Raw genomic sequence first — 56,049 nt, forward strand, 5'->3', positions numbered from 1 at the left:
CAATTGAAGATGTTGCTGAACGCACCACCAAACCATTTTGGTTTCAGCTCTATGTCATGAAGGATCGCGGATTTATTGAACGCCTGATTGAGCGCGCTAAAGCTGCCAAATGTTCTGCGCTCGTCCTAACCCTGGATCTGCAAATTCTAGGGCAACGCCATAAAGATATAAAGAATGGTCTGACCGCCCCACCCAAACTGACTATCGCCAATATGATCAATATGGCCACGAAACCACGCTGGTGTATGGGAATGATGATGACGCCTCGCAGAACCTTTCGCAATATCGTGGGTCATGCATCGGGAGTTGGCGACATGTCCTCTCTATCGTCATGGACGGCCGAGCAATTTGATCCGGGCTTAAGTTGGGCAGATGTTGAGTGGATTAAAAAACTCTGGGGTGGCAAGCTCATCATCAAAGGTATTTTGGATGAAGAAGATGCCCGACTAGCAGCAAATACTGGTGCCGATGCTTTGATAGTCTCTAACCATGGTGGGCGTCAGTTAGATGGCGCCGTTTCTAGCATTGCTGCCCTCCCAGGCATCGTAAACGCAGTAGGCAAGGATATAGAAGTCTGGATGGATGGTGGCATTCGCTCAGGTCAAGATGTTCTTAAGGCTTGGGCACTTGGCGCTCGCGGCACGATGATTGGACGCCCCTTTCTTTATGGCTTGGGTGCCATGGGTGAGGCGGGTGTTACCAAGTGCCTTGATATCATCCAAAATGAATTAGATATCACGATGGCACACGTTGGTCATCGTGATATTCAAAATGTAACGACTGACATTTTGTACCCAGGAACTTTTTAAATTAAATACTTACTTAACCACCCTATCATCCTCTTTGGGGCTTCTTTTGTCGTGTTTTCGCTCGCGGTTTGGTTTGGCAATGCTTATCTGAGCCGCTATCGTACAAAAGATAGTGAGACCTCACAAGACTTGGGCGTTATTCAAACGGCAACCCTCACCCTCCTTGCTTTAATTATTGGCTTTACTTTCTCGATGGCGATTGACCGTCATGATCAACGAGAAATTTTAGAAGAAGGAGAAGCCAATGCGATCGGTACCGAGTTCCTCAGAGCTGACTTCTTACCTGCCAGCTCAGCAGCTAAAACAAAAGATTTACTGAGTCAATATTTAGATCAACGTATTTTGTTTTATACCAAACAACCATCAGAGATAGTGGTCAACATTCGGCAAAAGACAGATGAGTTACAACATGCTTTATGGAGTGAAATTCTTCCACATGCTCGCTCCACTCATACGCCTGTAATGGCTTTAGTGGTATCTGGCATGAATGATGTTTTGAATTCTCAAGGATATGTTCAAGCTGCATGGTGGAATCGCATCCCTAACACTGCCTGGGCCCTGATGGCTAGCATGGCTATATGCGCCAATATGATCGTTGGTTTTGGCGCACGCAACTTTAAAAAGAACACTGGTTTATTTCTCATTTTCCCCTTTGTCATTGCAGTCTCTTTTTTCTTAATTGCTGACATTGATAGCCCAAGAGGTGGCGTGATTCGTATTGAACCTAAGAATTTAATTACCCTCCAAGAATCTTTAAAATCTCAATTGCCCGCATCTTTAAACATCACTAAATAGGCCATACATATGAAAAGAGTAGTAGATGTTTATAAAAACCGCGGTCGTGAACTCATCTGGACTTATGTCATTGACCTTCGAAATGATGATGAATTTCATCCAGGACAGGCAGACTTTGAGGTAGAAGCGCTCCGACTCTCGCAAATTGATAAAAGAGGGGCTGCGAACGAGCTTAGCGCCAAAGTTAGACTCAATAATTAGGGCTTACCCCCGCTTTTGAGTGCCTTGGGGCTGAATTGACCCCATAGCTTGCATTTACAATAAGAATGATTATCATTTATATTTGATAATCATTCTCATTGTTAAATCATTGTTAAATATATGCAAACTAAACACTATCACCCCGCCTCCATCTTCCTGCATTGGTTTGTTTTTCTCCTGGTAATAGCTGCATTCATTGCCATTGAATTAAAAGGGCAATTCCCAAAGGGAAGCGAGCCACGCGAACTTTGTAAAACTGTTCATGGTGTATTTGGACAACTTATTTTTATAGCGATGGCTATCCGATTGATGATCCGCTTAGTTTATGGCGCTCCTAAGCCTATAAACCCAAAACCCTTATTCACATCATTAGCTAGAGCAATGCATTGGCTAATGTACGCACTACTATTGATATCACCCATATTTGGCATACTTTATTTTCAGTATGGTGGTAAAGAAATTCATTTCTTTGGATTAGTATGGCCACAGTTAGTTACGCCTAATCCAGAGATGAAAAAGACAGTAGAAGGAATTCATGAATTCTTAGGAAACTCGCTGTATTTCTTAATTGGAATACATGCTTTGGCTGGCTTATGGCAACATTACATCTTGAAAGACGATACACTTCGTCGCATGTTAAATAAGATTAAAGCGCAAGCTTAAGGATTGCTCAGAATGAAACCGCTCTCTAAAAAAGCGAAGATGGCTATTGGCTGGACCATATTAATGACCGTTGTTGGAACCGCTATGCTGCATCAATGGCAGTTCTTTGCAATGGGTTGCGTATCAATTGCCTTACTTCTCATCGCAAATCATTACGACCTTCTGAAGGATCCAGAGGATAAAAAATAAGGCCTCTACTCACTTAAGAAAGAGGCCTTAGGTTCTGCAATATGCAGAAATAGATTCTTATAGGGTTGGGTAATCTATATATCCAACTTCTTGACCACCATAAAAGCTCGCTCGGTCATACGGATTGAGCGCAGCATTTTGTTGAAACCGCTCAGCCAAATCTGGATTAGAGATATATAAACGTCCGTAAGCGACTGCATCGGCTAAGCCATCTTCTAATACCTTCTCCCCCATTGCTTGATCATAACCTCCAGCAGTCATAAATTTACCTTGATAAGCAGCGCGGAATATTTCTGAGGTTATCGGTGCATCTTCAAAGACTTGATCGCCGCCACCCGCACTAGTAGAACGCGGTTCAATCATATGCAAATACGCTAAGTTATAGCCATTCAATTTTTTAATCACAGCATTGAACAAAGCTACTGGATCACTGTCGCTAATATCATTGAAGGTGCCATATGGAGAAAGACGAAGGCCAATACGATCACTAGGAAACACTTTTGCAACAGCCTCAATCACTTCTCCCAAGATGCGCAAGCGATTCTCTATCGAGCCGCCGTATTGATCCTGACGTTGATTGGTTTTATCTTGTAAAAATTGGTCCAGTAAATAACCATTTGCTGCATGAATCTCAACCCCATCAAAGCCAGCTGCTTTAGCATTTTGAGCAGCTAATTCATACTCCTTGAGTAAGCGAGCAATATCTTCAATGCTCATCGCTTTGGGTACCTCGTAATCATAGAGCTGCCAATCGGCTCCATAGGTTTGTCCGGCAGGAGGAATTGCAGACGGAGCCTCTGGAGCACCATGCTCAGGGTGCAATGATGAATGGGAGATGCGTCCAACATGCCACAACTGCGAAACAATAGATCCACCCTTGGCATGAACAGCCTCAACAATTTCTTTCCACGCTGAGGTCTGCTCAGCCGTGTAAATACCAGGAGTGGCAGGATAGCCCATGCCAATTGGTGAAATTTGAGTTGCTTCAGTAATAATGAGTCCAGCGCTCGCACGCTGAGCATAGTAGGTTTTCGCTAAAGGATTGGGTACATGCCCAGTAACTGCTCGCATCCTAGTAAGAGGTGCCATCACTAAGCGATTTTTCAATTGAATTGCGCCAAGGTTGATGGGGGTAAACATAATTTCTTTGCCGGACATGTGGTTCTTTCTATTTACTGATAATGATTTGAATACGTGACTGTAACAAGCTTTAGGGGAAAGTATAAGGTGGGCCTAGGAAAGCTGGTGTGCATGCTTTATCGACGAGCTATCGCCTGAACATTCTTCAATGCAGCTAGAGAGTGCTAAAAATTCTTCTTGATGTGCAGTAGATGCTCTAGCAACCAAAGCTATCACCCTTTTAGGGGCAGGTGCAGCCAGCGGACGAGATACTAAATCAGAATTATTAAGTAAGCCGCCCTTAATTGCCATCTCAGGTAAGAGCGCTATGCCCAAGCCAGACTCTACCATCTGAATGAGAGTCAATAAGCTGGTAGCCTCATAACCATCAGCATTGCGAATGTCAGATTTTTTACAGGCCTGCATACTGTGTTCTCGTATGCAATGTCCTTCCTCCAGCAGCAATAAACGATCAGCCATCTTAATCGGCAATGTAATTTCTTTTGCCTTCAAAGCTGGATCATTACTTTTAGCAACCAAGTAAAACTCATCATTGAATAATTCTTTGACGAGTAAATTACCTAGCTCATAAGGTAAAGCAATTAAAGCAAAGTCTAATTGATGATCAGCAAGTCTTGATAAGAGGTTTGCGGTTAAATCCTCTCGCAAGGTAATTTTCAAATCCGGAAAACGCTTGCGAATCTTGGGCATCACTAAAGGCAATAGAAATGGTGCAATAGTTGGAATGACTCCCAAGCGAATCGTTGCCGACATCGGCTTTCCAAGGGATTCAGAACGCTGAACTAAATCTTCAGAGGCTGCCAAAATGGTCTTAGCGCGCCCCAATACCTCGAGACCCGCAGGAGTAATGGAGACATTTTGACGATCGCGTTCAAACAGTTGAACCCCAAGACTTTCTTCTAGCTCTTTTAATCCAGCGCTCAAAGTCGATTGCCCCACAAAGCAAGTTTCGGCTGCGCGAGTGAAATTAAGCTCCTTAGCGAGGGCCACCAAGTAACTTAACTGCCTTAAGGATGGTAAGTAGGCCATAGGCTCTCTTGATCGATTTATTTGATTAATAATATCATTACTATTCATTGGACTGATAAATGAATATGTCACACTCATCTCAATAATTAAGCGAGCATTAAGACTTGGCTAAAAGATCTTTTCGCTATTGATTAAAGCGGAAAAAAATTAGCTCACTTAGAAAAGATAGCAAAGGCATTTGCGGCTCAGTGAGCAGTAAAGCGCAATTAAATTTAAAATTGAGTATCTTTTAAGGAAATACCATGAAAACTTGGCAATGTATCGTATGTGGATTTATTTATGATGAATCAAAAGGCTTGCCTGAAGATGGTATCGCCCCTGGAACACTCTGGGCTGATATCCCGGAAAGTTGGGAGTGTCCAGATTGTGGAGTTGCAAAATCTGATTTTGAAATGGTTCAGGTAGGCTAAACAATTCATCTTATAAGGCCTTACTAGGGAGCCCAGCTTTGGATCAAAAAACAGCAGTATCCCAATCCATCACCATCATTGGTAGTGGCTTGGCTGGATACACCGTGATTCGTGAAATTCGAAAATTGGATAAGGCAATACCCATTACCCTCATCACCAAGGAGCCTGGTTACTTTTACTCTAAACCCATGCTTTCTACTGCCCTCGCCAACAAAAAGGATGCTGCGCAATTGATATCCACGCCGCAAGAAGGCATGGCTACTCAACTAGAAATTTCTATTCTGTCGCATACAGAAGTAAATACAATTGATACAAATGGGCAAAGTATTAGCACTAACCAAGGCTCATTTTCTTACGGCAAATTAGTTCTTGCATTGGGTGCCGACCAAATCCGCTTGCCGCTGCAAGGTGACGCGGCTAATGAAGTCATTACTGTGAATGGCCTAGAGGATTACGCCAAATTTCGCCAACTCATTGACGGCAAAAAAAGAGTGGCTATTATCGGCGCCGGATTAATTGGTTGTGAGTTTGCAAATGATCTAGTCGCGGGTGGATATGAAGTAGATGTCATAGATTTATCACCTCAAGTCCTAGGACGCTTGTTGCCCCCAGAGGCAGCAACTGTGCTTCAAGAAAAATTGAGTGCTATTGGCGTTCGCTGGCACTTTGCTACTACCCTGCAAAGCATCGACCGCAATAATGATGCCCTTGAAATTACCCTTGCTAATGGTACTCGCTTGATAAGTGATGCAGTGCTATCAGCGGTAGGTTTAAAACCAAGATTAGATTTAGCAAAATCTGCTGGCATACGAACTAACGTAGGAATTGTGGTCAATCGTGAACTCGAGACCAGTCAAAAAAATATCTTCGCAATTGGTGATTGCGCTGAAGTAGATGGCTTAGTGCTTCCCTACGTCATGCCAATCATGCAAGCTGCTAGAGCTCTAGCTCCGACCTTAATTGGCCAGACTACAGCCGTGAACTATCCGGCAATGCCTGTGATGGTCAAGACTCCCGCATTACCTACTGTGGTCTCTCCGCCGGCTAAAGGCGCTTCTGGGAACTGGAAAACGACTATGGTTAACGGCAGCGTTGAATCACGCTTTGAATCTCCTGATGGCAAATTACTGGGCTTTGCCCTCATGGGATCTGCTACCGCACTGCGTGCTGCACTTACGAAAGAGTTGCCTCCCCTACTGGGATAAATCCTCCGCTGCCGTATAACAAAAAGGCCCGCTATAAACGGGCCTTTTTACGATCAGAGAATGACTCTGCTTGGCGATTTATGAAACGATCACAAACCAAGATGTGTTGTGGGATTGAGCACTCATCAAGAACAACATTGGCACTGAAAGTAATGTGTTCAAACGAGAAGTCAACATCGCTACACGTGCAGATTTAGCTTTTACATCAGCTTCAACAGTCACAATGCCTAAGGCACGCTTTTGGTTTGGCCAAATAATGAACCAAACGTTGAAAGCCATAATGAGAGCAATCCACATACCTAAACCAATTGCGCGGAATGGCGCTTGCAATGTAAAGGCTTGGTGCAAGTAACCGCTCAATGCAGCCACAATCAAACCTGTCAACACGGTAAACAAGGCCGCATAACGAAACCAAAATAAAGCAGCAGGGGCAATTACCTTACTGATTGCTGGTTTTTGCTCGTCAGGGATTTTTGGCATCGATGGAATTTGTACAAAGTTAAAGTACCAAAGCAAACCAATCCACATCACACCGCACATCACGTGTAACCAACGGAAAATGAAAGGCAATTCAGCGGAAGCAAAGTTATTGCCAAAAGCCAAGATAATGATGAAGAGGAGCACAAAACCAGCAAATACTGTGCGCCCTAATGAAGTAAAAATTGAAGCCATGAAAGGATCTCCTTTATATAAGAATTCGGAGTAACTATAAACGATTCCGCTAACTTTGTATGATCTGAGGTAAAAATGGATTTCTTACTTAAAATAGGTACAAAGCCCAATTTGGGGCATAAATAGGCACTCAATACGAGGCATTATGACAATTGACTCAGCTTCAATAGCTCGCAAAAGACTCTACATTCAAGAGGTAGTGACACGGGATGGCTTTCAAGCAGAAAACAGCTTTATTCCAACGGAAGAAAAGATTGCTCTGATTAATCGCTTAAGCCGCGCCGGTTATGCCAAGATTGAAGTGAGCTCTTTTACTAGTCCTAAGGCAATTCCGATGCTCGCTGATGCTGAAGCGGTCATGAAAGGTATTGAGCGAGTACCGGGTGTCGAATACACCGTACTCATTCCAAACCTCAAAGGTGCTGAGCGTGCCATTAGTGTTGGCGTAGATGAATTTAATTTAGTCATGTCTGTGAGCGAAGTACACAATAAAGCTAACCTCAAAATGGCTCGTGAAGATTCTTTTATTGCCCTAAGCTCAGTGATTGATTTAGCGCACGCTAATAAAATCCCCACTAATATCTCCTTATCGACTAGCTTTGGATGCCCCATGTCAGGCATCATTTCACTTGATGATCTGATGAACTGGATTGATCGTTTTGCAGCAGTGGGCGTTAGAGGGATCACCATTTGCGATACTACTGGTATGGCGAATCCCGCTCAAGTTCAGGCTGTCTGTGAGGCTGCTCAATCGAAGTACCCACATTTACAGTGGACTCTCCATTTTCACAATACAAGAGGGATGGGTCTGGCCAATGCTCTAGCCGCAGTCAATAGTGGAATAGATCGCTTTGACTCCTCACTCGGTGGCTTAGGAGGCTGTCCATACGCCCCTGGAGCAACCGGTAATATCTGTACCGAAGAAATGGTGCATATGTTTGATCTCATGGGCTTTGATACTCAAATCGATATTGACGCCCTTTTAGCCTGCTCTAAAGACCTGCAATCCTTAATCGGCCGCCCGCTCCCAAGTCAGCTATTAATGGCTGGAAAAGTAGATAAACTACACACAGCACCTTGCCAACCATAAAATTTAAAGCTCGAGATATCCATATGCGATTAAATCATCTGTATAAAGCGTTTGTTGTATTTAGCCTGGCTATCTTAGGATGCCTTCCATATGCTCATGCTCAGGAATTTCCGCCAAAGAAAACGATTACGATCGTGGTTGGCTTTGCTCCTGGCGGCTCAGCCGATAGCGCTGCCCGCCTTATTGCAAAAAAGCTTAGCGAAGATCTTGGGCAAAACGTCATTGTTGATAACAAGCCTGGAGCGGGTGGCAATATCGCGCATGCTTATACAGCCAATGCGACTCCTGATGGATCGGTTATTTTATTTGGCTCTATTGGACCGCTTTCAATTGCGCCACATCTGATGAAACTTCCATATGATCCTCAAAAGGATTTAGCACCCATCACGATGGGCGTTACCTTCCCTAATGTTTTGGTAGTTATCCCAGAATTAGGCGTTAAGAATTTCAAAGAATATGTTGCTATGGCCAAGAAAAATCCTGGCAAGATAACCTTTGCTTCTACAGGCAGCGGTTCTGCTTCTCACCTTCAAGGCGAACTCTTAAACGTACGCGCTGATATTGATACTATCCACGTTCCTTATAAAGGTGGTAGTCCTGCTATGGTTGATCTCCTTGGGGGACGGGTCTCGTCCTATTACTCCGCTTTGGCTACCGCTGATCCTTACATCAAGAATGGCAAGCTTATTCCGATTGCAACGACTGGCTTAAAGCGTGCACCTACACTGCCAAACGTTCCGACGATCGCAGAATCTGGTTATCCAGGATTTGATGCTGTGAATTGGTATGCCTTTGTTGCGCCTGGAAAAACACCCGATGTCATAGTTGAAAAGTGGAATAAAGCCTTAGTAGCCGTGCTAAATGACAAAGCAACGAACAAGCAATTAGCCGAGCATGGCTTAACTCCAAACCCTAGTAGCCGTGAAGATCTCGCTAAATATATTGCCAGTCAATCTGCCACCTGGGGCAAGATTATTTCTGATAGAAAAATTACAGCCGAGTAAATTGCTCGGCTGTATAGTGATGCGGAGTGCGCACTAAGAAATTATTGCGCCACCCAACCGCCATCCATATTCCAGGCTACGCCACGGACCTCAGAGGCATCTGGCCCACAGAGAAATACTGCCAAGGCCGCGAGATGTTCAGGAGTAACAAATTCACCTGAGGGCTGCTTTTCAGATAAGAGTGCTTGCTTTGCCGCATCATTGGAAATTCCTTCGCGCTCAGCACGTGCATCCACCTGCTTTTGCACCAAAGGCGTTAAGACCCAACCTGGGCAAATGGCATTACAAGTAATACCAGTGCGTGCATTTTCCAAAGCAGTCACTTTGGTTAATCCAATGATGCCGTGCTTAGCTGCAATATAAGCCACCTTTTGTGTAGAAGCCACTAGGCCATGGACAGAGGCAATATTAATAATGCGCCCCCAATTGCGCTTTTTCATACCAGGCAATGCATGGTGGATTGTATGGAAAGCGGAGCTTAAATTAATCGCAATAATGGCATCCCACTTATCAGCAGGAAAATCTTCGATATTTGCCGTATGTTGAATTCCCGCATTATTCACCAAGATGTCCAAAGTGCCGAAACGCTTTTCAGTTTGCTTAATGAGATCTTCAATTTCAGCGGGCTTAGTCATATCAGCGCCGTGATAATCGACTTCGACACCGCAGGCTTTAATTTGCGCTAATGCGTCATCTTTTTCGCCAAAGCCATTGGCCATAATATTGACACCCTGCTTTGCCAAACCAATCGCTATTCCTAAACCAATACCGCTAGTCGAACCTGTTACCAGGGCTGTTTTACCTTTTAATGTGGACATATCTTCGATACCGTATCAAGTTAACCATAGAGTCATTCAATACAGACCCTTAAGCACTTGATGTTACAGGATGCCAAGCTCCTATGAGGATGGGGTATGCACCAAGAAAAAGTTCCAAACTAAAAAACTAGATCTTTTTTAGTGCGCGCAGGATCTTTTCACAAGTAATTGGCTGATCAAAGACGTTTACATTAAATGGTGCAAGGGCATCATTAATTGCGTTTTGAACCGCACCCGGTGCACCCGCAGTACCAGCCTCACCCGCGCCCTTTGCACCCAACTTGGATGATTGAGTGGGGGTTTCTACGTGAGCCACTTCAATATCGGGCATTTCATTGGCCATGGGTACTAAATAGTCTGCCATGCTGCCATTGCGCAGTAAGCCACTATCGTCATACAAACATTCTTCAAACAAAACACCACCAATACCTTGCACAATTGCCCCACGAACTTGTTCATCAACTAACATGGGATTAAGTACTCGTCCACAATCTTCAACAGCCCAATGCTTAAGCAATTTAACAAAGCCAGTTTCAGGATCTACTTCTACATATGAAGCTTGAACGCCATTGGTAAAGATAAATGGATAGTCTTTTTGCGTGTAATGACGCGTCACCATCAGATCCGCTGAAAAACCTGGTGGCAAGGTGTCCGTTCGGAAGTAACCAATTCGCCCAATTTCGCTAAAGGGCAATAGTTGTTCTCCACTTGCCTTATCAAGTACATGACCTCTGCGCACTGACAAATCTGTTGCAGGTCGATTCAAAATTGCACCAGCTAATTTAAGAATATTTTCTTGTAATGCTTGACATGCTAGTAGTACTGCTTCACCACCAACACCAGCACCTCGAGATGCCCATGTTCCACCACCATAAGGCGTGACATCGGTATCACCAGTAACAATACGTACTTGGTTAATAGAGACGCCCACTGCATCAGCAGCAATTTGGGCATAAATACCTTCAGTACCTTGCCCCTGCTCACCTACACCAACCAAGACAGATACCACTCCGCTTGGATCTAGGCGCACTGATGCCCCATCTTGTGATGCAATACGTGCACCACCAACACCATAAAACGCTGGACTTGGATTGGTCAATTCAATCAGCGTTGCAAAGCCAATACCGCGATAGATACCCTGCTTTCGTAACTGCTCTTGCTCTTTACGTAAAGCAGAATAATCCATCATCTTTTCAATAGTACGCAAGCATTGCTCGTGCGATAGAACTTCCAATTTAATTCCAGAGATTCCAGAGCATGGATATGCATCATCTGGAATCACATTGCGCTTTCTAAACTCCAATGGGTCCATCTGCAATTTTTGAGCGGCTAAGTCAACCAAGCCTTCAGTGACAGCACACGCAATGGGATGTCCCACTCCTCGATATTGACAAGTAGGGGTTTTATTCTGGAATACAACATTGAGCTTGGCACGATAGTGTTGATGCTTATAGGGCCCACCCACTAGATTCACAACCTGATTACCTTCAATCGCGCTGGTTCTGGGAAACATGGAGTAAGGACCAATTGCTGTTAAATCATCAATCTCAAAGGCCAATATATCGCCCGCCTTATTAGCGGCAATACGGCCCTTAATGCGATGTTCACGCGCATGAATGTCACTAGTAAAGGACTCAAGTCGATCAGCTACAAACTTTACTGGACGCTCGAGCATCATCGCCAATCCTACGGTTGCAAAATCGTCTGGATAAGCGTGCACTTTAATCCCAAAGGACCCGCCAACATCCTTACAAATAACATGTACATCCGATTCTGATAATCCAAATTGACGGCAATACAAATCTTGCATCATGTGCGGTGCTTGCTGCGAGTGATATACCGTTAAGCGACGCTCACCTGGGTTGTAATCTGCAATTTGACAACGAGGCTCTAAGGTGACACCCGTATGACGACCGAAGCCAAAAGTAGCCTCAGCGACTACATCAGCACTGGCAAATACCTCATCTACATTGCCCACATCCAAACTACGGGTGAAACATAAATTATCACCAAGCTCCGGATGAATTAACGGTGTCTGTGGATCTAGAGCAGTCTCCATGGAAACCACAGCAGGCAATTCTTCCCACTCGACATCAACCAACTGCAAGGCATCCTCAGCTTGCGCTCTAGTTTCGGCTACAACTGCAACTACAGGCTCACCCTGCCAACAGGCTCGATCAATTGCTAAAGCATATTGTGGCGCAGACTTCATACCCACTAAGTGACCTAAAGTAGCTACCCAAGGCTTACAGATTTTTGCCATTTCCACGCCATCAACCACGGCAAGTACGCCAGGCATCTTGCTAGCTTCTTCCTTGTGGATCTTCCCAATCTTCATGTGGGCCACAGGAGAGCGCCAGTAGACAACATGTCCCATGCGCGGCAACTTAATATCATCGATATAGGTTCCCTGACCTTCCAAGAGGCGTCGGGCACTATGTCTTGGCTCACTATTTCCAATATAACGCTGATCATTAGTCACTGGATCCAATACCAGTCCCTTCAAATCGCTAGGCTTATTCATGTTACGGTTTCCTAAATTGATTAAGCGTGGGCAACAACGGCTTTAATTTTTTGACCCTTGGAACGCGCATCTAATACATCAACGATAGCGTCCACAATAGAGTGATAGCCAGTGCAACGACAATAATTTCCAGAGATCCATTCACGCACTTCTTCGCGTGTTGCTTTTGGTCTTTCTTCAATTAATTCAGCGGCGGCAAGTAACATTCCAGAGGAGCAAAATCCACATTGCATAGCATTGCGTCGCATGAAGGACTCCTGAAGATCTGACAAGGCACCACTCTTCGTGAGACCTTCGATCGTCTCAACCTCACAACCATCTGCCTGAATCGCTAGATACAAACATCCACGAATGATTTGACCATTTACTTTGACGGTACAAGCGCCACAAGCACCTTGTTCGCAACCCAGATGGGGGCCCTTTAAGTGCAATTCTTCACGCAAAAAATCCACCAAATGGGTGCGCGGCTCTATCTCAGCTTTGACAGATACGCCATTGACAGTCATTGCAATTTTTTTCTTAATACTCATCAAAATCTCCACATTCTTTTCTGACGTATTTCAGGAAATGAGGTGCTTAAGGCCACGCTCAAGCAAAACACCGATGAGGTGTTGTTTGGCTTCTGCACTATTAGTAATATCAGCAATCGCTTCGATCTCAGAACGCGCTGCAGCAACCGCTTTAGCAATCAAGGCTTCATCAATCTTTTGACCATCAACTATGTTTTGTGCGCTAGTAGCCATTACTGGTGTTGCGCCCACAGAGAAGAAGGTAAAAGCACACTCGCTTAAGCTATCTCCCTGCTTCTTTGCCACTGCTGCTAAACCAGCAACTGCATAGTCTCCATGCCTTCTCGCTAGCTCATGAAAATAAAAAACTTGATCGTTACTAGCCACTGGAATTTCGGTTGCTACCAGAATCTCATCTGGCTCAAGTGAAGTTGTATAAAGATCAATGAAAAAATCTTGGGCAGAAATACGGCGCTCGCCTGCAGGCCCATGAATAATCATGATGGCATTTAAAGTCAAACTGCATGCCGGCCATTCTGCTGCTGGATCACCGTATGCCAATGATCCACCCCAGGTGCCTAAATTACGAATTGCACGATGAGCAATATGAGGTGCAGCAGCCTTTAATAGCGGTGCATGTTTAGCAATTAATTCTGAATCTTCAATTGCGGTGTGAGTGACTAGCGCTCCAATTCTGAGTTGATCACCATTCAGGCTGATACCTTTGAGCTCTGCAATATCAGTGATATCAATTAATATGCTTGGCTCTGAAAGACGCATATTTAATGTGGCAAGCAAAGTCTGACCGCCCGCAATTAAGCGCGCATCCTCACCCGCCTCAGACAATAAAGATAAAGCTTCGAGCAAGGCCTTTGGCTTTACGTAATCAAATGCTGCGGCTTTCATTTTGTCTCCTCCACTACTTATTTATCTTTTTAACTACCAACTACTCACTACCAGTGCCAGACTCAAGTGCCTCTGTTTCTCCGCCTAATTCTTTTGCAAATTTCTGAAAGAAATCGTCTGCAATCTTTTTTGCCGAGGCGCTGATTAAGCGCCCGCCAATTTGACCCAACTTCCCACCAATCGAAGCTTCAGTGGTGTAAGTAACTAAGGTACCGCCCTCAGCTTGTTTTAGTTCAACACGTGACTTGCCTTTGGCAAAACCAGCGGCACCGCCAGAGCCCTCAAAGGCCATTGAACAAGAATGATCAGGAATGATGTCGCTCAGAAGTAACTTACCCGAGAAACGGGCTCGGACAGGTCCGATCTTGAACATTACCTTGGCATGAACCTCTTCAGGGGAAATTCGACTGATTTCTTCGCAACCTGGAATGGACCTAGAAAGCACATCAATATCGTTCAAACCCCTCCATACATCAGGGATAGGAGCGGCTATGAGTTGCTCGCCATTCAGTTCCATTTACTCTCCTTGGGGTTTGTACGAATAGAGTCTTATCGACCAATTGTTCAACAATGTACCATTATTTAACTTTTGGTCAATAAGTCCAAATTCGGATAAACCCTGAGAATCCATGCGTTTTACTGAAGAAAGTATTTCGATCCCACATCAAGCCGAAAATTCGGTAGATTCCGTCGCGCCAATTAGGCGAAGGATGAGTACCGGTGAGCGCAAACGTCAAATCTTGGATCGCGCCATTCAATTTTTTGCTAAGCATGGCATTGATGGCCAACTCAGAAATCTGACAAAAGAATTGGGTGTTACGCATACCCTGCTCTATCACTACTTTCCCACTAAAGATGCTCTTATTCAAGAGGTCTATAAAGAGGTATTTGAATCTCGCTGGAAGCCAGAATGGGAAGATCTACTGGATGATGAGTTGCTTACACCAGAAGAAAAGTTCAATGCTTTTTATTTAGATTATTCCAACACGGTCTTAACTTATGACTTTGTGCGAATTTTGATTTTCTCAGGCTTAAGTGATCATTCTATTAGTGATCGTTTCTTCGAACTCTTACGCTCCCGCCTATTGCCAAGGCTGATCCGAGAAACTCGAAAGTATTGCGGGAGGTCAACTACTACTAAGCCCACACAACGTGAATTAGAATTTCTGATGGGGTTGCATGGCGGCGTCTTCTATATTGGGATGCGCCGCTGGATCTATGGTCAAGCGATCTATGCTGTTGAAAGTCCAGATACAGAGCAAGAAATTATTCGCGATCGAGTTCAGTCTTATCTTCATTCCGCTAAATCTCTTTTTACTTAATTCTAAAGGTCGATATGTCAAACTTAAGTCTCAATCATTTCTCTATTCGTAGCCTTGAAATTGAAAAAACTACAGAGTTCTTTAGCAAGTTGTTAGGCTTAACAGTTGGGCCTAGACCAGAGTTTCCTTTTCCTGGTGTTTGGCTTTACAACGGTGATGAAAATAGCTGGGCTAATGCCGTACTCCATTTGATCGCAATTGATAAGAATGATCCCAATGGCCTCAAGAAATACCTTGGGGAGCGCGATCCAGCCTCTTTGTTCGGATCCGGAGCAGTTGACCATATCGCCTTCTTTGCCAAGGGTCTTGAAGAAAAAATAGTGCTCCTGAAATCTCTCAATATCCCCTATCGAGAGCGCACTGTTCCGGTCCTGAAGTTGCATCAGATCTTTTTAGATGATCCCAATGGAGTAGTGATTGAACTGAACTACCCGGCAGAAGAAAAAGCTGCCCTAGATGCCAAGGCAGCGTAAGAGAGATTTCATGGCAAAAATTCTAGTAGTCGGTGGATCACTTGGAGGCTTATTTGCGGCCAATATATTGCTGCGTCAAGGGCATGATGTCACCTTATTAGAAAAAGCGATTGGATCTCTTGATGGTAGGGGCGCCGGAATTGTGACGCACGATGCATTAGCCACAGCGCTTCGGGCTGCTGGAATTGCTGTAGATGATACGCTTGGCGTACTAGTTAATAAGCGGGTGACCCTGGGTGCTAATGGTCAAAGTCTTGGCGAAATGGAATTACCTCAGGTACTTACCTCATGGAGTCGTTTGTACTACATGCTGAAGGAAAACTTTCCAAGCGAGCGCTACCTTCAAGGTAAGACTGTTACAACTGTTAATCAAGATGTCGACATGGTACATGTCAACTGTGAAGATGGTACTCAATACAACGCAGAACTATTAATTGCATCCGACGGCATCCGCTCAAGTGTTAGAGCGCAAGTTGCCCCCGATATTCAGCCTGAGTATGCAGGTTATATTGCGTGGCGTGGAGTCTGTGACGAAGCATGCCTCTCTGCTTACACCTTAGATACTTTATTTAATCGCTTTGGTTTTTGCCTTCCCAATGGAGAACAAATGCTAGGGTATCCGGTAGCCGGTTCAGGCAACGATACCCGACCAGGCAAGCGAAGATACAACTTTGTTTGGTACCGCCCTGCCTCTGAACATGGTGAGCTTGTTAGTCTCTTAACCGATGATGAAGGTCATTACTATCCGACTGGCATTCCACCCTTTAAAGTCTCTTCAAAACATATTGCCAAGATGCGTCAAAAAGCACAAGAAATCCTAGCCCCTCAGTATGCAGAGATTTTAGAAAAAACAGCATCCCCATTCTTACAGGCAATCTATGATGTGCGCTCAGAACAAATTGTGTTCGGGAGAATTGCCTTGATGGGTGATGCAGCATTTGTTGGCAGACCCCATGTAGGTATGGGTGTTACTAAAGCTGGTGATGAGGCAATTGTGATTGCTAAATATATTTCTGAGTTAGGTGCGACTCCGCAGGCATTAAAAGCCTACGAAAATGAGCGTCTGAAGCTTGGGCAACAGGTGGTCGCTAGAGCCCAATATTTAGGCCGCTATATGCAGGCTCAAGGTAGTAAAGGCGCCTCAAATAGCGAAAATATGAAGCGAAACGCAGATACAGTGATGGCAGAAACAGCGATTGATATTAGTGAATTATTAGCCCAAGGGAAAGCGGTACCTGAATCCACCCATTAATTGGCCCATTCAGTTAAGATTTAGAGCATAAAAAAGTATTCTTATTTAAACAAAGTTTTATATGGAGGAGACAACCATGAAACAAAAAGTAACGAATCAAACAAGAAGAAAAGTTTTAATCGGTGGGGCTACTGTAGCAAGCACTCCTCTTTGGTTAAATGTTGCCAATGCCCAGGCTGACACAATCAAGATCGGCTTTCCAGTCCCACTCACAGGACCTTTCTCTGCCGAGGCGCAAGATCAAGTCAAAGCTGCAGAATTGGCTATTAAAGAATTTAATGATGCTGGTGGCTTTAATGGTCGTAAAGCAGAGCTGTTAGTGCGTGATGACAAACTAAATCCAGGCGAAGCTGCGACTCGCACCCTAGAGTTGATTGAAAAAGATAAAGTGAATTACGTTGTGGGGTCTCTGTCAGCCGCTACTCAACTCTCCATCAATGCAGTCTGCAAAGAACGTAAAATTCTTTTTAACTCTATCAGTCAATCGGACGCTATTAACGAAGCAAAAGACTGGAGTGTATATACCTTCCATGAAGCATTAAACCCAACTATGACTGCGGGCGCACTAGCTCGCTACGCTATTCCACGCTTTGGTAAAAAGATTGTGTTCTTAACTGCTGACTATGCCTATGGCCATGAAATGGTACGTGCATTTGAGCGTGCTGGAAAAGAAATGGGCGCCACTACGCTAGCCGATATTCGCCATCCATTGGGTGCTTCTGATTACTCTGCTTTCTTGCCACGCATTAAAGCATTAAACCCAGATATTTTGGTGCTTTGTAACTTCGGTCGCGATCTAGTAAATGCTGCCAAACAATGTACTGACTTTGGTCTAAAGTCGAGTATGAAAATTATGGCGCCTGTTTTGCTTTACACCGCCCGTCTTGCTGGTGGTCCAGAGGCATTTGAAGGAATCATCGGCGGAACTTCTTATTATTGGGGCCTTGAAGATCGTATTCCAACTGCTAAAGCATTTAACGATGCATTCCGTAAAATGTATAACGGCTCAGTACCCTCCGATTACGGCGCACTAGGCTATGCTGGTGTTAAGAGTGTTCTCGCATCCGTCAAGATTGCCAAGTCAACTGAGACCATGAAAGTGGTTACTGCTATGGAAAACCTGAAGTACGATTGGTACAAAGGTCCTGAGTACTATCGCAAGTGCGACCATCAAGCAGTTCAGACCGTCATTATCGTAGAGTCTAAGTCCAAGAATATGAAAGACAAGTATGACGTCTTCAATATTTTGACGATTGAGCCAACCACTGAAAAGAACATGCGTTCTTGCGCAGAATTGGGCCACAAAGCCTAAGGCTAAAACTTTAAGGTATTTATCTGAATACCTTGATCTACTCCCCCTGATCTCTTTGGATCAAGGGGAGTTTTTTTGAGTACATCTATGACTGGTCTAACATTCGAGCTTTTATGCATGCAACTACTCACAGGAATTGCCCTGGGTAGTATTTACGCACTTTTAGCTTTGGGCTTATGCCTTATTTTTGGCATGCTCAATGTTGTGAACTTTGCACATGGTGCTTTCTTTATGGTTGGCGCCTTCTTGGGAATCTACTTTTTAGGTATCACTGGAAACTTCTGGTTTAGCTTATTACTAACCCCCATCATTACAGGTTGCTTGGGGTTGTTAACGGAACGCTTCTTAGTGAGACCTCTGTATGGTCGTGGTCTTGATTACCCCCTCTTGCTTACATTTGGACTCTCCTATGTATTGATTGAAGTAATGCGCGTTACCTTTGGTATCGAAGGACTTCCATCAGTCACCCCCGAAGGTCTTGGAGGTACGGTCAATGTAGGTATTGGCTACTTCCCAAAATACCGTTTATTTTTGATTGCAGCGACAGCAGTCATTATTTTTGGAGTATGGTTCTTGATTCAAAAAACCCGTTACGGGCTCATTATCAAAGCGGGCGCTGCCGATCAAGAGATTGTAAAAGTACTTGGGGTAGATATTGCTAAGGTTTGGTTGTTGGTATTTGCTCTTGGCTGTGCCATTGCTGGCTTATCTGGCATCTTAGCCGCTCCTACCCGCTCCGTAAATCCTGAGATGGGCATACCGATTCTGGCGGAGTCTTTTGTGGTCACCGTGGTGGGTGGCATGGGCTCTCCTGTTGGAGCCGTAGTTGCTGGCTTATTAGTGGGTGTTGTCTACAGCATGACATCACTCTTTTTTCCTGCACTTTCAGAGCTCTCAATCTTTGTCCTCATGGCGGTAGTACTATTAATTCGCCCACAGGGACTTTTTGGTAAAGCTGGAGCGATGGGTTAAGGCTCAGTGATCTATATGAATTCTTTTTTTCAACTCGTCGTACGTCACCGCGTATTCGCTAGCACGCTTTTCTTGGCGATCTTTCCCTTCATCATGCCGTATGAGGCCTTGGCGATCAATATCTTGATCTTTGGTTTATTTGCGATGGGCTTTAATCTGCTTTTTGGTTATATGGGCTTACTTTCATTTGGCCACGCGGCTTTTTTAGGAGCCGGTAGCTACCTTACGGGTATCAGCATTGTTCATTACGGCTTACCTTGGGGAACAGCCATCCTGATTGGTGTTATTGGTGCAGCCATTACCGGTCTTATCATGGGTTTCCTAGCAATTCGTACCCGAGGAATTTATTTTTCAATGGTGACCTTGGCATTAGGTCAAATCATCTACTACTTATTTTATAAAGCCGAAAGTTTGACTGGTGGTGAAAATGGTTTACGCGGAGTGAGGGTCGATACCTTCAATATCCTGGGCATTCCTGTAGATTTTTTGAACCCCTTAGTGAAGTACTACATCATTCTCTTTTTTGTAGTGATTGCTATTTGGTTTATTTCTCGCATCCTAAACTCACCGCTGGGCGCAGTCATGGAGGCTATTCGTGAAAATGAAAAGCGTGCTTCGGCTTGTGGCTTTGATGTAACTCGAACGAAATTATTAGTATTCGTTTTATCTGCGGCCATTTGTGGATTAGCAGGTTCATTGCGCGCCCTACATCTCTCCATCGTACCTATCGATTCTTTACATTACCTCCAATCGGGACAGGCAGTGATGATGAGCATCTTGGGTGGCATGGGCACTTTCTTTGGACCCTTTATTGGCGCTGCAGTCATGCTTTACCTTGAAGATGTGGTCACAACCTTTACTAAACACTGGATGGCTGTCATCGGTATTATCTTTATGTTCTTTGTCTTGTTTTTCCCCAAGGGAATCTGGGGAACTATTCTGAGCAAACTACAAATTCAGCAGGATTCAAAATAATGGATCACACTACTCAGACCCCTATTCTTGAAGCCCGTAATGTCAGCAAAAGCTTTGGTAAGTTCAAGGCATTACAAAATGTTTCCACAAGCTTTATGCCCGGAACTTTGACTGCCATTATTGGTCCTAATGGTGCAGGAAAGAGTACTTTCTTTAATGTTCTGAGCGGCGCCTTCCCTCCGACTAGCGGCCAAATATTATTTAATGGCAAAGATATTACGGGTATGCAGCAGTATGAGTTTGCTCGCATTGGAATATCCAAAAGCTTTCAAATTACCAATGTCTTTAAGCAATTAAGCGTTCATGAAAATGTTCGTGTTGCGGCACAAATGGAAACGGCTCGCTACAACTTTTTACGCAATGCGCAAAGCTATCCTGGCCCGATTGAACTGGCAGATCAACTTTTACAGCGAGTGAATCTTGGACACTTGCGTAATAAGAAGACTGGGGATTTAGCTCATGGCCAACAACGCGCTCTAGAGATTGCGATGGCTTTGGCTTGCAATCCCAGTCTGCTGCTCTTGGATGAACCTACTGCCGGAATGTCCCCAGAAGAGACTCTTGTCATGATGGATCTCATCCGCATCCTAGCAAATGAGCGTACGGTGATTTTGGTTGAGCACAAGATGAAACTGATTATGGGTTTATGCAAACGTATCATTGTTCTTCACCATGGCGAGTTCTTGGCTGAAGGTACTCCAGAAGAAATTCAAAATAATGCTGAGGTACGCCGCGTGTACCTGGGTCAAGGTTAAATCGAAAGCGATCTATGTTGCGTGTTGAAAACTTAAACGCCTGGTACGACCGAAGCCATGTCTTGCAAGGCGTCTCCCTTGATGTCAATAAAGGAGAAATTGTGACTCTGATGGGGCGCAATGGGGCAGGAAAAACAACCACCTTGCGATCCCTTATGGGCCTACTCTCAAAGCGCGAAGGCTCTGCCTCTGTTGATGGCACCTCTTTCTTAGATATGCCAGCTCATGCTCGCTTTCATCTTGGGTTGGCCTATGTACCTGAGGATCGCCGCATTGTTCCCGGTCTCACTGTTAAAGAGAATCTTGAACTTGGCATCATTGCAAAGAAGAATCGTGGTGATATGAGTGCAATGGTTGATGAAATAGCACAAACCTTCCCTCGCCTTAAAGAACGCCTTGATCAAGACGGCACTTCTATGTCCGGTGGTGAACAACAAATGTTGGCAATTGCTAGAGCGATGATTGGAAAACCTAAGGTCATATTATTAGATGAGCCATCTGAAGGTATCATGCCTGTTTTGGTCGAAGAGATGTTTGAGTTATTTGCCAATCTTAAGCAAAAGGGTTTGACTATCCTTTTGGTAGAGCAAAATGTGCAGCAGGCTTTGAAGATTTCAGATCGGGCTTATATTTTGGATCAAGGAAAAATTGTGTTTCATGACACCGCTCAGAATCTTCTCAATAACGATGAGATTCAGCAAAAATATTGCGCTGTTTAAATTAAATGCAGCCAATGTCCGAGTTGATGCCAAAAACTATTGGGCACTAAAGTAAGCAACCAGGTAATCGTGAGATAGCGAAATAATTTACCAAAGAACATGTAGATTAGGCATGGTAGCCACGCAAGTCGAAGCCATCCTGCAGCAAAACAAAGAGGGTCTCCAAAACCCGGTAGCCAAGATAGCAGCAGCATTTTTGGTCCCCGCGCCGCCAACCAAGTGTGTACCCGGCCATGCGTTGGGCCCTTTAGCGATTCAAAGCTATTTCTACTGATCAAACCAAGCCACCAATCAAACATACCACCACAGGTATTACCAACTGTCGCGACCATAATGGCTATCCAATACATCTGCGGCTCAATTGAGACATAGCCAAATAGGATAGGCTCAGACCCAATCGGAATGAGCGTTGCTGAAATAAATGCACTAATGAATACCGCAGGTAAACCCACCGAAGGTAATCCAAACCATGAAAAAAAATGTCCGAACATTTGCTCCACTAAGCGAGCACCCCTGATTTTTTCAGGAGGGTAATTTGCTCGTCTGTTAGACCTGCAGCTCTAAGGACTTGATTGGTATGCTCGCCTAAAGTTGGGGCGCGGTAGCGAATCGCTCCGGGATTTTGCGATAGCTTTGGAATAATTCCGGGGACTTGAACTTTAAGACCGTCAGCTCCCTCTACCGTTTCGATGACACCGCGGGCATGATAGTGAGGATCTTCAGAAATATCTTTAGCAGTGTAAATTTTTCCGGAAGGAACTTGCGCCTCAACTAGTCCTTTCAAGACCTCGTCAATAGATAAAGTGCCGGTCCATGCATTAATTGCAGCATCTATTTCAAGCACTCGCTTGGCTCGACCGTCATTACGAGCAAGAGTGGGATCTTCACCCAAATCTGAGCGTCCAATTAATGCCATTAAGCGCTTGTAAATCGAATCTCCATTGCCAGCAATCAAAACATACTGACCATCTTTACAGCGATAAGCATTGGAGGGGGCTATTCCAGGTAAGGCACCGCCTGCAGGCTGTCGAATAGCGCCAAAAGCTGAATATTCAGGCAGCAAACTTTCCGTAAGGTTAAAGACTGCCTCATACAGTGCCACATCAATCATCTGCCCTTCACCACCCCGAGCATCACGTTCATACAAAGCTAACAAGACACCAAGAGCACCGTGTAGACCAGCAATCGTATCGCCTAAAGAAACGCCAGCGCGTACAGGTATCTCATTAGGATGCCCTGTGATGTGGCGTAAACCGGCCATTGCTTCACCAATTGCCGCAAATCCTGGCTCATCCCGTCGTGGCCCATCTTGACCATAGCCTGAGATTCGCAACATAATCAATTTGGGATTGGCTTGATGTAATTCCTCCCAGCCTAGACCCCACTTCTCAAGAGTACCTGGCCGGAAATTTTCAATGACAACATCAGCCTCAAGCGCCAATTGACGCGCAATGGCTTGCCCTTCTTTAACACGCAAATCCAAAGCAATTGACTGTTTATTCCTAGACTGAGCCTGCCACCAGACCGATGTTCCCTTGTGGAGCATCCGCCACTTACGTAATGGATCGCCCTCACCTGGTGATTCCACCTTAATGACTTCAGCTCCAAAATCAGCTAGCGTTTTAGAAGCGAATGGTCCGGCAATTAGCTGACCTAATTCCAGGACTTTGATTCCTGAGAGGATTTGCTGGTGGTTCTTTTCTATCGGCAAGGTCTTGTCCCTTTTATTCATTCCTAGAGGCTATTTTCCCCTTCTTTTGACTATTTTCACGGATTTTCAAATCTTGCTTAAACTATTGTGCAAATCACGAAATAAACCAGAAAATCTATTAACTGAGACTTTAATGAATCAACCCATCCCAAAGCAAGATCAATACCAAGATATGCGTGAAGCCCTGCGCGACCTAAGCAAGAGCTTTGACTCAGCTTATTGGCAAAAAATTGACCATGAACGTGGTTACCCAGAGGCTTTTGTAAAAGCAATGACTGACGCTGGATGGTTAGCCGCATTAATCCCCGAAGAGTATGGTGGCTCAGGATTGGGTTTAGCTGAAGCCTCAGTCATCATGGAAGAAATCAATTTTTCAGGCGGAAACTCAGGATCGTGTCATGGACAGATGTACAACATGGGTACCTTGCTACGCCACGGGTCCGATATTCAAAAGCAACTATATCTACCTAAAATTGCCTCCGGTGAATTACGCCTTCAAAGTATGGCTGTTACCGAGCCCTCTACTGGTACAGATACCACGAAGTTAAAAACGACCGCAGTGAAAAAGGGGGATAAGTACATCATCAATGGTCAAAAAGTTTGGATCTCTCGTATCCAGCACTCTGACCTCATGATCTTATTAGCACGCACTACTCCTATTAATGAAGTAAAGCGAAAATCCGAGGGTATGTCGATCTTTATCGTCAACCTAAAAGACGCAATTGGTAATGGCATGGAAGTCAGACCAATTGCCAACATGGTCAATCACGAAACCAATGAAGTCTTCTTTGATAATCTAGAAATTCCTGCAGAAAATCTCATCGGTGAAGAAGGTCAAGGCTTTAAATACATCTTAGATGGTTTAAATGCAGAACGAGTATTGATTGCCGCCGAGTGTATTGGTGATGCCTATTGGTTTATTGATCGTGCGCGTAACTATGCCAATGAGCGAGTGGTATTTGATCGCCCAATTGGAAAAAATCAAGGAATTCAGTTCCCGATTGCTGATAGTTATATAGAAACTGAAGCGGCAAATTTAATGCGCTTCAAAGCTTGTGAACTTTTTGATCATCATCAACCCTGTGGTCCAGAGGCGAATATGGCTAAATACTTAGCTGCCAAGGCTTCCTGGGAAGCGGCCAACGTATGCCTGCAAACCCATGGTGGCTTTGGCTTTGCCAATGAATACGATGTTGAAAGAAAATTTAGAGAAACGCGTCTGTATCAAGTTGCCCCTATTTCCACCAATTTAATCTACTCCTACGTGGCCGAACATATTCTTGGCCTTCCAAGATCTTTTTAATTGGAATTGATATGAGTGTTCGTCCCTTAGACGGAATTACTGTAGTCTCACTAGAGCATGCCATTGCGGCACCCTTTTGCACGAGACAACTTGCTGATTTGGGAGCACGTGTCATCAAGGTTGAGCGTCCTGGCACTGGAGACTTTGCACGTGGATATGACAAGCAAGTCAAAGGGCAAAGTTCTCACTTTGTTTGGGTCAATCGCTCTAAAGAAAGCTTAACCTTAGACCTCAAGCAACCCTCAGCTCTTGCCGCGCTCAAGGCCCTTCTAAAAACTGCAGATGTTTTAGTGCAGAACCTTGCCCCTGGTGCTACTGCACGCATGGGACTAACCCCAGAGCTATTACAAAAAGAGAATCCGCAATTAATTTTGTGTGACATTTCGGGATACGGTAATAATGGTTCCTATCGTGATAAGAAAGCCTACGACCTACTCATCCAAAGTGAAGCAGGATTCTTATCAGTAACTGGAACTCCAGAATCACCCAGTAAATCCGGTAACTCCATCGCTGATATCGCCGCAGGGATGTATGCCTATTCCAATATTTTGGCAGCGCTATTACAACGTGGCAAGACTGGTAGAGGCTCCGTCATTGATGTCTCTATGCTTGAGGCATTGGGTGAGTGGATGAGCTTTCCGATGTACTACGCCTTTGAAGGTGCCCAGCCTCCTCCTAGAAATGGCGCCTCACATGCAACCATTTATCCCTATGGCCCCTTTCAAGCTGGTGACGGCGGAACTGTGATGTTGGGTTTACAAAATGAACGGGAATGGGTGCAATTCTGCGAGGTCGTTCTTGAGAATCCTGCCCTTGCACTGGATGAACGCTTTGATAAAAACTTTAAACGTAATGAAAAGCGCACTGAGCTCTTGGCAATGATTGATCAATGCTTTAGTAAGCTAACTACTGAGCAAGTGATTGCCAAGCTTGAAAAAGCGCAGATAGCTAATGCACGCCTCAATGATATGAAAGGGCTGTGGAATCACCAGCAATTAAAAGATCGAGAGCGTTGGGTTAATGTTGATTCACCAGCAGGAAGTATTCCCGCCCTATTGCCACCTGGATTAAATAACTCTTATGACTATCGAATGGACCCCGTTCCATCAGTAGGGGAGCATACCAATGCTATCTTGAAAGAATTGGGCCTAGCTGAAGCGGATATAGACAATATGCGCTCTAGTGGCGCAATTTAAAGTAGTGGCGAAGTAAGATGGGCTGCATTTTCTAAATAATGATGCCAACGTGGCCGTTTTGCCCATACCTTAGGATTAATATAATCAGATTGCGCTAAATATGACTCGATCAAAACCTGAAGCTTTGAAGAAAAATCGATGTCATACACAATAAGACTGATTTCAAAATTGAGTCGCAGACTACGCTGATCAAAATTGACTGAACCGAAGATAGCTGCTTTTTGATCCACCAGCAAGCTCTTAGTATGCAAAAGACCGCCATGAAACTCGGCAATATGTACCCCTGAATTTAAGAGATCTTCGTAATAACTTCTACTACTCCAGGCAACTAGTTTTGAATCATTTAATTTGGGCACAATTAAGGTTACCCTGACACCACGTCTAGCGGTCGCCATGAGCGCTTGCATGAGTCCATCATCTGGACCAAAGTAAGGAGTGGTGATTGTCAACTCCACTTGTGCATCAATAATTGCCGACAACATTACTTGATACAAAATATCGTCACGATATACTGGGCCTGATGCAAGCTCCTGCGCAATGACTTCACCCACAGAAGGTGCGATTGAAGGCTGTTGATCTCTAAAATGGGTAATATTTGGATTATCAACACTCCAATCAAAAGCGAATGTCAGCTCAAACTGTGCTGCTATTGGACCTTCAACCCGAACCATGGCATCCACCCACTCACCTACTCCAGAATCTTGCTTAAATGTGCGTGGATCAACCAAATTCATGCTGCCAGTCCATACGATAGCGTTATCAATCACAAATATTTTTCGATGTAAACGCAAATCGGCACGACGAAATTGAAATCTTCCAATTTGGATAGGCAGTGCTTCCGTGACCTCTATCCCCGCATGACGAAAGCGAGCTGGCCATTTAGATTTAAACCAATCTTTACTGCCCAAGGAATCCAATAGAACACGGCAAGCAACCCCACGCTTAGAGGCAGCAATTAATGCCTCTCCCACTCGGTCAGCATCACCACCTAAGGCCCAAATATAGAACTCAAGATGAAGGCTTTTCTTTGCTTGGTTAATCTCATCAATAAAGAGCTGAAGAATCTGCAATGAATTGGTATGGAGCTCGACCTTATTTCCAGTGACTACAGGTGTGCCATTATTTGATTCTGCCAAAAGACTGAATGAGCGAGCTTCAATTGGTAATTTGAGCTTATCCCCTGCATGCATAGTCCGCATATCCTCAGTGATCTTTTCGTATTCGCGATTCATGCGGGTAATTTTTCGCGTTAACTTACGACCTACTGGACGCTCACCAATCATTACATAGAGGCTTATACCGATAACTGGAAATGTCATGACAATGAAAATCCAGGCAAAGGCCACGCCAACTGGCATTCTGACTGAAATAATAATACCAATGAAATACGTCACTAGTAAAAAGTGAATGACAAGAAGTGTATTCACACTTAAATCAAAAGAAGATTCTAAAAATATACTTATTAGGTCATTCATAACAGTTCCAATTCAGCAGTAATACCAAGGTGATCTGATAGCTTCATCCACTCATGCAATATTTGCACTGAATGAATCTTTAGGCCGCGGACATAGATGCGGTCCATCGGTAACATCGGTCTAACACTAGGAAAGGTCTTTGCGGGAGCTCCAGTTAAGACCTCAAATACTTCATCAAAGCCAGCAGCGCGCATCGGTGCACTCACTCGATTACGCCAATCATTAAAGTCACCAGCCACAATGGTAGGGCCACCTTGAGCTAAATCACCAATGTAATGAATGATTTCCTCTAACTGTCGCTCTCTTCCGCGTTCAAATAAGGCCAAGTGCACGCAAAAGCAATGAATGGGTTTATCAAATCCCTCGAGCTGCGTAATGCTATGTAGCAAACCGCGACGCTCAAATCGATACGCTGAAATATCATAGTTGCGCCCTTTGTGTAAAGGATGCTTAGAGAGAATCGCATTTCCATGATGACCCGCAGGATATTCCACATTCTTTCCGTAATGCCAATCATGCCAAAAGTCTTCGGACAAAAAGTGTGTCAACTCTGTTAGGGGCCATTGACTAAATCGACGAACTCTCCCCCGATGTTCTTGCTGTAGCTCTTGCAAAAATAATAAGTCTGGGTAATGGCTACGCATTTTTTGACGTAGCTGATAAATCGTCGAGTGTCGATGTAAAGGAGAAAGTCCTTTGTGGACATTCATACTCATCACGGTAAAGCGGGTGCTATTTTCAGAATTCATTAAGCCTGTCCCGCGGTATTCTGTCGTCGCATGCGAGCTAAGTAAATTTCACCCTCAACCAAGTCTTGGCATTGCATACATTTATTACAAATAGATGCCTGCTCCCGCAACTCTTCAATCGAGTTAATAGGATGAATATCTAAATACTCGCGGAGCTCTTCATCAAAAACCTCGTTACAGAGGCAAACTACTTGGGCCATAGGTCAAATTAGGGTTATATCTCTTATTAGGTCCATTTTGCCATCCCCTTGATAGAATCGAATGCATGTTAACTGCTTTTCGAGATGCCCTCAGCCTACTCGCCCATTTAGATGGCGGGGTAATCGGCATTGTGCTTGTATCTCTACAGGTTAGTCTTACGGCACTTTTGTTCGGCACCTTGCTAGGTCTGCCGGTTGGCGCCCTGCTAGCCACAGAGGAATTTAGGGGCAAAAAGGCCTTTATTGTGACCCTCAATACCCTAATGGGTGTGCCTACCGTAATAGTGGGAGTGCTGGTATACCTGATGCTATCTCGGTCGGGGCCTCTAGGTGCCTGGGGATGGCTCTTTACCCCCAAGGGTATGGTCCTAGCCCAAACACTCCTGACAACCCCCTTAATAGCTGCTTTAAGTAGGCAGATCCTCGAGGACTCCTGGCGGATACATCGTGATTCCTTTATGAGCCTTCGTTTGCCCTCATTATCACGCTATAAATGGCTGATTTGGGACTGCCGCTTCTCTTTAACCATTGCCATTCTTGCTGGTCTTGCTAGAGCTATATCCGAAGTTGGTGCTGTCATGATTGTTGGCGGCAATATTGATCACTCCACCAGAACAATGACTACTGCCATTGCACTAGAAACCAGTAAAGGGGATTTGCCACTTGCCTTAGCGCTCGGGATTGTCTTATTGGCCATAGTTCTCCTAGCAAACTTATTTACTTTTGCTGTACGTCAAATGGCAGAGCGTCGCTATGGATAATGTAGTGGATCAATTTGCAAAGTTCATTGAACTCAAGAATGTCACGGTTATCAGCAATGGCAAAACCATTCTAGATATTGGGCATGCCATCATTCCTGCAGACAGAATTACCGCCTGTATTGGAGCAAATGGCGCAGGTAAAACTACTCTCTTAAAACTATTGGATGGCCTCATCAAACCAGATACCGGTTCAGTATCTTATTCATTTGATACGAGTACTGCTCTAGTTTTACATCACACGCCAATGATCAAAGCTTCTGCCAGAATGAACATGGGCATGATTACTGATGTTGATCCCAATATCAGCGCAAGAGATATCAATCGAATGCTAGATAAAGTTGGCTTGAGCACCCTTGCCTCAAGCCCTGCTCATAAACTCTCTGCTGGAGAGAGGCAGAAGCTTTGTCTGGGAAGAGCTCTGCTACAAAAGCCTAATCTCGTTTTGCTAGATGAGCCCACCGCCAATCTTGATCCTAATGCTACAGAGCAGGTAGAAAAGATGATTCATGAGTTTGATCAGAATGGGACAGATGTTATTTTTTCATCACACCAACTTGCTCAAGTACAAAGATTGGCGCAATACATCATCTTTATTGATGGTGGTCAAATAAAAGAAAAGGGACCCGTAGGCCCCTTCTTCTTAAATCCCCAAACACCAGCAGCTAAACGCTACTTACATCAAGAACTACTGTCTGAATAATTATTTTGCTGGTGCTGCTGCTGGAGCTGCGGCAGCCGCTACTGGCGCTACAAATGGTGGTGGTGCTACACAAGCTGCGGGTGCAGGTGTGCCGGACATTCTATATTTATCAGCTACACGATTCTGTGATTGGCACAGTTGATAGGCGCCAACACGGTCCCCGTAGGCTGTTTTAGCCTTTGCTAGATTGGCAGCTTCTTGCGCCTCTGGCGACAAGGGTGGCAATGTTGCGAGTACTACTGAAGATGCTACAGCACAGAATGTAAAAGCAATGATTTTTTTCATGGCTTTGTCCTTATTTATTAAGTTTGTCATACCAAAGCTCATGATGCTCTTTAGCCCAAGTAGCATCGACATAACCTGTCTTCATGCCATCAATAGAGCCTTGCATACCAATAGTTCCGATGTAGATATGACCCATAGCCATCGCCGTCATCAAGATCGCTGCACTGCTGTGGATGATGTTGGCAATTTGCATCGTGCCGCGCAAATATTCAATTTGCATAAACGGTACGATCATATCCAATACGAATCCTGAGGCAGATATAACTAGGCCCAAGAAAGTCATACCAAACCAGAACCAAACCTTTTCACCACCATTGAAAAAACCAGCTGGCACATGCTTACCACTGAAAATTCCACCAAAGGATAGGAACCAAGCCATATCACCTTTACCAGGAAGATTCTTGTGCGCAAATAGCAGGAAGAAAATCACAATACAAAGGGTGAATAAGGGTCCTGTGAAATTATGAATATTTTTACAGACATCCAGGAATGCACCGTAAGCTACCCCACCCATGACAGGCATCGCAAAATACTTACCGTACAAAATCATGAGGCCAGTGAATGTCAAAGCTAAAAAGCTAGCAGCCATCGTCCAGTGAACAAAACGATCAAAGAGACTAAAGCGTTTAATTTTCATACCTGAAAGTGGCTCATGCAATTTAATTGAGCCCTTGAGGATGTACATCGCAACAATGCCGAAGAACGCAATCGCTAAAAGCCAACCACCATACACAGTAATAATACCGTTACGAATTAATCGCCATTCTTGACCTGCGCGTTGAATCAAAACACCAGCTTGCCTATCGGGAATACTGACGTAGTTTTGTGGATCAGCATTTGGTGCGGTAAAAATAGATGGGTTCGCGGGCTGAGATTGGGCTTGAGTACCATCTGCCAATTTATTTGGATTCGCTGGCACATACAAGGGATGATCTACTCCACTAGGAGATGGGAGCGGCACCATTTGGGCGCGCTCCGCATAACTCAACCCGCTTGCAAGACTGAGCGATAAGCCGGCAGCCACAACCAAAGTGCGCAGAACTTTAGAGAATGATCGTTTCATACACATGTCCTTAAACGTTTTCGTTTTATTTATTGTTATTTGGATGATCACTTAACGCGACTGTATTCGTTTTGGCCTTGAGTACGCTTATCGGTAGACTCAGTCCAACTCGCTTGGTTACCAGGCGTCCAACCCTTTGTCATGAAGCCATCATTAGCCCCCATGTATGGAGCAACGTCAGGACGTTTAGCAACCTTAGCGGCAATTTCTGGTGGCTCGGAGCATGCTACTAATAAAGTTGCAGCTGCCACACACAATCCCAGCGTTTTGAAATGTAATTTCATTATTTAGCCCCTGGAATTTTTGCAGCTGGAGTTGGAGTCGGCGCTGGGGTATCTGGACCTCCATAAGCGGTAGTCCATCCAAAAGCTTTTGATCCTGGGTACTTGCCATTCTTCTCACGAATAGCAACGCGCTGATTGAAGATGCCAGAAATGATATCGCTATCGCCACCAATCAAAGCCTTGGTAGAACACATCTCAGCGCACAAAGGCAATTTGCCTTCAGCTAAACGATTACGTCCATACTTCTCAAACTCAGCAACGCTGCCGTTCGCTTCTGGGCCACCGCTACAGAATGTGCACTTATCCATCTTGCTGCGAGTTCCAAAAGCACCCTGACTTAAGAACTGTGGCGCACCAAATGGGCAAGCAAATGAGCAATATCCGCATCCGATACAGATATCTTTGTCATGTAGAACGACGCCTTCATCAGTACGATAGAAACAATCCACTGGACACACGGCCATACAAGGCGCATCAGAGCAATGCATACAGGCTACTGATACCGATTTTTCTTGACCAATAATGCCGTCATTGACCGTAACAACCCGACGCCGATTTACACCCCACGGAACTTCGTTTTCGTTCTTACAGGCAGTGACACAGCCGTTGCACTCAATGCATCGTTCTGTATCACAAATAAATTTCATTCTTGCCATTGTGTTCTCCTGACTTTATTTTTTAACTTAGGCAAATTTTTCGATTTGGCACATAGTGGTTTTTGTTTCTTGCATCATCGTCACCATGTCGTAACCATAAGTAGTCGCAGTATTGACCGACTCACCCTGAACTATAGGAGCGGCACCTTCTGGATAGTACTTACGAATGTTTTCACCCTCCCACCATCCCGCAAAGTGGAATGGTACAAAAGCGGTTCCTTGATCCACACGCTCCGTAAGGAGTGCACGAACTTTGATTTTTGCCCCAGTAGGAGACTTAACCCAAACATAATCCCAATTCTTAATGCCACGATCTGCTGCAGCCTTAGGATTAATCTCCACAAAGTTTTCTTGCTGGAGTTCTGCTAACCATGGATTAGAGCGAGTCTCATCTCCACCGCCCTCGTATTCCACCAAGCGACCAGAGGTCAGAATGATTGGGAACTTCTCATACAACTTCTGATTCAAGTTTTGATCTTGCAGAGTCTTATAGAGAGTTGGGAGACGCCAGAAATTCTTTCTATCAGCCACAGTTGGATACTTACGCATCATTGGCGCATTGGTACTGTAAAGGGCCTCGCGGTGGATCGGAATTGCATCAGGGAAGTTCCAAACAATTGCACGTGCCTTCGCATTACCAAATGGATGGCAACCGTTCTTCATTACAACGCGCTGAATACCGCCAGATAAATCGGTCTTCCAGTTCTTACCTTCAGCGAGTTTTTTCTCGTCTTCAGTTAACTGATCCCACCAACCAAGTTTCTTCACAAATACGTGATCAAACTCGGGATAGCCTGTGGTAATAGCAGAACCTTTAGAGCAAGAGCCATCGCCAGCCAATAAGCTCACACCTTCGCGCTCAACACCAAAGTTCGCACGGAAATTACCACCACCCTCCATCACACTCTTACTGGTGTCATAGAGATTTGGCGAGCCTGGGTGTTTGATGGCTGCTGTACCGTAACAAGGCCAAGGCAAGCCGTAGTAATCACCAGTTGTATCGTAGCCAGTAACAGGATCTACGCCACCACGGGACTTCAATGTCTTCGGATCAAAGGTGGCCACCATTCTCATGTGAGCCTTCAGACGCTCTGGAGTTTGACCTGTGTAACCAATAGTCCAAACGGAACGATTGATCTCACGCAGGATGTCTTCAATTTGCGGCTCTCTCCATTGCTTACCAGCAAATTTAGAATTGAGTATTTTGTAATTCTTGGATAATTCTTCACCAAATCCAAGACGATCAGCAAAAGCTTGCATGAGCACATGGTCAGGTACAGACTCAAACAATGGATCAATGACTTTCTCACGCCACTGTAATGAGCGATTTGACGCAGTAGCTGTACCACAGGTTTCAAACTGTGTTGCAGCCGGCAACAAATAGACATTGCGATTCTTGTTAATCGTTTGGCCTTCTGCTGGGGGCATTGCAGCCATTGCAGCAGTAGCACTTGGATATGGATCCACAACTACAAGTAGATCTAACTTATCCATTGCACGCTTCATATCAAGACCGCGTGTTTGCGAGTTTGGTGCATGTCCCCAGAAGAACAAACCTTTCACGTTAGTTTGCTGATCAATCATGTCGTTCTTTTCCAGAACGGCATCTACCCAACGAGACACTGTAGTACCGGACTTCTCCATCATGTCTGGTGCATAGCGACCTTTAATCCATTCATAGTCAACTCCCCATACTGTGGCGAAGTGTTTCCATGAGCCGGCTGCTAATCCATAGTAACCAGGCAATGAATCTGGGTTAGGGCCTACGTCTGTTGCACCCTGCACGTTGTCATGACCTCGGAAAATGTTAGTACCACCACCCGACTTACCAACGTTACCTAATGCCAATTGCAAGATGCAAGATGCACGAACCATTGCATTACCAATCGTGTGCTGTGTTTGACCCATACACCACACAACCGTACTTGGACGATTCTTGGCCATGGTTTCAGCTACTTTATACATTTGCGCTTCAGGAACGCCACAAGCCTCTTCAACTGCAGCAGGTCCCCACTTTTCCATCACTTCTTTACGGATCTCTTCCATGCCGTAAACGCGATCATTGATGTACTTCTTATCTTCCCAACCATTTTTGAAGATGTGATACAAAACGCCAAACAAGAACGGAATATCAGTACCGGAACGAATCCGCACAAACTGGTCAGACTTCGCAGCTGTTCGTGTGTAGCGCGGATCAACCACAATCACTTTGCAGCCATTTTCTTTAGCATGTAACAAGCTCAACATCGACACGGGATGAGCCTCAGCAGCATTTGAGCCGATGTACATAGCAGCTTTGGAATTCATCATGTCGTTATAGCTATTGGTCATTGCACCATAGCCCCAGGTGTTTGCAACACCTGCAACCGTTGTGGAGTGACAGATACGAGCCTGATGGTCTGTATTGTTAGTACCAAAGAAAGAAACCCACTTACGAAGTAAGTAGGCCTGTTCGTTGTTGTGCTTAGATGATCCAATGAAGAACATCGCATCAGGAGAGTATTTCTGACGAATACTCTTCATCTCAGCTGTAATCTCAGTTAAAGCCTGATCCCAAGAAATACGTTGATACTTTCCATCAACCAATTTCATCGGGTAGCGCAAGCGGAAGTCGCCGTGGCCATGCTCACGCAGTGAAGCCCCTTTAGCGCAGTAGGCGCCCATATTGATTGGCGAATCGAATACTGGGTCTTGACGAACCCAAACACCATTCTCAACAGTTGCATCAGTAGCACATCCCACTGAGCAGTGGGTGCAAATCGTTCTCTTTACTTCGATCTTGCCTTTGCCATCAAGCATCGCCTTGCTTGGCTCTGCTGTCGCTTTTTGGACAAAGCTCAATTGGCTAGCAGCAATACCAGCGCCTACACCCACACCTGAACGTTTTAGAAATGTTCGGCGATCCATCGTTGGAACCGCTGCCTTTAAGCCGCGCGACAAACTCCCAATAAGGTGAGATGTAGAACGACTGCTTTGTGGGGTATTGGATTTACGAGTCAGACTCATATGTTGTCCCTGAGAAAGTTTTTTTATTAAATAACTATTTAAACAAGATCTAAATCAAATGAATCTAGTTAAAGCAAAGTGGTTTCGTAATACTTACGCATGTGAGCCGTAATCTGATGCCCCTCTTCTTTGACCTTGACTGTGCTACCGATTTCTTGAATGACCGCTTTGCCAACTGAGGTTTGAGTGGCAACAGCAACGGCCCCGACAGTGGCGCCTGCACCAATAAAAAACTTACGACGAGATGGCTTGTTTTGTTCGCTTAAAGCAACTGTAGATTTAGTGCTCATGGCATGCTCCTAAGTAATTTTTCTTGATCATGGTCAAGTGTAATTGGTAATTGCATTTTTGACATATTTAAGTCATAAAAAGATGCTAAGAGGACTAGACATTTATATTGCAATGCAACATCAAATCATGTCAAATCCTTGGGCTTCGATTGCCAGAAATTCGCGCGTTAACGATGCAACTGGGTGGTAGAGGTGCATCTCTGGAATATCTTCTATTGCATCGCACAAGTTGTCATACCAGGGACGTACGTAGGAATTAAAAAAAACCTTTTGATTTGTAAGGTTTGATATCTCAACGTCATCCCCAGCGATCAGGTATCTCATTACCTCGCAGAGTGCTGAAATATGATCCTCGGTTTCAGTAATCTCCTCCGCCGCTTCAAGACCAAATTCCTCTAAAGCCTTGCGGATACTGACTAAGGGCTTTTCATTTAAGTGGCCCGCCAAGTAATAGGAACCGTTAAGAACGACATTAGGCTTACCTACGCTAATGAAATTCAAGTCAAACTCCTCACGCCAGGCCTTTGCAGAATTATTTTTAGCCGCTTCCACCAAATCCATCCAAAGCTTGGCTAAGGGTGCCTCATCAGCAGAATCATGTTGATCAGCAGTCGCTGCAATTTGATCTAAAAGAACTTGATCTGGAGGCATCTGAAAAAAGCGCGCAATTAATCCGTATAAGTCAGCCCGCGCCAGATCTTCGGGTAAACCAATGTCTCCCACTTCTGTTGATGAATTTTCTTTTGCTGTTTCGCTCATGTCTCTTTTTTCACCATATCTACTACGCGGCAATCGCCACACATCTTCAACCTATCCATTGCAGACCCTGAGAATGCGCCGTGTGCGCCCAACTTTGACAACATCAAGTCAACCATCTTCAGTGTTCCAAATGGCTTGCCGCAGCTAATGCAATGAAAAGCTTGAGTTTCATTTAAGACCATCTTTTGCTTGCGCTGCTCGACCGTCAAAAGACGGGGATTAAGAACCAATGCATGCTCGGGACAGGTCTGCGCACAAATGCCGCATTGAACACACTGCTTTTCGATAAAAGAAAGTATTGGCTCATCCGGATTGTCTAATAAAGCACCTTCAGGACAACTGCTTACACAAGACATACATAAAGTACAGGCATCCTTATTGATAGTCAGGCCGCCCAGTAAGGAAGATTTAGGCAAAACAACGCCAGCCTCTGGTAATGGCGTCTTTGCGTATTTTTGTAAATATTCCAAGACCGCTTCTACAGTTTCTCTTTTTTGAAGAGATAGGCCAAAGCTTGCCGGTGGGCAAAGGGCGGCTAGTGAACCGCGTTGACGCAAAATGCCCATCGCCTTGGAGACAGTTTGCAAGTCACTCACTGAATGGGCCTCTATCAAATGAACGCGTGCATCAAAACCGTAGGCTTGCAAGATTGCATTCGCAAGATCTGCTTGAGTTTTTAGGGCCTCACGATAAGCGGGATCTTCTTCACCACTCAGTAAAAGAGTGATTTCAGAAAAGCCATAACTCAAGGCGCCTAGCCATAGATCCAAACCAGTAGAAGCGATGTGCTCTATTCCATAAGGAATGACAAAAGATGGCAAGCCCTCAAACTGCTTTGGTAGAACATGTGCTGAGCGACCCAGACCATCTATTAATTGGGTGCCAGCTTTCAATGTATGCAAAAGCAAGCTAGGAGCAAGCGCTTGATTAAGTTTTTTAGCCTCAGCCGAATAGACCGTTACCAAGGCTTTTAATTCTTTTCCTTGGTGCACTACGCTCGGATAGTTGTAACGCATTGCACCCGATGGACAAACCGTTGCACAAGCTCCACACCCCATGCATAAATTTGGATTAACTTCAACACTACCTTGACCACCTTTGAATAGCGAAGAGATGGCACCTGTTGAACAAACATCCGAACAGGCGCTACACCCTACTTTGCCGTTGCGGCCATGGGCGCATACTTTCTCGTTATACGTAAAATATTTAGGCTTTTCAAACTCGCCCACCTTCTCTAGCAATTGATTGACTAGTAAGGCTTGCTCAAGAGGATCTTTGCCTGGAGCAAAGTATCCTTGCGGCGTTTGGCTCATGCGCATTTTTGGGTCAGCACGTAAATCTAAAATCAAATCAAATTCTGAATTACGCTGGCGATCTACTCGATCAAAAGAAATGGCACCAATACTCGCGCACGCAGTGACACAAGCTCGATGTGATTTGCATTTGTTTAAATCAATCTGAAATGAAAGATCAATGGCATTTTCAGGACAGACTTCAACGCAAGCCCCGCAACGAGTACACATTTCAGGATCAATTGGATTTTGTAAATCCCAATCGACAGAAAATTTACCCAAATAGCCATCTAATTTGCTTATTGAGCCGCTATAGATAGGATAGTTTCGTACAAGCGGTAAATCGCCAGGCTCGGTACAAAGAACAGACACATCCAATGAATCACATAATTTTTCAGCCCAGGGTATAGCCTGACTTCCAGCACCAACAATTAATAGTCTGCCTTGGCTTTCATAATTGACTACCGGCACAGGTTCCGCTTGTGGCATCTCTGCCAAAGCCAAGAGAGCAGCAATCTTCGGAGTAGATTGATTTGACTCTTGCGTCCAGCCCGCTACTTCTCGAATATTGACAAAACGTAAGGGTGATACCAGTGGCTTATCTGCTTGTGCGGCTAGCTCACCAAATAAAGCGACTTCTTGAGTGCAAGCAACCACTAGCTCCTCTGAACCATCCAAAGCTTTTAAAAAAGAGCCGACTTCCTGCCTGCACAAAGACCGATGTATTGGTATGCCTAATGTCTTAGGATCCAAAGCCATAGTGCCATTACAGTTACAAACTAATTTTTGACTCATGACTTATCTTCAGTAATATTTTTCTTTTGAGCGAGATGATCAGTCGCATTATCCGTACCCTGCTTTTGCGGGGATGGTTGGGATGTTAAATCAGTTTTCGGTTGAGGATCAGAAACACCATTTGCTAACTTTTCAATTGGAGCAACTTGATCTACCGCTTTATTGGAATCCTGCGTCTCATTGTCAGCGGTTTTGAAGAGCCCCAATAAATCACTTTGAACCAGCCCTCGTAACATTTCTGGGGGTAGTAGTTCGGGATTCGTATAGTCATCAATATAGATATCTAAACCATCCATCACATTAAAGTGCGGATCGCTAAACATTTTCTTGAGGGCAGCTTGCTGAACTGCAGGATCAACATCGGCACGCATAAAGGCAGAGAAGTCAGGATCAAAACGATCTATTTTTTCGACATCTTCGAGCGTTACTGGTGGGGGCGTCTGCACCTCTGGAATTGCTGGTGCAATTGATTTGGCTGATTCCTGACCATCATCCTTGATCTCATCTTCTTTACCAGCCTTACGCTTTGACCAGCGACTTAAAAATCCATCTGTCATCATTCCTCCGCAGGGCGCTGTGCGCCCTTAAATGATGCTGGCCGATGACGCTTCTTAGGTTCTGGATGGTAATGTTCATTCACATATTCTTGTAACCAGGAAGCATGTTCAGAGCTCATTGGTACAGAGTCGACTGATTCACCACCATCCAATAAACGCGCTGCCTCGTTATAGCTAAGAACAATACGATGAGGGACAGCAAAAGTAGGTTCGGAGTTTGCAATCGCAATAGATTGCTCATCCAAATAGCGGCCATAGTCTTCTTCTAGGCGCCACATGACAAACCAACATGGCGTCGTTGCTGAGACATTGAGATAGTAGCCCTCAGCCTCATCAAGAAATAGATTTAACTCATAGCCGGTAAATAACCAAGATTCCCCATCTGCATCCCGACCTAAAAACTGACCAATAATTTTATTTGACTCAAAGTCTTGAGAATGAAATTGTCCAAAATCTGGCAATACTTCTTGAGGCACCCATCGATATGAAATCCATGGGTTATCGATATTTTGCTTACGCATCAATACTGCAAAGCGCATAAATACTCAGAGCCTCAGGTGTTTTGTACAACGATGCTAGGAAATTTACTGCTCATATCTTTTGAGAGAGTAGCAACTCGAATGGCAACTTGTCTAGCGATGTTTTTATAGATGTCGCTAATTGCTCCATCAGGGTCTGCAACCACTGTTGGGCGCCCAGCATCAGCCTGCTCTCGAATCGAAAGGTTTAAAGGTAAGGCGCCCAAAAAGTCAACGCCATACTCCTTACACATTTTTTCACCGCCACCAGATCCGAAAATATGCTCTTCATGGCCGCATTGAGTACATACATAGGTGCTCATATTTTCAATAATGCCAACAATTGGTACACCAACTTTTTCAAACATCTTGAGGCCCTTGCGAGCGTCAAGCAAAGCGATATCTTGAGGAGTTGTCACAATGACCGCTCCCGTTACAGGAACCTTTTGAGACAAGGTCAATTGAATATCGCCTGTGCCTGGGGGCATATCAACAATGAGGTAATCCAAATCACGCCAGCGCGTTTGACGAAGCAATTGCTCTAAGGCAGAAGTCACCATCGGGCCACGCCAAACCATTGGCGCATCTTCTTCTATTAAGAAGCCAATTGAGCTGGCCTGCAAGCCATGGCCTTCCATTGGCTCTATCGTATTTTCTTCAAGCGATTCTGGTCTTCCAGTAATGCCTAACATCATTGGTTGACTAGGGCCGTAGATATCTGCATCCAGAATGCCTACTTGTGCGCCTTCAGCAGCTAATGCCAAAGCCAAGTTCACGGCAGTCGTCGATTTACCCACACCACCTTTGCCACTTGCAACTGCGATGATGTTTTTAACGCCAGGCAATAATTTAACGCCGCGCTGGACTGAATGTGCGACGATCTGACTAGTGACACTAACGCTGACATTTTTAACATCAGGTAATTCACGCAAAACTTGGATGACGGATTTTCGAACAGTGTCAAACTGACTTTTGGCTGGATAGCCCAAAGCAATCTCAAGAGAAATTTCGTCATTCTCTACGCGTAAATTCTTAACGTTCTTAGCCGTTACGTAATCAATTTTAGTATTTGGGTCGACTAAGCCTTTGAGGGCTGCTTGAACCGCTTCAACTGTAACTGCCACTGCTCTCTCCTAAGAAGTTGCTCCTCATTTGAGGGGTCTTAAAGTAAATCTTGTTATTTATTGCGAATATTTACTTAGTAGGTAGGTTAACCGCACAAAGATTATTTTGCTTGTAGGGGGATTAAGTAGCCATTAAATGCTTCACCTCAAATTGGCGATACGCATCAAGCTAAAACCGGAAATCCTGCCTCAGTAATTAACTGACTGGCTTGTGCAGGCGTCAAAGTAGTTTCTAAATTCACCATCTGAGTTGCTAAATCTGCTTGCACTGTTGCCTGAGGATCCTGGGATTGCACTGCTCTAGTGACGGCATTAATACAGCCTCCACAGGTCATACCAGATACTTTGAGAGTCAACATAGGAAGCCTTTGCGCTTAAATGGTTAGATATGCAGTAGATTATCTTCTATATGGTTACTCCAAAAGACATGGATTCAGAGCTATTTACCCTAGACATCGGTGGAATGACCTGTGCTTCCTGCGTCGGGCGGGTTGAAAAGGCGCTAGATAAGATCCCAGGGGTAGAGGCAGCGACAGTCAATTTAGCTACTGAACAAGCCAGAATTCGGCTAAAAATGGGATCAGGAACTCAAATTCAAGATGTCATCGCCCAGGTAGAAAAAACCGGCTATGAAGCCAAACTAACTACCCCTCATGGCAATGGTGATTTAGCGCCTGCCAAAACCTTTTGGGGTTCTGATGGTTTAGGGCGGGTCTTACTAGCCTTTGCCCTCTCTGCACCCCTTTTCTTGCCCATGTTTCTCATGCCCTTTGGGATTCACTGGGCCCTGTCTCCCAAATGGCAACTCCTACTAGCAACTCCTGTCCAATTCTTTCTAGGTTGGCGCTTCTATAAGGCCGGATTTAAAGCGCTAATGTCTGGCGTAGGCAATATGGATTTATTGGTAGCTTTAGGGACTAGTGCAGCCTATGGTCTGAGCATTTATCAAATGTTGGATTCCCCTCATGCTAGCCATGAGCTCTACTTTGAGGGCTCCGCTGTCATTATTTGCATGGTACTACTTGGTAAATGGCTTGAAGCTCGAGCAAAACAACAAACGAGTGAGGCAATCAGAGCACTGCAAAAACTCTGGCCAGAGCATGCCAAAGTACTAGACCCCCAGATATTTATTGCCGAAGGCGCGCCCTTAGATCAATATCGCGATCTACCGCTTGAACAAGTCTTTCCAAAAGATCGCATCTTGGTTTTGCCTGGAGAGCGCATTCCGGTAGACGGCCTTGTTCTGATAGGCAAGAGTCATGTCGATGAATCGCTTCTCACTGGTGAAAGTAATCCAGTGAAAAAACAAGTGGGTACTAAGGTCATCGGTGGAGCATTAAATGGAGAAGGTGTGCTCGTCATAGAGGCACAAGCAGTGGGAGTTGAAAGCGTGCTCTCTAAAATCATTTCACTGGTTGAGGATGCGCAAACTCAAAAGGCACCAATACAGAAATTGGTTGATCAGGTCAGCGCTATTTTTGTACCTAGCGTGATCATCATCGCCATTATTGCCGGTATAGCAAATTGGCTTTATTTCGATTCTGCTTCAATCGCTATTTTGCGTGCAGTATCTGTATTAGTCATTGCTTGTCCTTGCGCACTTGGCTTAGCAACTCCCGCAGCCATCATGGCGGGTACCGGAGTGGCAGCGCGCTTTGGTATTTTAATTAAAGATCCACAGGTACTTGAGCAAGCACATCGTCTGAGTATCGTTGCGTTTGATAAGACGGGCACACTGACGATTGGTAAGCCTCGATTACTTACCCTCATTCCTTTTGTCAGCTCAATCAGTTCTGCTGATATTTTGGCTACTGCTGCAGGCTTACAACTCGGGAGTGAGCATCCTCTAGCGAAAGCCCTATTAGATGCCGCCAAAGTACAAGGTCTTGCACCCATACCTCCAATGGCCAGCAAAGCCCTTGCCGGCATCGGGATTGAAGGCAGGCCCACAGCAGGCCCTTGGGAAAATCAAACGCTATGCCTCCAAAGTGTTGCCTCACTAAAAGCAAATCCTTATATCGCAGCAATCTTAGAAAAGGCCCATTCTTGTTTTGAGTCTGGTCAAACAGTTTCGGTTCTCATGAATACTGCACAGCCCTCAACTCCAATAGCGCTGATTGGTTTTGGTGATGAGCTCAAAGCGAATGCCAAAGAAGCCATTAAGGCACTTCACCATTTACAGATTCGTACAGTCATGCTCTCAGGTGATAACCAAGCAGCTGCCGATCGCGTAGGTAAGTCTATAGGAATTGATGAAGTTTTTGCGCAAATCATGCCGAGTGATAAAGCGCAGATTATTCGTAAACTCCAGATATCAGACTCTCACCAACGTCAATGGGTCGCGATGGTAGGTGATGGCGTTAACGATGCCCCCGCACTTGCTGCTGCTGATGTAGGGATGGCAATGTCGACAGGTACTGATGTCGCCATGCAAGCTGCAGGCATCACCCTCATGCGAGGGGACCCTACTTTAGTTGCAGATGCAATTGATATCTCCAAGAAAACTTGGAACAAAATTCGTCAAAATTTATTTTGGGCATTTGCGTTCAATACCACTGGCATTCCATTGGCGGCGCTTGGCTATCTCTCACCCATGCTCGCTGGAAGCGCGATGGCTTTATCCAGTTTTTGCGTGCTAAGTAATGCACTCTTACTAAAACGTTGGCGCCCCTCTCATCGTTAAAAATCTTACTTTTGATTTTTACGAATCAACTCGATATCCCCGTAATACGCCTTAGTCTCTGACTTAGTGTTATCCGTATCCGTTAGTAAGGCAATCCCAATTACTTCCCCAGGGGTCTCTCCATAGGCAGAACGAAAATCCGCTTCTAGGTCACGCTGATGCAAATGCCATACGCCTATTTTTTCCCAGCCAGAGTCCACCACAATCATTTTGATACGTGAAGTGTGGGGATTATCGACAATGGTATTCACAGGAGATTTTCCAGACCAGATATACATCAAAGTGGCATAAGGTAATTCTTGTCCACTAATTAGATGAGCCATCTCAAAAGTCATTTTTTCTTTGAAGGATAGCTTTGATTTATTGCCATCAAATGCCACCAAAATTCTTAAGGGGGAATCATCATGAACTCGATCAGTATTGTCGGCCGTAATAATCGGTCCCGTTGCCTTCCACTCCCACTTCAGCCATAAATTTTGTGCTGACTTAGGGCGCAGCTTAACTGCCAAGCCAGAGGCAGACGTTTTTGAGTTAGCACTCAGAACGGTTCTACCTTGATAATTTTCTAAGCGATAAACCGTATTCTTTTTATTAGGGGCAATGCGATAAAAACTCCAACCGGAGGGCATTCCCTCTTGGGGTGTCTGTGTTGAGAATTTGGGTAACTCTTCTTGCGTAGCAACCTGATCAATATTGAAGGTCTGTCCAGATTCATCCTGCAGTTTGCCGCCACCAAAGCCCGAGCAACCTGCCAACACAATAAAGGTGGCAAACGCTAAGGGAAGACGTAAACACGTAAACATCCCTTGATTGTCCCAAAGATTAGAGTAAGTGCGTCTAAAATCTGAGCATGCGCCAATATTCACCATCAGCCTGGGCTGCAATTTCCATATTTATCGCCGCCATTGTGCACTTTGCCCTTGGCTTTAGTGTGGAATTTTCTGTTGATGAAGCTCATTACGCCTTATATGCGCAACATCTTGCATGGAGCTACTTTGATCACCCTCCTTTAGTTGGTTGGATTCAGTGGCCCCTAGTAGCACTCACTTCTTCGGAAGGAATTATTCGCATCATTCCAGAGCTACTCTGGATCATCGCCTGTATTTTGGTCTATCAAGTAGCGCTTGAAATCCATCACCTACTGCAAAGACGCAACACAGCTTATTTGACTACCAGTCTTCCTTCTGCAAATACTTGTGGCTTGATGGCTGTGTTAGTCATTGTTGCTGCGCCGATGCCACACATACTCGCCATCGGCTTGCTGCCAGATACTTTATTGGCACCAATCAGTCTCGGAATTTTATGGTTAGCATTACTCTGGCTTCGCCATGATGCTTTTACTCTTGGTCAATGGTTGTTATTAGGCATTTTGCTTGGCCTTGCTGGACTCAGCAAATATACGGCAGCCTTTACTGCCTTTGCATTGCTCCTGGTTTTCTTAAGCGTACCTAAAAAACCATGGATTACTAAAGCTGGTTTTTGGCTGGCAGCCATATTAGCGCTTGTTTTCATTAGCCCTGTTCTCTATTGGAATTGGATTAATGATTGGATCTCGTTTAAATATCAACTTGCGCATGGGGGCGGCGGAATTTGGCTCTGGCGTGGCGTTGGCACTTTCTTATTACTTCAAATTGCAGTCTTTGGCCCTCTCATTATTTTGGGCGGTGCAGTATTCATCAAAGATTTTGTACATGTAAATAAATTTTCTTTAATAGCCTTGCTTGGATTCTTTTTTATTCCCTTTACTATTTTTGCGAGCTTATCGGGGGGCGGAGGCTTGCCGCACTGGACAACTCCCGCATGGTTTTGTTTAGCGCCATTTGCCGGAATCGGCCTTGCAAAAATGTGGGCTACTTACCATCGTCGACTGATTCGTATTTTGTTCTGCGTTCAGATAAGCTTGTGTTTGATTGGTTTTGGATTTGTTTTATCTGGTGGCATTACCTCTGCATCTATTAAATCAAATCCTATTGCCGATCTATATGGTTGGAAGGCGGCCGGTCAAAAAGCAGCCGAGCTGGCAACTGCAACGAGCTCCAATGGCATTGCAGTACAAAACTGGACTCTGGGCAGTCGAGCTGCTTGGTATGCAAAACCTATTCCGGTATTTGTTTTAGACCAACGACAAGATCAATTTGACCTTTGGTTTGGTCAACTTCCAAAAGAGGCAAAGATCATTTTGGTGAACTGGTCGGGTATGCCATTTAGCGCCCCGATTGGCCCCAAAATGGGCTTCGAAGCCTGTCAACCCTTGGATAGCCTAGAAATTAGGCATTTTGGTCAATCTTTATCCAAATTTGACTTTAGTCTCTGTAACAACTGGCAATACGCTGGTCCGGCAGAGTAATTCACTAAATTCAAGGGCTTATATGCTCAAGGCATTATCCTTACGCCTATGAGCTTACATCCAGAATCAACCACTAAAGCCCCTTCTGGGTGGAAATCAGTCCTCAAACGCGCTTGGCCCACAATTCGGATCTTGTTATCTATTGGCCTGTTATGGAAAGCTACCAGTGGAATTGATTGGCACGCTATTTTTGAGTCTGAGATTCAGATGGAGCCATGGTGGTTTTTGGCTGCCCTCACAAGTGCAACCACTGCCTGTCTTTGCGGAGGATTCCGTTGGGCGTTTCTCATGCGCAGATCTGGCTTTCAAGGACGCTTAAGAAATTACATCTTGCTCTATTTCACGGGAGCATTAGTGAATCAAGGATTACCAAGTACATTGGGTGGAGATAGCTATCGTGCTATTACCGCAACCCACTTAGATAAATCAGGGGCCCTGACAGGCAAGAAAGACTTAGATGAAGAGTTACACCACTCTGTCGATCTTGAACATGCCACTCCAAAACTTCGTTTAAGTTTTGCCATGGTCTTAGTGGATCGCCTCCTTGGCTTAGCTGGCAATAATCTATTAGGCGGAATAGGTTTAATTATTGGTGGCGCTACATTGGCAGCCTGGGGAACAGATTTAGGCTACCTCATTACCGGCGCCATGATTACCGTAGGCCTCTTGATTGCTGCTGGCTTAGCGTTTAAACCTACCTATCGCTTGCTTGAGAAGATTCTCGAGCGTTTTCAAATGACTAATGCATTACCAGGAATTCATATAGCCTTCTCATGGCCATATAACGTGGCTCAAGCAGCCTATGCGATTACAGTTCACTGCTTACTCATCTTTACTTTCTATTGCTGTCTTCGCGCCTACGGCGGAGTGGCCCCTATTCCTAGCTTGATGATTGGACTGCCAGCATTAAGCTTATTACTCATGCTTCCAATTAGTATTTCTGGCTGGGGACTTCGCGAGGCTACCCTCTCTTCAGTTCTAGCCCTGTGGGGAGTCAATCAATCGATTACCGTCTTGGCATCTATTAGCTTTGGCGCGATCACCGTTATTTCTGTATTGCCCGGCGCATACTTTTTACTAAAACGTAAATAATTCATAAAGCAAAAACTATGGCTATTAGCGTCAACACAATGCGTGCAATTGATCACTGGGTTGGAGTGCCCTTATGCGCTCTTATTAGTCCAGTAGTGGCTTTGATCGACACCGTTAAAAATGCTTTTACACCCGGCCTACAAACGCCCAAAAAATTACTCTTCATTGAGCTCTCTGAAATGGGTAGTGCAATTCTGGTAGACCCCGCTATGCGAAATGCTCAGGCCCGTGGTGCGGAGCTCTACTTTTTGATTTTCAAAAGCAATCGTGCAAGTCTTACTTTATTAAATACCGTAAAACCTGAAAATGTTTTTACGATCGATTCTTCTAGCATTGGCGGACTTTTAAGGGATACCTTAAGCTTTCTAGTGCTTGCCCGTCGTCATCGCATCGACACCGTTATTGACTTAGAGTTGTTCTCGCGTTTTACCGCGATCCTCACTGGCCTCTGCGGTGCAAGGCGCCGTGTGGGTTACCACATCTTTCATGGCGAAGGATTGTGGCGAGGCTTTATGTTGACGCGCAAAGTGCACTACAACCCGCATATTCATATTACTAAGAACTTCCTTTCGCTCATTCATGCCGCATTTGCAAAAGAGATTGAAGTACCTTTCAGTAAAATTCAGATTCCAGATTCAGAAGTTCAACTTGAGCAAGCTGTCATTAATCCTATAGCACTAGATACAGTTCGTACTCGTATCGAAAAACTGGCTAAAGATTCCGGTATCGCCTTTACTCCAGGCAAAGAACGTCTCATTCTGATTAACCCTAACGCAAGCGATTTGCTGCCACAACGCCGTTGGGCACAACAACGCTTCTCTGAACTCATTCAAGCAATACATCAACGTTATCCGCAAGACTTAATTCTGATTACAGGTTCACCTGCTGAAATGAATTATGTTGAAAAGGTGCGCGCTGTTGCCAATGTTAAAAATGCTTTGAACTTTGCAGGCCAAGTGAGCTTTGCTGAATTGCCTCCGCTTTACACGCTCTCCGATGTAATGGTTACCAATGACTCGGGGCCAGGACACTTCTCTGCTGTCACCCCTTTGAGAACAGTAGTGCTATTTGGCCCTGAAACTCCTGCACTGTATGGCTCTATAGGCAACTCCATCGCAATTACTGCTAACCTCGCCTGCTCTCCATGCGTCAGCGCTGCTAATCATCGCAAGACACCCTGTCAGGACAACGTGTGCATGCAAGCAATTACCGTACCTCAAGTTCTTGAGAAGGTGACCTTGCAACTAGATGCAGCAGATCAAGCAAAGAGTCGTTAAGCGGGATGAGCAAAAAAGCCATTCCCACACTTGCGTGGCTGATTCCGCTATTTCCCATTGCTCTGGCAACAGCGATTTATTTTGGGGAATTTCAAAGCAGTAGCTTTCTTTTTATTAATCACTTTACCCAACAGCTTCCCGATACTATTTGGGCATGGCTGACTTTCTTCGGTAATGGCTGGGGTGTTTTTGCTATGGCGTTTCCCTTGCTTCTACTGGCCCCTCGTTTATTGACAGCCGGCATTATTGCTGGAGGCGTTGCTGCTTTATCCAGTACCCTCTTAAAGTCTTGGTTTGATTTGCCAAGACCAGCAGGCTTGCTTGATGATGGGAGTTTTTATCGTATTGGCGAACCGCTACTCAATAGAGCCTTTCCATCTGGCCATACTCTGACGGCATTTGCAATTGCTAGTGCGCTCTACTTCTCTGTAGATACAAGTAAGCGTCGCCCAATGCTCTTGATATTTGTTTTTGCTGCTTTGATTGGTTTATCTCGTAGCGCAGTTGGAGCACACTGGCTAACAGATGTCTTAGCGGGGGCTGGAGTCGGCATGTGGTGCGGCATGATTGGGGCATTCTTAGGAATATATATTTCTGATGCTCAACTAGCTCCCACAAAAATTTGGCCACGTCTCATTGCTATAGCAGGAGCACTATCGATCTATGTTCATCTGACTCAAATCATGGACCTTGAGCTGAACCTACCATTGCAATACGCCTCTATTGCCGTCATTACCCTAACTTTGGTTTTCTTTATCAAAGCTCAATTCACTAAAACAAAGTAAAGCCATGTTTAGCTATCGACATGCATTCCATGCGGGCAGTCATGCTGACATTCTCAAGCACTTAACGCTCATCCATCTGGTGGAATACCTGCAGGAAAAACCTGGCGCTCTTACGATTGTCGATACCCACGCGGGTGCCGGAATCTATAATTTAGAAGATGGTTTTGCCACTGTCAGCAAAGAAGCAAACGGCGGCATATTTCGGCTTGCTCAATATGTAGAGTCTTGTCAAAAAGCAGGAACTCCTGTTGAGTCCAGCATTCAACATTATCTTCACAGTATTCAAGCAGAAAATACCGATGGAGTACTTGCTGTATACCCCGGGTCGCCTTTTATTTTGGCCCGTCTCCTACGACCACAAGATCGTCTTAAGTTATTTGAGTTGCATCCGAAAGAAATAGATATTCTTCGTCACAATATCAAGCAACTACCTCAAGCCAAGCAGATTGATATTTATGCTGAAGATAGCTTTGCCAGATTGAAGGGGCTATTGCCGCCCCCAAGTCGACGAGGTCTAGTGTTGATTGATCCATCATACGAAGATAAGCAAGATTATCGCTATTTAGAAACTGCTATTGAGGAAGCCTTACAGCGCTTTGCCACTGGCTGTTATGCCATTTGGTATCCCGCATTATCGAGAAGAGAATCAGCCGCTCTGCCAGATCGAATGAAAAAAATGGCTGCTGCGCATCAGCGCTCCTGGCTACATGCAGAATTACGGGTAGAAAATGCTCCGGGAGAGAGGCGCCTTCAGGCAAGTGGAATGTTTATTATTAATCCGCCCTGGACTCTGCAAAAACATCTAGCAGACGCCTTACCTGCTTTAGTCAAAGCACTTGGAATAGATGCGGGCGCTAAATTTATATTAAAAAGTGTTGAAGCCTAAACTAGCCTAATTAGAAACGTCAATCATGACCTCATTACGTCGCATAAATGGCAAGGTCCATGGCGGGTTATAGCGGGCGAACTTGGGTGTCCCAGTTGCTTGCAAATTGCGGGTTTTAAGCCACTCTTCAAGTTCAAGTGTTTTGTTGGCTACTTTTTGGCTAGTGTAAAAACCAGAAAACTGAATTACTGCGCGCTTTACTGCTGGGATTTGCCTTAATTGCACTCTAGGGTTTAGCGGCTTTGGAAGACTTTCTAAGGTGTATTCAGAAGGCATCACAAAAGACACCGTCCATTGACTCCCATTAGATTCAATATTCACTGGCGTAGTCATCGCAATTTTGGCGCTTTTGACGTTCTGCTCTTCAATGGCCACTGGCGCAGTCATGGAGATTTTTTCACTGACTTGATTCTGCCCAAATATATATGCCGCTATCAAACGAAAGCCTTGACCCGAAGCTTCATCTAGATCGCCATCGACCTTGACCTCAGCAAGAATCATTGGCGCATACATCCTGAGCTCAAAAGGTTCCGTTTTTTCCAATACCGTATATTTAGGTTCTTCAATAGCCATCGCCGCTCCAGCAAATAATTGTGCTGCGATAAAAAATAAGAATGATAGACGTGTGATGTTGATCTTTCTCATGTAAACCATACTACCATTGCGCTTTAATAGCAAAATGCTCTGGGCTATATGCCAAAGAGGCTTGAGCACCGACTGGCAATGTTAATTTATCTGGCTGGTGCCCAAAAGGAAGACCGGTCAGGATTGGAATGACATTGGGAATGCGCTTGCGGATTGCTTCAATAGCACTCTCAATACGATATCCACGATCATTATCGAATAGCCGGTAAGCAGAAAAGCTGCCCAATAAGATCGCGCCTTGATTGGCCAAAATACCCGCCTCCAATAATTGCATCAATGTTCTCTCGATGCGATACGGATGTTCGTTCACATCTTCTAGAAAGAGAATTCCGCCCTGAGTTTGCTTTGCGCTTGGTAAATAGGGCGTACCGATCAAACTTGCTACTACTGTTAAATTACCACCCCACAATATTCCATCTATTGAATTACCAGTATTGCTTCCTAAGAAATTCTGGGGTGTGATGACTTCGCAATCAAGTCTACGTTGATCAATTGCTGTTTGGAAGTGCTGCCACATCCACTCATTCGGTGGAATAGCGCTACCCTTGTCATCAAATCGACCAAAGTCATAGTTCAGCATCGGGCCAGATAAGGTGATAGCCCCAGTCTTTGCCAATAGACCTAACTCAAATGCTGTGAAATCACTGTGACCACATATTTGCAAACCATCTTGTATGGCTTTCGCAATTGCATCCCATTCAATCTTGGGTAATAAGCGATGTATTCCGTAACCCCCGCGCATAGCCATCACTAAATTTTGTTTAGGCTGTTTAGCAAGTGCATTGAGCTCAAGCAAGCGCTCTTCATCTGTTCCGGCAAAACGTTCAAAGACACGTTCTACACAGGATGCGTTTTCTAGATTAATGCCGTGACTTTTGAGCCATTCAATACCAAGCAAAGGACTTTTTGAATCTAAGCTAGCCCCAGAAGGAGCAATCAGGTGAATGGATTTCAACGTCGCTCCTTAAAGAAAGTTTTTAGCAATTGGCCACATTCTTTTGCCATGATGCCACCATGAATACTGGTCTGATGATTAATCTGCTTAGAAGAGAATACATCGACTACGCTTCCAGCGGCACCGGTTTTAGGATCCGGAGCGCCATAAACAACACGCTCTACTCTCGCATGCAACATGGCCCCCGCACACATGGTGCAGGGCTCAAGGGTCACATATAAGGTTGTTCCTGGTAGACGGTAATTTTGCTCGGTAAGAGCAGCCTGTCTTAATGTCAACATTTCTGCATGGGCACTAGGATCATGATTGGTAATGGGCTTATTGAATGCTCTGGAAATCACCTGACCTTCGCGTACAAGGACTGCCCCTACCGGAACTTCACCTGCAAGAGCGGCTAATTGAGCTTGCTCTAAAGCCTGCTGCATGAATTGGCGATCAAGCTCTGCTTGCATGATGGATTAGTGACTTACATCCGCCCAGCAATTGGGGGTTTCGTAAAGGCGGATTGCTGAAAGCTCTAGACGACCACCAAAAGCTTGTTGAAAAATAGGCTGCAATATTGCAAATGCAGCATTGGCTAAATTTTCTACAGTAGGTACATGCTCCATGATGACCGTTTTATGATTGGGTAGAGTACCCAAGAAATCAACCAAACCCTGATCCTCTTTAGCTACCAGAAATGCGTGATCCCAAGGCTCAACGACATACTGATTCGTAAGGCGCTTAATATCACTAAAGTCCAGAACCATACCATCGTCTGCTTTCCCTGGATGATCAGCTACCTCACCCGTCAAAGTCACCTCAATAGCATAGCGATGCCCATGCAAGTGCCGGCATTGCCCATCATGATTTGGAATGCGATGCCCTGAATCAAATTCAAGACGACGGGTGATGGAGATAGCGGGTTGTTTTATGCTCATACTTAGTTATATAGTATTTCTGGCTAAAGCCAAATTATCGAATTCCAATCAGTTTATGGGATTGAAGACTCAACCTCCAAAGCGGACGTTTTTGGCAAAGGCCTACTGCTAGCGCAGTATTACTTTTGAGATTAGGACCATCCATTGGCTGCAGATAGCGATGACGATAATCCATCTTCTCAAAACGGGCTAAAAGTGTTTCTAAGGAGCTATGTTCTTGCTGTGGAATCACCAATTTCAACTCATCCGCTTGTAATACGATTAAATCCGAACTGGCTTTAGGGCTGACACAAACCCAATCAACCCCTTTAGGAATTTTGATGGTGCCATTGGTTTCGATGGCTACCTCAAATCCTTTGTGATGTAGTGCCAAAATGAGCGAGTCATCCAACTGCAAAAGAGGCTCACCGCCAGTAAAAACAACATAGCGCTGTTGCGGTCCCGCTAAGGTGCTATTCCAAGCCGACTCGATGGCTTCTGCTAGTAATGTAGCGTTCTCAAACTTGCCACCTCCAAAACCATCGCTTCCAACAAAATCAGTGTCACAAAACTTGCAGACTGCATCAGCGCGATCTTCCTCTCGCCCACTCCATAAATTGCAGCCAGCAAAACGGCAGAAGACCGCCGCTCTCCCAGAGTGGGTACCTTCACCTTGCAGCGTGGGGAATAGTTCTTTAACGGTATACATAGTAATGCGCATATTTTAAGCGCTTTACTGAGGCACTTCATTTACTTCCAGGAGACCAGCTCCCACTCAAGATAATCCTCCCAGTAGGCGTTGAACCAAAAAACGCCACGAGTGATGTAACGACCAAAGGATCGGCGAACTACCCAACGACCCACTTCTGGGGATAACCAGACATCTTCTTGGCGATAGTTCCCTACCCTAAAAACGTCATTGCTCTCAAAATAGGGATTTTCATGATGGTATTTAAGAACGATAAATTGACCTGCAGGTACAGAAATCCTCTCCCAATTGACCGCTTCGCTTACCAAACCCCAGTAATAATATCCATCTGGATAAGCTAGCACCTGGTAACGAGTGCGATAAAAATGAGACCAGCCTGGTATGAGTTTTTCGGGCCATAAAGGTAAAGCTTGCTGAAATTTTTGTGGTGGACTCCATTGTGGATCTTGCAATACATAACCCCATGACTCTTGAATTTCTTCGGGCAAAGGACCGGCTTTAAGACCACTACGCTGGATCCGAATTTGGGGGCTAATGGAAACAACAGTCTCTGTAACAATGTCGACAATCTCTTGATTAAAAACATTTCGCACTTGATATATCCACTGCTGACCAACCTGAGGTGGGCGCACCGTAGGCGTAACAACTGGCGCCGGTAAAGTAATAGAACTTGGGTAAGGCTGAGGTGCTATGCAAGCGCCGAGTAAGATCGGCAAAAGAAATATAAATAATCTACGCAACATGATTATTTATATGAAGTTAACTGCCACTGGTAACTATCCTCAAGAATAGGAACCCCTACTTGGCCCTGAATCATATAAGAACCAGAAGATTCACGTGCTACCCATCGCCCAATACTTGGTGCGAACCAAAGAGTTTCCTTACGAATACAGTTCGTCTTGTTGTCATCATCACTTTCGTAGTTAATTAAGTTTTGATAACGCAAGGTTAAGAATGTCCCCGCTGGTACGGTGATTTGCTCCCACCCATGAGCGCTCATATATTCCTGCCAGTTGTATAAAGAGCCTGGATAGCCCGCTAAGGCATATTTAGTAATGAATTGTTTGCTCCAACTGGGTGTTAGCTCCTGAGGCCACAGTGCAATTGATGGACTAAATGTGACTGTTCTTCCCCAATGTGGGTCGGTAATGATGGTTCCCCAGGGTCCTTGAACTTCTTTGGACAGATTTCCAAGGCCCACGTCGGTACGATCAATCACGATCGTTGAGCCAATGCTTGCTACTCGATCAGTTGTCAAGCCAAGCGTTTTTCCATCAAACACATTACGCTGAATATAGGTCCACTCCTGGCCAACTTGTGGGGTGCGAACGGACGGCGTAGGTTGTGGTTGAGTCACAGGTGTGCCACGTTGATATCCAAGTGGAACACCACAAGCTACGGGAGTTAATGCAACTGAAGTGATAAAGGTTCGACGGGATAGTTTCATAGCTCAGCTTCCAGAATAATTCTATTGAATAATGCTTAATCTACTCCCAGCAAACTTAACTCTTCGCTGGTAAATCCTGCTTGCTTGCGACCTTCTAAATTAAAAGGGCCTCTTAATATAGGGGCACGATACTTTCTAGCTAATGCTTTATAGGTTGAAATTGCGGAGAGATTATCTTGATCACATAAAAAATTAAACCATTTATTCCCTATTGATACGTGGCCAATTTCATCTCTGAGAATAATGTCCAATATCTCAACCACTTGAGTATCCTTGATTTGCTTAAATCGCTCACGAATCGCTGGAACTGCATCTAGACCTCTAGCTTCCATAGTCCTAGGAACTAAAGCCATCCTAGCAATCGCCTCTTCTGAAGTTCTCTCAACCATTTCCCAAAGGCTATTATGGGCAGGAAAGTCTCCATAGGTAAAGCCAAGAGACTGTAAATGCGTCTCAATTAAGCAAAAATGATGAGCCTCTTCCTTAGCCACACTTAGCCAATCTGCATAGTATTGCGTTGGCATATTTGGAAAACGCCATACTGCATCTAAGGCAAGATTAAGAGCATTAAATTCGATATGAGCAAGTGAATGTAATAAAGAGACTCTACCCTCATGAGTAGCCATTGACCTCTTGGGAACTTTTAAGGGAGGAATTAGTTCTGGTCTATCTGGCCTGCCAGGAAGCTCAATGTCATCAGTACTGAAAACATCCATAGCATTGAGTTCAACAATACGCTGATGGTACTGATCAAATAAGTCCTGAACCCTCGCTACCTTAGTCTTGGGGTCGGTGATCGCTAATATCTCAAGGGCAGTTTGGCGTAACTCAATCATTGATTAATTAAATGCAACTCTTTTAGGCAGCTAGCTTTGGATTTTGACATTGTCCATAGTATAAAAGACAAGGTCTGGATTATGATTTGAACTAGTCCTCATAGACTAGCAATCCAGAGTCTGGAACAAATTAAATAGTTTAGGGAGCAATCGAATGTCTAGAGATAAATTAGGATTATTTACATTTGGCCTGGTACTAATAGGCTTTGTTGTGTTTGTGAAAACAGGCTCTTATTTACTCTTTGCCTTAGGCATCGCATCTGTTGCTTTTTTAATATTCTCAAAAAGCAAATACATTAAATAAATGACTGGCGAAAAAATAGAGCTGATTTTGGAGTTTGGCGTGATATTGATATCACCGATTATTTATCATCTCTATCTCTTGAAATACAAAAACATTGCGCGAGAAATTGTTTTCAAAGACCTCAAGATTTACTTAGTCCTTTATGGGCTCATTGCAATTACTGGCTTATTTGCAATCTTAAGATAAAACCATCACCATCAGCGGTGAAGAGGATTGGGTTGCAATACTAGCGGTCGTATTCGCCTGCAAATTCATGATTGACGTCACGATGTTTGGCTTCATCTTCACGAACTGCGATCACCACATCACGCAATGTGGCATCTGCAGATAGATTCCAATAGTCAATCGCAATTTGAGGGGCAGCAATATTGGGCAATTTTCCACTATCAATTTCTCGCAAATATTCTGTATAGGAATACACCGCCTCTTCCTCGAAATATCCAACAATTCGGTGGGCTGTTCGTGGAAAAAATACGTAGATCACAAAAAATACATTCCAAAAAATTGCTTGGGCAATCAGCACCAGAAAACGTTCAAAAGCATTTGGCTTTGCAATCTCAATAAAAGTCATCAAGTGCATTCTTTCATTCTCAGCCTCTGCCAATAAAGTGCGAATCTTAGGGCCGTATCCGGGCTTCATCTGTCTTAAACTCGTCAGATGCGTCCACATTCCAGAAACCATGCCAGGAACACCTGCGACAGTTTCAAGCACTACT

Annotated in this window: 63 protein-coding genes (2 of these 63 running past the window's edge); 28 read left to right on the forward strand and 35 right to left on the reverse strand. The window is 44.7% G+C overall.

The window, feature by feature from the left end:
- From ICN38_RS07060 to ICN38_RS07080, 5 genes are all read left to right on the forward strand, one after another.
- Positions 1-809: the 3' portion of an L-lactate dehydrogenase gene (locus tag ICN38_RS07060; RefSeq protein ID WP_216256375.1), read on the forward strand. It extends 337 nt beyond the left edge of the window; 809 of the gene's 1,146 nt are visible here — the last part of the coding sequence; its start codon lies off the left edge, out of view; it ends in the stop codon at positions 807-809.
- Between the two features lie 51 nt (positions 810-860).
- Positions 861-1,604, forward strand: a complete 744-nt coding sequence (locus tag ICN38_RS07065; RefSeq protein WP_370624376.1) for a hypothetical protein — start codon at positions 861-863, stop codon at positions 1,602-1,604.
- Between the two features lie 9 nt (positions 1,605-1,613).
- Positions 1,614-1,805 (forward strand): hypothetical protein, encoded by a 192-nt coding sequence (locus ICN38_RS07070; RefSeq protein ID WP_216256376.1) that lies wholly within the window; start codon positions 1,614-1,616, stop codon positions 1,803-1,805.
- A 120-nt stretch (positions 1,806-1,925) separates the two neighbouring features.
- Positions 1,926-2,468 carry a cytochrome b gene (locus tag ICN38_RS07075; protein ID WP_216256377.1) on the forward strand — a complete coding sequence of 181 codons (543 nt, stop codon included), beginning with the start codon at positions 1,926-1,928 and terminating at the stop codon, positions 2,466-2,468.
- Between the two features lie 12 nt (positions 2,469-2,480).
- A complete protein-coding gene (locus ICN38_RS07080) occupies positions 2,481-2,657 on the forward strand; it encodes a hypothetical protein (RefSeq protein ID WP_216256378.1) in 177 nt (58 codons plus the stop codon).
- Between the two features lie 57 nt (positions 2,658-2,714).
- Here ICN38_RS07080 and ICN38_RS07085 read toward each other — a convergent pair whose 3' ends face one another.
- Positions 2,715-3,815 (reverse strand): alkene reductase, encoded by a 1,101-nt coding sequence (locus ICN38_RS07085; RefSeq protein WP_216256379.1) that lies wholly within the window; start codon positions 3,813-3,815, stop codon positions 2,715-2,717.
- Positions 3,816-3,890: 75 nt separating this feature from the next.
- Entirely contained in the window at positions 3,891-4,826 is a 936-nt protein-coding gene (locus tag ICN38_RS07090; RefSeq protein ID WP_216256380.1) for a hydrogen peroxide-inducible genes activator, read from the reverse strand.
- 242 nt (positions 4,827-5,068) lie between these two features.
- Between ICN38_RS07090 and ICN38_RS07095 the strand changes: the two genes are divergently transcribed.
- Entirely contained in the window at positions 5,069-5,236 is a 168-nt protein-coding gene (locus ICN38_RS07095; protein ID WP_216256381.1) for a rubredoxin, read from the forward strand.
- Between the two features lie 38 nt (positions 5,237-5,274).
- Positions 5,275-6,441, forward strand: a complete 1,167-nt coding sequence (locus tag ICN38_RS07100; RefSeq protein WP_216256382.1) for an NAD(P)/FAD-dependent oxidoreductase — start codon at positions 5,275-5,277, stop codon at positions 6,439-6,441.
- Between the two features lie 78 nt (positions 6,442-6,519).
- On the opposite strand, the gene ICN38_RS07105 is transcribed toward ICN38_RS07100, so the two are convergent.
- On the reverse strand, positions 6,520-7,113 hold the full coding sequence (locus ICN38_RS07105; RefSeq protein WP_216256383.1) for a urate hydroxylase PuuD: 594 nt from the start codon (positions 7,111-7,113) through the stop codon (positions 6,520-6,522).
- A 145-nt stretch (positions 7,114-7,258) separates the two neighbouring features.
- Here ICN38_RS07105 and ICN38_RS07110 point away from each other — a divergent pair, with 145 nt between their 5' ends.
- On the forward strand, positions 7,259-8,203 hold the full coding sequence (locus ICN38_RS07110; RefSeq protein WP_216256384.1) for a hydroxymethylglutaryl-CoA lyase: 945 nt from the start codon (positions 7,259-7,261) through the stop codon (positions 8,201-8,203).
- Positions 8,204-8,226: 23 nt separating this feature from the next.
- Positions 8,227-9,207 carry a tripartite tricarboxylate transporter substrate binding protein gene (locus tag ICN38_RS07115; protein ID WP_216256385.1) on the forward strand — a complete coding sequence of 327 codons (981 nt, stop codon included), beginning with the start codon at positions 8,227-8,229 and terminating at the stop codon, positions 9,205-9,207.
- Positions 9,208-9,248: 41 nt separating this feature from the next.
- On the opposite strand, the gene ICN38_RS07120 is transcribed toward ICN38_RS07115, so the two are convergent.
- The 5 genes from ICN38_RS07120 to ICN38_RS07140 all read right to left on the reverse strand — a co-directional run bounded on the left by ICN38_RS07120 (position 9,249) and on the right by ICN38_RS07140 (position 14,481).
- Positions 9,249-10,025 (reverse strand): 3-hydroxybutyrate dehydrogenase, encoded by a 777-nt coding sequence (locus tag ICN38_RS07120; protein ID WP_216256386.1) that lies wholly within the window; start codon positions 10,023-10,025, stop codon positions 9,249-9,251.
- A 127-nt stretch (positions 10,026-10,152) separates the two neighbouring features.
- A complete protein-coding gene (locus ICN38_RS07125) occupies positions 10,153-12,549 on the reverse strand; it encodes a xanthine dehydrogenase family protein molybdopterin-binding subunit (RefSeq protein WP_216256387.1) in 2,397 nt (798 codons plus the stop codon).
- A 20-nt stretch (positions 12,550-12,569) separates the two neighbouring features.
- A complete protein-coding gene (locus ICN38_RS07130) occupies positions 12,570-13,079 on the reverse strand; it encodes a (2Fe-2S)-binding protein (protein ID WP_216256388.1) in 510 nt (169 codons plus the stop codon).
- A gap of 30 nt (positions 13,080-13,109) precedes the next feature.
- Positions 13,110-13,964 (reverse strand): xanthine dehydrogenase family protein subunit M, encoded by an 855-nt coding sequence (locus ICN38_RS07135; protein WP_216256389.1) that lies wholly within the window; start codon positions 13,962-13,964, stop codon positions 13,110-13,112.
- A 40-nt stretch (positions 13,965-14,004) separates the two neighbouring features.
- Positions 14,005-14,481 carry a CoxG family protein gene (locus tag ICN38_RS07140; protein WP_216256390.1) on the reverse strand — a complete coding sequence of 159 codons (477 nt, stop codon included), beginning with the start codon at positions 14,479-14,481 and terminating at the stop codon, positions 14,005-14,007.
- 193 nt (positions 14,482-14,674) lie between these two features.
- On the opposite strand from ICN38_RS07140, the gene ICN38_RS07145 reads away from it, so the two are divergent.
- The 8 genes from ICN38_RS07145 to ICN38_RS07180 all read left to right on the forward strand — a co-directional run bounded on the left by ICN38_RS07145 (position 14,675) and on the right by ICN38_RS07180 (position 21,744).
- Positions 14,675-15,286, forward strand: coding sequence for a TetR/AcrR family transcriptional regulator (locus tag ICN38_RS07145; protein WP_216862731.1), 612 nt, complete (start codon positions 14,675-14,677; stop codon positions 15,284-15,286).
- Between the two features lie 14 nt (positions 15,287-15,300).
- Complete coding sequence (locus ICN38_RS07150; RefSeq protein ID WP_216256391.1) at positions 15,301-15,759, forward strand: glyoxalase; 459 nt, start codon at positions 15,301-15,303, stop codon at positions 15,757-15,759.
- Positions 15,760-15,769: 10 nt separating this feature from the next.
- Positions 15,770-17,011 carry an FAD binding domain-containing protein gene (locus ICN38_RS07155; RefSeq protein WP_216256392.1) on the forward strand — a complete coding sequence of 414 codons (1,242 nt, stop codon included), beginning with the start codon at positions 15,770-15,772 and terminating at the stop codon, positions 17,009-17,011.
- Positions 17,012-17,087: 76 nt separating this feature from the next.
- The gene (locus ICN38_RS07160; RefSeq protein ID WP_216256393.1) at positions 17,088-18,323 is read left to right on the forward strand and encodes an ABC transporter substrate-binding protein; all 1,236 of its coding nucleotides are present in this window, start codon (positions 17,088-17,090) and stop codon (positions 18,321-18,323) included.
- 75 nt (positions 18,324-18,398) lie between these two features.
- Positions 18,399-19,295, forward strand: coding sequence for a branched-chain amino acid ABC transporter permease (locus tag ICN38_RS07165; RefSeq protein ID WP_255562757.1), 897 nt, complete (start codon positions 18,399-18,401; stop codon positions 19,293-19,295).
- 15 nt (positions 19,296-19,310) lie between these two features.
- Positions 19,311-20,270, forward strand: coding sequence for a branched-chain amino acid ABC transporter permease (locus ICN38_RS07170; RefSeq protein WP_216256394.1), 960 nt, complete (start codon positions 19,311-19,313; stop codon positions 20,268-20,270).
- Positions 20,270-21,025 (forward strand): ABC transporter ATP-binding protein, encoded by a 756-nt coding sequence (locus ICN38_RS07175; protein WP_216256395.1) that lies wholly within the window; start codon positions 20,270-20,272, stop codon positions 21,023-21,025. Before ICN38_RS07170 ends, ICN38_RS07175 begins: the two co-directional genes overlap by 1 nt.
- A 14-nt stretch (positions 21,026-21,039) precedes the next feature.
- Positions 21,040-21,744, forward strand: coding sequence for an ABC transporter ATP-binding protein (locus ICN38_RS07180; protein ID WP_216256396.1), 705 nt, complete (start codon positions 21,040-21,042; stop codon positions 21,742-21,744).
- Here ICN38_RS07180 and ICN38_RS07185 read toward each other — a convergent pair.
- Together ICN38_RS07185 and ICN38_RS07190 are read right to left on the reverse strand one after the other, a co-directional pair.
- The gene (locus ICN38_RS07185) at positions 21,741-22,235 is read right to left on the reverse strand and encodes a YqaA family protein (protein WP_216256397.1); all 495 of its coding nucleotides are present in this window, start codon (positions 22,233-22,235) and stop codon (positions 21,741-21,743) included. The genes ICN38_RS07180 and ICN38_RS07185 overlap by 4 nt on opposite strands.
- 8 nt (positions 22,236-22,243) lie before the next feature.
- Positions 22,244-23,476 carry a CaiB/BaiF CoA-transferase family protein gene (locus ICN38_RS07190; protein ID WP_216256398.1) on the reverse strand — a complete coding sequence of 411 codons (1,233 nt, stop codon included), beginning with the start codon at positions 23,474-23,476 and terminating at the stop codon, positions 22,244-22,246.
- Positions 23,477-23,588: 112 nt separating this feature from the next.
- Here ICN38_RS07190 and ICN38_RS07195 point away from each other — a divergent pair, with 112 nt between their 5' ends.
- Positions 23,589-24,758: an acyl-CoA dehydrogenase family protein gene (locus ICN38_RS07195; RefSeq protein WP_216256399.1), complete on the forward strand. Its 1,170-nt coding sequence runs from the start codon at positions 23,589-23,591 to the stop codon at positions 24,756-24,758.
- A gap of 11 nt (positions 24,759-24,769) precedes the next feature.
- Positions 24,770-25,954 carry a CaiB/BaiF CoA-transferase family protein gene (locus tag ICN38_RS07200; RefSeq protein ID WP_216256400.1) on the forward strand — a complete coding sequence of 395 codons (1,185 nt, stop codon included), beginning with the start codon at positions 24,770-24,772 and terminating at the stop codon, positions 25,952-25,954.
- Here ICN38_RS07200 and cls read toward each other — a convergent pair.
- The 3 genes from cls to ICN38_RS07215 are packed head-to-tail and all read right to left on the reverse strand — an operon-like array spanning position 25,951 to position 28,378.
- Positions 25,951-27,381, reverse strand: coding sequence for a cardiolipin synthase (gene cls, locus ICN38_RS07205; RefSeq protein ID WP_370624377.1), 1,431 nt, complete (start codon positions 27,379-27,381; stop codon positions 25,951-25,953). The two genes, ICN38_RS07200 and cls, sit on opposite strands and share 4 nt — an antisense overlap.
- A gap of 44 nt (positions 27,382-27,425) precedes the next feature.
- Positions 27,426-28,178: an endonuclease/exonuclease/phosphatase family protein gene (locus ICN38_RS07210; protein WP_216256402.1), complete on the reverse strand. Its 753-nt coding sequence runs from the start codon at positions 28,176-28,178 to the stop codon at positions 27,426-27,428.
- The gene (locus ICN38_RS07215) at positions 28,178-28,378 is read right to left on the reverse strand and encodes a hypothetical protein (protein WP_216256403.1); all 201 of its coding nucleotides are present in this window, start codon (positions 28,376-28,378) and stop codon (positions 28,178-28,180) included. The genes ICN38_RS07210 and ICN38_RS07215 overlap by 1 nt, the downstream gene beginning before the upstream one ends.
- Positions 28,379-28,443: 65 nt before the next feature.
- Here ICN38_RS07215 and ICN38_RS07220 point away from each other — a divergent pair, with 65 nt between their 5' ends.
- Positions 28,444-29,139 (forward strand): ABC transporter permease, encoded by a 696-nt coding sequence (locus tag ICN38_RS07220; protein WP_216256404.1) that lies wholly within the window; start codon positions 28,444-28,446, stop codon positions 29,137-29,139.
- Complete coding sequence (locus ICN38_RS07225) at positions 29,132-29,839, forward strand: ATP-binding cassette domain-containing protein (RefSeq protein ID WP_216256405.1); 708 nt, start codon at positions 29,132-29,134, stop codon at positions 29,837-29,839. The genes ICN38_RS07220 and ICN38_RS07225 overlap by 8 nt, the downstream gene beginning before the upstream one ends.
- Here the strand turns inward: ICN38_RS07225 and ICN38_RS07230 are convergent, their stop codons facing one another.
- The 12 genes from ICN38_RS07230 to ICN38_RS07285 form a co-directional block, all read right to left on the reverse strand.
- The gene (locus ICN38_RS07230; RefSeq protein ID WP_216256406.1) at positions 29,840-30,124 is read right to left on the reverse strand and encodes a hypothetical protein; all 285 of its coding nucleotides are present in this window, start codon (positions 30,122-30,124) and stop codon (positions 29,840-29,842) included.
- A gap of 10 nt (positions 30,125-30,134) precedes the next feature.
- A complete protein-coding gene (locus ICN38_RS07235) occupies positions 30,135-31,187 on the reverse strand; it encodes a formate dehydrogenase subunit gamma (protein WP_216256407.1) in 1,053 nt (350 codons plus the stop codon).
- 47 nt (positions 31,188-31,234) lie between these two features.
- Positions 31,235-31,471 (reverse strand): hypothetical protein, encoded by a 237-nt coding sequence (locus ICN38_RS07240; protein ID WP_216256408.1) that lies wholly within the window; start codon positions 31,469-31,471, stop codon positions 31,235-31,237.
- A complete protein-coding gene (gene fdh3B, locus ICN38_RS07245; protein WP_216256409.1) occupies positions 31,471-32,127 on the reverse strand; it encodes a formate dehydrogenase FDH3 subunit beta in 657 nt (218 codons plus the stop codon). Before fdh3B ends, ICN38_RS07240 begins: the two co-directional genes overlap by 1 nt.
- A gap of 27 nt (positions 32,128-32,154) precedes the next feature.
- Positions 32,155-35,133 carry a formate dehydrogenase subunit alpha gene (locus tag ICN38_RS07250; protein ID WP_216256410.1) on the reverse strand — a complete coding sequence of 993 codons (2,979 nt, stop codon included), beginning with the start codon at positions 35,131-35,133 and terminating at the stop codon, positions 32,155-32,157.
- Between the two features lie 68 nt (positions 35,134-35,201).
- Positions 35,202-35,423, reverse strand: a complete 222-nt coding sequence (locus tag ICN38_RS07255) for a formate dehydrogenase (RefSeq protein WP_216256411.1) — start codon at positions 35,421-35,423, stop codon at positions 35,202-35,204.
- 120 nt (positions 35,424-35,543) lie between these two features.
- On the reverse strand, positions 35,544-36,182 hold the full coding sequence (locus tag ICN38_RS07260) for a molecular chaperone (protein ID WP_216256412.1): 639 nt from the start codon (positions 36,180-36,182) through the stop codon (positions 35,544-35,546).
- The gene (locus tag ICN38_RS07265; protein ID WP_216256413.1) at positions 36,179-38,269 is read right to left on the reverse strand and encodes a 4Fe-4S binding protein; all 2,091 of its coding nucleotides are present in this window, start codon (positions 38,267-38,269) and stop codon (positions 36,179-36,181) included. The genes ICN38_RS07260 and ICN38_RS07265 overlap by 4 nt, the downstream gene beginning before the upstream one ends.
- A complete protein-coding gene (locus ICN38_RS07270) occupies positions 38,266-38,826 on the reverse strand; it encodes a DUF3306 domain-containing protein (RefSeq protein WP_255562759.1) in 561 nt (186 codons plus the stop codon). The genes ICN38_RS07265 and ICN38_RS07270 overlap by 4 nt, the downstream gene beginning before the upstream one ends.
- A complete protein-coding gene (locus tag ICN38_RS07275) occupies positions 38,826-39,365 on the reverse strand; it encodes a DUF3305 domain-containing protein (protein WP_216256415.1) in 540 nt (179 codons plus the stop codon). The genes ICN38_RS07270 and ICN38_RS07275 overlap by 1 nt, the downstream gene beginning before the upstream one ends.
- Before the next feature lie 14 nt (positions 39,366-39,379).
- Positions 39,380-40,468, reverse strand: a complete 1,089-nt coding sequence (gene apbC / locus ICN38_RS07280) for an iron-sulfur cluster carrier protein ApbC (RefSeq protein WP_216256416.1) — start codon at positions 40,466-40,468, stop codon at positions 39,380-39,382.
- Positions 40,469-40,632: 164 nt separating this feature from the next.
- Positions 40,633-40,827 carry a heavy-metal-associated domain-containing protein gene (locus ICN38_RS07285; RefSeq protein ID WP_216256417.1) on the reverse strand — a complete coding sequence of 65 codons (195 nt, stop codon included), beginning with the start codon at positions 40,825-40,827 and terminating at the stop codon, positions 40,633-40,635.
- A gap of 68 nt (positions 40,828-40,895) precedes the next feature.
- On the opposite strand from ICN38_RS07285, the gene ICN38_RS07290 reads away from it, so the two are divergent.
- The gene (locus ICN38_RS07290; RefSeq protein WP_255562760.1) at positions 40,896-43,151 is read left to right on the forward strand and encodes a cation-translocating P-type ATPase; all 2,256 of its coding nucleotides are present in this window, start codon (positions 40,896-40,898) and stop codon (positions 43,149-43,151) included.
- 5 nt (positions 43,152-43,156) lie between these two features.
- On the opposite strand, the gene ICN38_RS07295 is transcribed toward ICN38_RS07290, so the two are convergent.
- Positions 43,157-43,954, reverse strand: a complete 798-nt coding sequence (locus ICN38_RS07295) for a DUF3047 domain-containing protein (RefSeq protein ID WP_216256419.1) — start codon at positions 43,952-43,954, stop codon at positions 43,157-43,159.
- Between the two features lie 47 nt (positions 43,955-44,001).
- Between ICN38_RS07295 and ICN38_RS07300 the strand changes: the two genes are divergently transcribed.
- From ICN38_RS07300 to ICN38_RS07320, 5 genes are read left to right on the forward strand one after another with little or no spacing between them, the layout of a single operon-like run.
- Positions 44,002-45,498 (forward strand): glycosyltransferase family 39 protein, encoded by a 1,497-nt coding sequence (locus ICN38_RS07300; RefSeq protein WP_216256420.1) that lies wholly within the window; start codon positions 44,002-44,004, stop codon positions 45,496-45,498.
- Between the two features lie 48 nt (positions 45,499-45,546).
- Positions 45,547-46,590, forward strand: a complete 1,044-nt coding sequence (locus tag ICN38_RS07305; protein ID WP_216256421.1) for a lysylphosphatidylglycerol synthase transmembrane domain-containing protein — start codon at positions 45,547-45,549, stop codon at positions 46,588-46,590.
- Positions 46,591-46,607: 17 nt separating this feature from the next.
- Entirely contained in the window at positions 46,608-47,867 is a 1,260-nt protein-coding gene (locus tag ICN38_RS07310; RefSeq protein ID WP_216256422.1) for a glycosyltransferase family 9 protein, read from the forward strand.
- 5 nt (positions 47,868-47,872) lie between these two features.
- On the forward strand, positions 47,873-48,652 hold the full coding sequence (locus ICN38_RS07315) for a phosphatase PAP2 family protein (protein WP_216256423.1): 780 nt from the start codon (positions 47,873-47,875) through the stop codon (positions 48,650-48,652).
- A gap of 4 nt (positions 48,653-48,656) precedes the next feature.
- Positions 48,657-49,538, forward strand: coding sequence for a 23S rRNA (adenine(2030)-N(6))-methyltransferase RlmJ (locus ICN38_RS07320; protein ID WP_216256424.1), 882 nt, complete (start codon positions 48,657-48,659; stop codon positions 49,536-49,538).
- A gap of 6 nt (positions 49,539-49,544) precedes the next feature.
- Here ICN38_RS07320 and ICN38_RS07325 read toward each other — a convergent pair whose 3' ends face one another.
- Genes ICN38_RS07325 through ICN38_RS07360 form a run of 8 tightly spaced genes read right to left on the reverse strand, consistent with a single transcriptional unit; the run spans position 49,545 to position 55,029 of the window.
- Positions 49,545-50,183 (reverse strand): heme-binding protein, encoded by a 639-nt coding sequence (locus tag ICN38_RS07325; protein WP_255562761.1) that lies wholly within the window; start codon positions 50,181-50,183, stop codon positions 49,545-49,547.
- A 10-nt stretch (positions 50,184-50,193) separates the two neighbouring features.
- Entirely contained in the window at positions 50,194-51,138 is a 945-nt protein-coding gene (locus tag ICN38_RS07330; RefSeq protein WP_216256425.1) for an LD-carboxypeptidase, read from the reverse strand.
- Positions 51,135-51,590, reverse strand: coding sequence for a tRNA adenosine(34) deaminase TadA (gene tadA, locus ICN38_RS07335; protein ID WP_216256426.1), 456 nt, complete (start codon positions 51,588-51,590; stop codon positions 51,135-51,137). The genes ICN38_RS07330 and tadA overlap by 4 nt, the downstream gene beginning before the upstream one ends.
- Positions 51,591-51,596: 6 nt before the next feature.
- Positions 51,597-52,058, reverse strand: a complete 462-nt coding sequence (gene queD / locus ICN38_RS07340; RefSeq protein WP_216256427.1) for a 6-carboxytetrahydropterin synthase QueD — start codon at positions 52,056-52,058, stop codon at positions 51,597-51,599.
- A gap of 34 nt (positions 52,059-52,092) precedes the next feature.
- The gene (queE, locus tag ICN38_RS07345; protein ID WP_216256845.1) at positions 52,093-52,746 is read right to left on the reverse strand and encodes a 7-carboxy-7-deazaguanine synthase; all 654 of its coding nucleotides are present in this window, start codon (positions 52,744-52,746) and stop codon (positions 52,093-52,095) included.
- 41 nt (positions 52,747-52,787) lie between these two features.
- On the reverse strand, positions 52,788-53,489 hold the full coding sequence (locus ICN38_RS07350) for a hypothetical protein (protein WP_216256428.1): 702 nt from the start codon (positions 53,487-53,489) through the stop codon (positions 52,788-52,790).
- Positions 53,490-53,491: 2 nt separating this feature from the next.
- Positions 53,492-54,193 (reverse strand): hypothetical protein, encoded by a 702-nt coding sequence (locus ICN38_RS07355; RefSeq protein WP_216256429.1) that lies wholly within the window; start codon positions 54,191-54,193, stop codon positions 53,492-53,494.
- A 35-nt stretch (positions 54,194-54,228) separates the two neighbouring features.
- Positions 54,229-55,029, reverse strand: coding sequence for a ferritin-like domain-containing protein (locus ICN38_RS07360; RefSeq protein ID WP_216256430.1), 801 nt, complete (start codon positions 55,027-55,029; stop codon positions 54,229-54,231).
- A 304-nt stretch (positions 55,030-55,333) separates the two neighbouring features.
- On the opposite strand from ICN38_RS07360, the gene ICN38_RS07365 reads away from it, so the two are divergent.
- The gene (locus ICN38_RS07365) at positions 55,334-55,519 is read left to right on the forward strand and encodes a hypothetical protein (RefSeq protein ID WP_216256431.1); all 186 of its coding nucleotides are present in this window, start codon (positions 55,334-55,336) and stop codon (positions 55,517-55,519) included.
- A 40-nt stretch (positions 55,520-55,559) separates the two neighbouring features.
- Here the strand turns inward: ICN38_RS07365 and ICN38_RS07370 are convergent, their stop codons facing one another.
- Positions 55,560-56,049, reverse strand: the 3' portion of a protein-coding gene (locus tag ICN38_RS07370) for an alternative oxidase (protein ID WP_216256432.1). The gene runs 110 nt beyond the window's last position; 490 of the gene's 600 nt are visible here — the last part of the coding sequence; its start codon lies beyond the right edge, outside the window; it ends in the stop codon at positions 55,560-55,562.

Source organism: Polynucleobacter sp. AP-Melu-500A-A1 (genome assembly GCF_018882125.1).
Lineage (GTDB): Bacteria > Pseudomonadota > Gammaproteobacteria > Burkholderiales > Burkholderiaceae > Polynucleobacter.

What these genes read in the sequence shown, in the direction of transcription:
- ICN38_RS07070 (WP_216256376.1), top strand. Translation starts at nt 1,614, where the DNA reads ATGAAAAGAGTAGTAGATGTTTATAAAAACCGCGGTCGTGAACTCATC.
- ICN38_RS07075 (WP_216256377.1), top strand. Translation starts at nt 1,926, where the DNA reads ATGCAAACTAAACACTATCACCCCGCCTCCATCTTCCTGCATTGGTTT.
- ICN38_RS07080 (WP_216256378.1), top strand. Translation starts at nt 2,481, where the DNA reads ATGAAACCGCTCTCTAAAAAAGCGAAGATGGCTATTGGCTGGACCATA.
- ICN38_RS07085 (WP_216256379.1), bottom strand. Translation starts at nt 3,815, where the DNA reads ATGTCCGGCAAAGAAATTATGTTTACCCCCATCAACCTTGGCGCAATT.
- ICN38_RS07090 (WP_216256380.1), bottom strand. Translation starts at nt 4,826, where the DNA reads ATGGCCTACTTACCATCCTTAAGGCAGTTAAGTTACTTGGTGGCCCTC.
- ICN38_RS07095 (WP_216256381.1), top strand. Translation starts at nt 5,069, where the DNA reads ATGAAAACTTGGCAATGTATCGTATGTGGATTTATTTATGATGAATCA.
- ICN38_RS07105 (WP_216256383.1), bottom strand. Translation starts at nt 7,113, where the DNA reads ATGGCTTCAATTTTTACTTCATTAGGGCGCACAGTATTTGCTGGTTTT.
- ICN38_RS07110 (WP_216256384.1), top strand. Translation starts at nt 7,259, where the DNA reads ATGACAATTGACTCAGCTTCAATAGCTCGCAAAAGACTCTACATTCAA.
- ICN38_RS07115 (WP_216256385.1), top strand. Translation starts at nt 8,227, where the DNA reads ATGCGATTAAATCATCTGTATAAAGCGTTTGTTGTATTTAGCCTGGCT.
- ICN38_RS07120 (WP_216256386.1), bottom strand. Translation starts at nt 10,025, where the DNA reads ATGTCCACATTAAAAGGTAAAACAGCCCTGGTAACAGGTTCGACTAGC.
- ICN38_RS07125 (WP_216256387.1), bottom strand. Translation starts at nt 12,549, where the DNA reads ATGAATAAGCCTAGCGATTTGAAGGGACTGGTATTGGATCCAGTGACT.
- ICN38_RS07130 (WP_216256388.1), bottom strand. Translation starts at nt 13,079, where the DNA reads ATGAGTATTAAGAAAAAAATTGCAATGACTGTCAATGGCGTATCTGTC.
- ICN38_RS07135 (WP_216256389.1), bottom strand. Translation starts at nt 13,964, where the DNA reads ATGAAAGCCGCAGCATTTGATTACGTAAAGCCAAAGGCCTTGCTCGAA.
- ICN38_RS07140 (WP_216256390.1), bottom strand. Translation starts at nt 14,481, where the DNA reads ATGGAACTGAATGGCGAGCAACTCATAGCCGCTCCTATCCCTGATGTA.
- ICN38_RS07145 (WP_216862731.1), top strand. Translation starts at nt 14,675, where the DNA reads ATGAGTACCGGTGAGCGCAAACGTCAAATCTTGGATCGCGCCATTCAA.
- ICN38_RS07150 (WP_216256391.1), top strand. Translation starts at nt 15,301, where the DNA reads ATGTCAAACTTAAGTCTCAATCATTTCTCTATTCGTAGCCTTGAAATT.
- ICN38_RS07155 (WP_216256392.1), top strand. Translation starts at nt 15,770, where the DNA reads ATGGCAAAAATTCTAGTAGTCGGTGGATCACTTGGAGGCTTATTTGCG.
- ICN38_RS07160 (WP_216256393.1), top strand. Translation starts at nt 17,088, where the DNA reads ATGAAACAAAAAGTAACGAATCAAACAAGAAGAAAAGTTTTAATCGGT.
- ICN38_RS07170 (WP_216256394.1), top strand. Translation starts at nt 19,311, where the DNA reads ATGAATTCTTTTTTTCAACTCGTCGTACGTCACCGCGTATTCGCTAGC.
- ICN38_RS07175 (WP_216256395.1), top strand. Translation starts at nt 20,270, where the DNA reads ATGGATCACACTACTCAGACCCCTATTCTTGAAGCCCGTAATGTCAGC.
- ICN38_RS07180 (WP_216256396.1), top strand. Translation starts at nt 21,040, where the DNA reads ATGTTGCGTGTTGAAAACTTAAACGCCTGGTACGACCGAAGCCATGTC.
- ICN38_RS07185 (WP_216256397.1), bottom strand. Translation starts at nt 22,235, where the DNA reads ATGTTCGGACATTTTTTTTCATGGTTTGGATTACCTTCGGTGGGTTTA.
- ICN38_RS07190 (WP_216256398.1), bottom strand. Translation starts at nt 23,476, where the DNA reads ATGAATAAAAGGGACAAGACCTTGCCGATAGAAAAGAACCACCAGCAA.
- ICN38_RS07195 (WP_216256399.1), top strand. Translation starts at nt 23,589, where the DNA reads ATGAATCAACCCATCCCAAAGCAAGATCAATACCAAGATATGCGTGAA.
- ICN38_RS07200 (WP_216256400.1), top strand. Translation starts at nt 24,770, where the DNA reads ATGAGTGTTCGTCCCTTAGACGGAATTACTGTAGTCTCACTAGAGCAT.
- ICN38_RS07210 (WP_216256402.1), bottom strand. Translation starts at nt 28,178, where the DNA reads ATGAATTCTGAAAATAGCACCCGCTTTACCGTGATGAGTATGAATGTC.
- ICN38_RS07215 (WP_216256403.1), bottom strand. Translation starts at nt 28,378, where the DNA reads ATGGCCCAAGTAGTTTGCCTCTGTAACGAGGTTTTTGATGAAGAGCTC.
- ICN38_RS07220 (WP_216256404.1), top strand. Translation starts at nt 28,444, where the DNA reads ATGTTAACTGCTTTTCGAGATGCCCTCAGCCTACTCGCCCATTTAGAT.
- ICN38_RS07225 (WP_216256405.1), top strand. Translation starts at nt 29,132, where the DNA reads ATGGATAATGTAGTGGATCAATTTGCAAAGTTCATTGAACTCAAGAAT.
- ICN38_RS07230 (WP_216256406.1), bottom strand. Translation starts at nt 30,124, where the DNA reads ATGAAAAAAATCATTGCTTTTACATTCTGTGCTGTAGCATCTTCAGTA.
- ICN38_RS07235 (WP_216256407.1), bottom strand. Translation starts at nt 31,187, where the DNA reads ATGAAACGATCATTCTCTAAAGTTCTGCGCACTTTGGTTGTGGCTGCC.
- ICN38_RS07240 (WP_216256408.1), bottom strand. Translation starts at nt 31,471, where the DNA reads ATGAAATTACATTTCAAAACGCTGGGATTGTGTGTGGCAGCTGCAACT.
- fdh3B (WP_216256409.1), bottom strand. Translation starts at nt 32,127, where the DNA reads ATGGCAAGAATGAAATTTATTTGTGATACAGAACGATGCATTGAGTGC.
- ICN38_RS07250 (WP_216256410.1), bottom strand. Translation starts at nt 35,133, where the DNA reads ATGAGTCTGACTCGTAAATCCAATACCCCACAAAGCAGTCGTTCTACA.
- ICN38_RS07255 (WP_216256411.1), bottom strand. Translation starts at nt 35,423, where the DNA reads ATGAGCACTAAATCTACAGTTGCTTTAAGCGAACAAAACAAGCCATCT.
- ICN38_RS07260 (WP_216256412.1), bottom strand. Translation starts at nt 36,182, where the DNA reads ATGAGCGAAACAGCAAAAGAAAATTCATCAACAGAAGTGGGAGACATT.
- ICN38_RS07265 (WP_216256413.1), bottom strand. Translation starts at nt 38,269, where the DNA reads ATGAGTCAAAAATTAGTTTGTAACTGTAATGGCACTATGGCTTTGGAT.
- ICN38_RS07270 (WP_255562759.1), bottom strand. Translation starts at nt 38,826, where the DNA reads ATGACAGATGGATTTTTAAGTCGCTGGTCAAAGCGTAAGGCTGGTAAA.
- ICN38_RS07275 (WP_216256415.1), bottom strand. Translation starts at nt 39,365, where the DNA reads ATGCGCTTTGCAGTATTGATGCGTAAGCAAAATATCGATAACCCATGG.
- ICN38_RS07285 (WP_216256417.1), bottom strand. Translation starts at nt 40,827, where the DNA reads ATGTTGACTCTCAAAGTATCTGGTATGACCTGTGGAGGCTGTATTAAT.
- ICN38_RS07290 (WP_255562760.1), top strand. Translation starts at nt 40,896, where the DNA reads ATGGATTCAGAGCTATTTACCCTAGACATCGGTGGAATGACCTGTGCT.
- ICN38_RS07295 (WP_216256419.1), bottom strand. Translation starts at nt 43,954, where the DNA reads ATGTTTACGTGTTTACGTCTTCCCTTAGCGTTTGCCACCTTTATTGTG.
- ICN38_RS07300 (WP_216256420.1), top strand. Translation starts at nt 44,002, where the DNA reads ATGCGCCAATATTCACCATCAGCCTGGGCTGCAATTTCCATATTTATC.
- ICN38_RS07305 (WP_216256421.1), top strand. Translation starts at nt 45,547, where the DNA reads ATGAGCTTACATCCAGAATCAACCACTAAAGCCCCTTCTGGGTGGAAA.
- ICN38_RS07310 (WP_216256422.1), top strand. Translation starts at nt 46,608, where the DNA reads ATGGCTATTAGCGTCAACACAATGCGTGCAATTGATCACTGGGTTGGA.
- ICN38_RS07315 (WP_216256423.1), top strand. Translation starts at nt 47,873, where the DNA reads ATGAGCAAAAAAGCCATTCCCACACTTGCGTGGCTGATTCCGCTATTT.
- ICN38_RS07320 (WP_216256424.1), top strand. Translation starts at nt 48,657, where the DNA reads ATGTTTAGCTATCGACATGCATTCCATGCGGGCAGTCATGCTGACATT.
- ICN38_RS07325 (WP_255562761.1), bottom strand. Translation starts at nt 50,183, where the DNA reads ATGAGAAAGATCAACATCACACGTCTATCATTCTTATTTTTTATCGCA.
- tadA (WP_216256426.1), bottom strand. Translation starts at nt 51,590, where the DNA reads ATGCAAGCAGAGCTTGATCGCCAATTCATGCAGCAGGCTTTAGAGCAA.
- queD (WP_216256427.1), bottom strand. Translation starts at nt 52,058, where the DNA reads ATGAGCATAAAACAACCCGCTATCTCCATCACCCGTCGTCTTGAATTT.
- queE (WP_216256845.1), bottom strand. Translation starts at nt 52,746, where the DNA reads ATGTATACCGTTAAAGAACTATTCCCCACGCTGCAAGGTGAAGGTACC.
- ICN38_RS07350 (WP_216256428.1), bottom strand. Translation starts at nt 53,489, where the DNA reads ATGTTGCGTAGATTATTTATATTTCTTTTGCCGATCTTACTCGGCGCT.
- ICN38_RS07355 (WP_216256429.1), bottom strand. Translation starts at nt 54,193, where the DNA reads ATGAAACTATCCCGTCGAACCTTTATCACTTCAGTTGCATTAACTCCC.
- ICN38_RS07360 (WP_216256430.1), bottom strand. Translation starts at nt 55,029, where the DNA reads ATGATTGAGTTACGCCAAACTGCCCTTGAGATATTAGCGATCACCGAC.
- ICN38_RS07365 (WP_216256431.1), top strand. Translation starts at nt 55,334, where the DNA reads ATGACTGGCGAAAAAATAGAGCTGATTTTGGAGTTTGGCGTGATATTG.